Genomic DNA, 53712 nt, shown 5'->3' with positions numbered 1-53712 from the left:
TCGGGACCTTGACCGTGCTCATCGAGGACGCCGGCACGACCGACTGGGCGGGGTTTCCCGTGGAGCGGACGCAGGGGCATGTCGTGGGTGTCTTCGTCAGGCCCGAGTGCCGGGGCATCGGACTCACCGAGGTGCTCTTCGACGCCGGGCTGGAGTGGGCGTGGTCGCGCGGTGCGGAGCGGGTGCGGCTCATCGTGCACGAGAACAACGGACGGGCCCAGCGGCTGTATAGGAAGGTCGGGTTCGAGCCGACCGGGGTGATCGTGCCGCTGGGCCAGCACTCCGCGGAGTCCGAGCTGGAGTTCGCCGTCGAGCGTGACGCCGGCTGACGGGCCGGGGAACGGGCCCGCTAGACCGGGAGTTCGTCGTGCGGCCAGCGGGAGCGGCCCTGTTCCCGGGAGCGGAGCAGGGCCAGGGTCGGCAGGCCCCGTTCCGTTCCGGTGGCCAGCAGCTCCGGCAGCTGGGGAAGCGGAGCCACGGCGGCCACGTCGTCGAGCACGAGCGTGAGTGGTGGGTCGAGGCGACCGGAGGATGACCGTTCGGCCATGTGCCGGCCGCGCTCGACCACGCTTGCGACGAGGGCCGTCAGGAGGGGCATCGCACCCGGGTTCGTCCTGGGGTCCTCGATGGATTCCCCCACCACATAAAGCGTGCCCCCTTCATGGACGAAGGAATCCAAGGCGAGGGCATCTGTTCGGTTTGGAGTGCAGGACTCGCGGATGTTCACCGTGAAGAGGGAGGACAGTGCTCTGCCGGTCAACTCCTGGGCCATGTCGCGACGTTCGGGGTGCGCGGTGAGCGCGGCCTCGAGTTCGCCGGCGCAGCCGGGAGCCGCCTTCGGGTTCGTACGGAGGATGCGGACCGCGTCCTGGACCTGGGAGCCCTGGGCCCAGCGGTGGACGTGGCGGGTGGTGCGGCCGTCGACGGCCGCGGCGTGCAGGTAGCAGCGCAGGAGCGTCTCGGCGGTGGCCGCCAGTGCCTGGTCGAGCTTGGCCGTCGGGCGGATCGCGGTGAGCAGCGCGGCGGACCTGGCGGTGGCCGTCTGCTTGTCCTCGCAGCCGGCGGTGGGGGACCAGTGCAGGCGGGCCGGTGTGTCGCAGAGGTGGGCGGGGTCGTAGAGGAGGACGGGACCCAGTTTCGAGCGGGCGTCCTTCGTGTCGGACCAGACCGCCGGGTTCGAGGTGATGACGAGGGCCGGGCCCTCCGCGTCGCGTACGGCCTGGGTCGCGGTCGCCCGGCGGTTCTCCCTCGGGGCCAGCACGAGGCGTTCCTGGCCGGCTGTGAGGGGCTCGCCGCCGAAGAGGGGCGTGGCGGGCGGCGGCGGTTCGGGGTCCGGCGGTGCCGTCCTCGGCGTCGGCACCTCGTGGTGCGCCGGCAGCGGCTCGGGGATGGTGGGGCCGGCCGCCGGCTCGGCCGGTTGTTCGGCCGGCGCCGGGTCCGCCGTCGCGGGCTGCGCGGCCGGCCGTGCGACGCGCCGCTGGTGCCGGACCGCGCGCCAGCGGGCGAACGTCCCCATCACGAACACCGTCAGGACGACCAGCACCATCAGCTGACCGATGAACAGGCCCCAGAAGAGGCCGTATCCGGAGAGCTGGGTCTTCGGTGTGCCGGGCCAGGCGCCGGGGATGTCGTGCGGTTCGCCGATGAGGTGGCGCATGGCGACGGGGGTGCGGGTGAAGGTGACGCCGTCCGGCCAGCCCCCCTTGGCGAACCAGCCGGCGAAGCCGGTGGCCGACCACACCAGCACGGTCATGCCGAGGAGGAAGGCGAGTATGCCGATCAGCAGGCCGTCCGGGATGCCGCCCTGGCCGTCCCGGCCTGCCCGTCTCCGGTCGTCCGGTCTCACCACGTCCTGCCTCCCCCTACGCCACCGTCGACTCGGACGGGCCCTCGTAGTCGCTCAGGTGCTGCTCCACGAAGGCGGCCGCGCGCTCCTCCGCCTCCAGCTCGGCGGCGTGCAGGGCCTCGTCGGCGAGGTCGCTGGACGACTCGGTCATCGCGCGGTCGGTGAAGACCAGCGGGCGTTCCGTCTCGGTGATCAGGTGTTTGACGACCTGGACGTTGCCGTTGACGTCCCAGACCGCGATGCCGGGGGTGAGCGTGGGGATGATCTCCACGGCCCATCTGGGCAGGCCCAGGACCCGTCCCGTCGCCCGTGCCTCGTCCGCCTTCTGGGCGTAGATCGTCCGTGTCGAGGCCATCTTCAGGATCGCGGCCGCCTCCTTGGCCGCGGCCCCGTCCACCACGTCGGACAGGTGGTGGACGACCGCGACGAAGGACAGGCCCAGCCGCCGGCCGAACTTCAGCAGACGCTGGAACAGCTGCGCCACGAAGGGGCTGTTGATGATGTGCCAGGCCTCCTCGACCAGGAAGATGCGTTTCTTGCGGTCGGGGCGGATCCAGGTGTGCTCCAGCCACACGCCGACGATCGCCATCAGGATCGGCATGGCGATGGAGTTGCGGTCGATGTGGGACAGGTCGAACACGATGAGGGGCGCGTCGAGGTCGATGCCGACCGTCGTGGGGCCGTCGAACATGCCCCTGAGGTCGCCGTCGACCAGGCGGTCCAGTACCAGTGCCACGTCCAGGCCCCAGGCCCGTACGTCGTCTATGGCGACGTTCATCGCCTCGGCGGACTCCGGCTCGGGGTGCCGTAGCTGCTCGACGATGTCGGTGAGGACCGGCTGGCGTTCGACGATCGTCTCGTTGACGTAGGCGTGCGCGACCTTCAGCGCGAAGCCGGAGCGCTCGTCGAGGCCGTGGCCCATCGCCACCTCGATGATGGTCCGCAGCAGGGCGAGCTGGCCGGTCGTGGTGATCGCCGGGTCGAGGGGGTTGAGGCGGATCCCCATGTCCAGGGCCGCGGTCGGGTCCAGCCGGATGGGAGTTATCCCCAGCTCCTGCGCGATGAGGTTCCATTCGCCGACGCCGTCCTCGCCCTGGGCGTCCAGGACGACGACCTGGCGGTCGCGGAAGCGCAGCTGGCGCAGGACGTAGGTCTTCTCCAGCGCCGACTTGCCGTTGCCGGACTCGCCGAGGACCAGCCAGTGCGGGGCCGGGAGCTGCTGGCCGTAGAGCTGGAAGGGGTCGTAGATGTAGCCCTTCCCGGAGTAGACCTCGCGGCCGATGATGACGCCCGAGTCGCCGAGGCCGGGGGCTGCGGTCGGGAGGTAGACCGCCTGGGCCTGGCCCGTGGAGGTGCGCACCGGCAGGCGGGTCGTCTCGACCTTCCCGAAGAGGAAGGACGTGAAGGCGTCGGTGAGGACGGACAGCGGATCCCGCATGCTTGTGGTCCCTACCTTCGGATGCCGGTGGCGAACGGGAGGGTGTTCACGAACGCGCGATGGTGTTCGCGGTCGCACCACTCCAGCTTCAGGTACGACTTTCCGGCCGAGGCGCGGATGGTCCGCTTGTCGCGGGCCAGGGCCTCGGGGGAGCGGGAGGAGACGGTGATGTAGCCGACGAGGTTCACGCCGGCCGCGCCGCTGGCGAGGTCCTCGCCGCGCTGGTCGAGGCGGTTGTGGGCGGCGATGTCACGGGGGTCGACGGTGCGGTTCATCTTGGCGGCGCGGGAGGCTTCCGCCACGTCGTTGGTCTTCTCGGTCAGCATGCGTTCGATGGCTACCTCGGTGGGCTCGAGATCCATCGTCACGGCGACCGTTCGGATGACGTCCGGGGTGTGGACCAGGAGCGGGGCCAGGAAGTTGACGCCCACCGGGGTCATCGGCCACTCCTTCACCCAGGCGGTGGCGTGGCACCAGGGCGCGCGGGTGGCCGACTCCCGGGTCTTGGCCTGGAGGAACGTCGGCTCCATGGCGTCGAGCTCGGCCGGCCAGGCGTTGCGCTTGGTCATCGCCTGGATGTGGTCGATCGGGTGGTCGGGGTCGTACATGGAGTGGATGAGGGAGGAGAGGCGTCCCTGGCCCAGGGGCTGGCGCACCCGGATGTCGGCCTCCTGCAGCCGTGAGCAGATGTCGGTGAGCTCGCGGGCCATGACGACCGCGAGGCCCGCGTCCCGGTCCACCTTGCGGCCGCCGTGCGGGCGGGCCGCCCGCGCCATGGCGTGCGCCTCGGCCGCGAGTTCGCGGGTGAAGTGCATGCAGGCGACGAGGTAGGCGCGGTGCTGCTCGCTGCTGGTCGAGACCATCGACTGCAGTTGGTCGTAGGAGTCCCGCAGCCATCCCAGGGCCTTCTCGTCGCCCCGTACGGCGACGTCCTTGGCGTGGGCGTCCGGGTCGGCGGGCAGGGTGCGGGCGAGCATCTGGAGGCGGGTGACGAAGCCGTCGCCGTTGGCCACGTGCTTGAGCAGGGTGCCGAAGCGGTCGACGAGGGCTTCCTGGTCCTCGGAGTCGCGCAGGCCCACGCCGGGTCCCTCGATCTCGATGGCCGCGGTGACCGTCTTGCGGTCGGCGTGCAGCAGGACGGCGATCTCGTCGGGGCCGAAGGGGGCGGCCAGCCAGGTGATGCGGCCGATGCCGGGCGGAGGGCCGATCTCGATCTCGCGGCCGTCGAGGCGGGTGCCGGCCTCGATGACCCCGGAGCGGTACTGGGTGCCCTGCTTCAGGGTGCGCTTGTAGCTGCGGTTGATCTCGAACCACTTGTAGAAGGTGCGGTGCCGGTAGGGGACGTAGACCGCCGCCAGCGCGAGCAGCGGGAAGCCCGTCAGCAGCACGATGCGCAGGGAGAGGACGGGGACGAGGAGCCCGCACATCATGCCGAGGAACGCGCCCGCGATGATCAGTACGATCTCGCCGGACTCGCGGTTGCGGCCGACGATCGCGTTGGGCCGGGCGCGGCCGATGAGATATGTACGGCGGGGCGTGACCGGATGGGACAGGTGGGACTCGGTCGTCAACGCCCTTCACCTCCCGTGCGGTTGGTACTGCTGTTGCGGGTGCTGCCGGCGTGCGGGGTGTTCACCGGGCTCGACGAACGGGGTGCGGGGGCTGCGGAGGGGACGGGTCCGCCGCCACCGCCGGTCGGCGTGCGGGTGCTGTGGGCGGCGACTCCGGCTCCGGCCGGGTTGGCCGGGCGGGCGCCGCCCCCGGAGGACGACTGGCCGCCGCCTCCGTTGTCGTTGGCGCGGGCGCTGTGGGTCTTGATGCCCTGGGCGACCATGGTGGCCGGGGAGCTGATGACCGCGGCGGCCTTGCCCTCGGCGCCCTGCATGATGCGGTTGTTGCGGCCGTTCGCGATCTCGTCGCCGAAGCCGGGGACGAAGCGGTAGATCATCGCGCTGGCGAAGATGGCGAGCAGGATGATCGCGAGGCCGGAGACGACGGCGGAGAAGGAGTCGGGGCCGCCGTCGGTGGACAGGGCGCCCGCGAGGCCGAGCACGATCACGATGACCGGTTTCACCAGGATCACGGCGATCATGATGCCCGCCCAGCGGCGGACGTGGCTCCAGAGGTTCTTGTCGACCAGGCCGGCGTAGACGACGGTGCCGAGGAGGGCGCCGACGTACAGCAGCGCGGCGCGGATGACGAGCTCCAGCCACAGGACGCCCGCGGCGAGGATGCTGACCAGGGAGACGACGATCAGCATGATGGGGCCGCCGCCGATGTCGCTGCCCTTGTTCAGGGCGCCGGAGAACGTGCCGAAGAAGGTGTCCGTCTGGTCGCCGGTGGTCTTGGCGAGGACCTCGGTGATGCCGTCGGTCGCCGATACGACGGTGTAGAGGATCAGCGGGGTGAAGGCCGAGGCGAGGACCGTCAGCCAGAGGAAGCCGATCGCCTCCGAGATGGCCGTCGTGAGGGGGACGCCCCGGACGGCGCGCTTGGCCACGGCGAGCAGCCACAGCAGGAGGGTGAGGATCGTGGAGGCGGCGAAGACGACCGCGTACTGCTGGAGGAACTTGGCGTTGGTGAAGTCGACGTTCGCCGTGTCCTTCACGGCGCCGCTGAGCTTGTCGATGGTCCAGGACGCGGCGTCGGCGCAGCCCTTCGCGAGGGAGGAGAGCGGGTCGAGGGTCGAGGTGGGGTCGTTGATCGACCCGCCGTTCTTCTTGCTGTTGTGGTCGCTCTCGCACAGCGACCGGGCCGCGCCCCCGATCAGGCGGCAGGGGTCCTCGCTGCCGGTCGGGGACGGTGTGGGCGACGGGTCCGCGAAGGCCCGGGTGGCCAGGAGCACGGCCGTCGTCTGCAACGCCGTGAGGGCGGACGCGACCGTGAGTACGCGGTGCTTACCGGGCATAGGTGAAGCCTCCGTACTCCTCGACGGCCTTGGCCATCTCGTCGGCGCTGGATGCCTTGTCGTCACCCGGGACGGGGGCCGGGCCCGACTTCTGGGACTGCGTCACGATCTTCCAGTCCCCGCCGGTCCACTGCAGGTGGAGGGTGTCGGTGAACCAGCTGTTGGTGACCGGGTTCGTGGACTTCTCGCCCGCGAGGCCGAGCAGTCCGCTGCACCAGACCTCCACGGTCGCCTCGTTGTCGGAGGCCGCGGTGACCTTGGTGCCGATCGGAGTGGTGCGGGAGACGAAGGTGTAGCCCGACGGCGTGGAGCCGTCCTCGTTCAGCCCCACGGCCTTGTTGAACTCGGGCGTGTAGGCCTTGTCCAGCGCCGACTCGAAGCCGGTCACCCGGGACGGGGCGATGATGGTCTGCAGGATGGCGTCCCGCCTGACCTTGCTGAACATGTCGGCCGAGCTCAGCGCCACCGCGTAGTTCGCGGCGGCGCTCTGCGCGCCCTGCTGGTCGTGGCTGAAGCCGGAGGGGATGCCGCCCGTCCTCGAGCGCACCGCCTCCGCCCCGCTCGCCGCCGTCGCCGCGGTCTTCGGCCGGTCGCCGGATCCTGCGGAGGAAGAGGAATCGCCTCCTCCACGGTTCGCGAAGGCGATCGCCGCGATCAGCAGGACCACCACGCCGACCACGGTGATCAGGCTCCGCGACGACGAGCGGCCACCGCGACGCACGCCGCCGTACATCTCGCCGCCGCCTTCGGGCAGCCTGGTCCGGGTCTGCCCCTCGTCTCCGAGACTCATACCGCGTACGCCCTCTCCACCTCGTCAACATACGACGGTAGCCGTGCTGCTTGCCGCGTGGGCGCGGTGTGGTGACTCGACATCAGGGAAACGCAACCTCTGCCGGTGGGCACGACGGGCGGGTGGGGGTTGAGGGGACCGGGCGGGCCCGGAGAGGAGTGCAGGACGGCTGCCGTGGGCGGGCGCTAGACGGCCATGCCGTACACGATGGTGAAGAGCGTGCCCAGGGAGCCGATGATGAAGACGCCCGTGAGGCCGGCGATGATGAGGCCCTTGCCCTGTTCCGCGCTGAAGGTGTCGCGCAGCGCCGTCGCGCCGATGCGCTGCTTCGCGGCGCCCCAGACGGCGATGCCGAGGCACAGCAGGATCGCGACCGCCATCACGACCTCGATCATCACCTTGGCCTCGTTGCCCAGGCTGCCGAAGGGGCCCCAGTCCGGAGCGATCCCGCCGATGATGGTGTTGATGTCTCCCTTGTCGGCCGCAAAGAGCATGTAAGTCACCGCCCCTGGTGGGTAGTTCCGCAGTCCCTCTGCGGGGGCGCAGAGGTCAGGCTCATTGTCGCCGACAAATCTGCCGTCGTATGTCGACTTGGCGTCATTGCTCGGCGGGTTTCGTACGAATAGTATTCAGGTAACTCTGTGTATCACGGCAGGTCACGCCGGGCAATGAGGCCTGGGGCGGAACCTCGGGTGTGGTTCCGTCGTTAACCACCACTACGACCCGATTCGTTCCTGACGGTCTGGCAGAGTGAGTGGTCGGGCCCCTGTGCCGCGGGTGATGGAGGAAGAATATCCCGGTACGGCGGACGGGGCCGCGACTCGAGGGCGGCGCCCCCTCGGTGACGGAGAGTCAGCGGCGGGTGAGGTCAGGCTCCGAAGTGGTCGAATTCTCCCGCCCGGACGCCGAGCACGAAGGCGTTCCATTTCGGGCGGTCCGTGGTGACGACCGCGTGGGGGGCGGTGGTGCCGCGCAGGCGGACGGTGCCGTTCTCGCCGTAGGCGACCTCGACGGTGGGGGAGAGGGCCGGGGGCTCGTCCTTGAGCTGGGCGAGGAGGGCGGTGAAGGCGGCCGGGTCGGTGGTGAGTACGGCGCCGGTGGGGTCGCCGGACTCGGTTATGTGGATCGCCTCGGGGGTGGCGGCGACGTGGACGCAGGAGTTGCCTTCGGAGCAGTAGGACGACTTCTGCCAGCGCAGGTTCATGGGTTTCCCTTCACAGCTCTCGCATCACGTGGTGGATGAGGTCCCGGGTCTTTCCAGGGGAGAGGGCGACTGCTTCGATGCGATCGATCAGTGTGCGGTACTTGTGCAGCTGCGCCTCCGCGTCGAGGAACGCGATGCCGTGGGACTGGTCGAGGTGCACCGTGTCCAGCTGGGGTACCGGCCCCCGGGCGTAGTAGATCGACTGTCCCGAGCCTGGGTAGGCGCCGACATCGAACGTGATGGTGCGCAGGGTGATGTGCTCGCGCTCGCTCATGTCGAGCAGATACTGCAACTGCTCGCGCGCCACCGTGGGGCCGCCGACCTTCATGCGCAGGGCTGCCTCGTGGACGATGGCCTCATAAGGGGTGGGGTTCTCTCCGTAGAGGACCGCCTGTCGCTTCATGCGGAACGAGAGGCGGTGCTCGATCTCGGGAGGTGAGAGCTCGGTGACCGCCTGACGGAAGATCTCCAGGGCGTACTCGCGCGTCTGGAGCAGGCCGGGGATGCGGGCGGTGGTGGCGTCGCGTACTTCCTGAGCGTGGTGCTCCAGTTCGGCGAGGTCGAGAAGTTGGCTGGGCAGCAGCTCGCGATACTGCTCCCACCATCCCCGCTTACGGTCGCCGATCATCCCGACGATGGCTTCGACGAGGGGCTTGTCCGAGCAGTCGTAGTGCCTGGCCAGTGTGCGCACCCGTTCGGCGCTCACCCCTGCCCGGCCGGCCTCGATGTTGCTGATCAAAGCCTGTTTACCGCCCAGGAGTTGACCCGCCTCGGTGGCCGTCAGGCCCGCGCGCTCCCGGAGTTTGCGCAGCTCAGCGCCCAGGCGGAGTTGGCGACCCGTCGGATTCGTTCTCACGGGCTGGTCCTTCTCCTCGCTGGTGATCGTCACCCGAACGGGTGGAGTAAAACGCATTTTGGAGCATCCGTGAAATGTGTTTTACGGATGCCGCTACCTTACAACTGGGCCCCCGCCCAGAAGTGCCCCGCTCGACGGAGCGACGCGGTCACTGGGCAACCGTACGCACGTTCCCAACTCCCCGCCGTGATCGGAGACTTCCATGTCCACCGTATCCCCGCCCTGGGCGTACGCCCTCCAACTGCCGCACGATCCGCGCGCACCGGGTGTCGCGCGGGCGACCCTGCGTGCCGTCCTCGGTGCCCACGGGCTCGCCGAACTGGTGCCGACCGCCGAGCTGGTCGCCGCGGAGCTGCTCGCCAACGCCCAGCTCCACACGGCCGGGCCTTACGCCCTCCGCCTTCGTCCGATGGAGTCGGGCCGGCTCCGGGTCGCCGTGTGGGACACGGATCCGCGTGTTCCGCCGGGCTTCCGGGGGGAGCCCGCCGTGGGCCCGCCGGACGACGCCGAGGGCGGCCGGGGGCTGCGGCTCGTGCGCGCCTGCGCCGACGCCGTGGGCGCCTCCGCGCTGCGGGAGCTCGGGGCGTCCAAGGGCGGGAAGCTGCTGTGGGCCGAGTGTCAGTGGGGGGCCCTACAGTGATTTTGTGGGCACGGAGAGTGAGGAAAGGGGGTTGCGGTGAAGGGTGAGGCGCAGGTCAGGAGGGGTGGTCGCCGCTGCGGGGAGCGGGACGCGGAGGCGGGGGCGGCGACCGCACAGTACGGTGGAATCGACGTCGAGCGGGACGCCGGACCTCCCGAAGCCCCCGCTCGCGCAGCCGATCGCGCCGAAGAGGCGGAGGGACGGAGGCGGCGAGCCATGTCCGTGTCACCGGGCGGCCTGCCCGAACCGCGTCCCCGTCCCCGTTCCGGGAACCTGCGTGAGGTCGCCGAGGAGATCGAGGCTGCGACGGGTCTGCGGGCGCAGATCATGGGAGGAAAGCTCGTGATGTCCCCGACCCCGGGCGGCAAGCACGCGGGCGTGGTGAGGCGGCTGCGGCGACAGCTGGAGGACGGCGTCCTGCCGGAAGGGCTGGACATGTACGAGGTGTCGTCGATCGCTCTGCCGGACGATCCCGATGACTACGTCACGCCGGATCTGGTCGTCCTGCCCACCGAGTGGGAGGAGGACGACGACTGGCTCGCCGACCCGGAGGACACCGCGCTCGCCGTCGAGGTCATCTCCCAGTCCGAGAAGTCCCGCGAGATCCGCGACAAGGCCGACTGGTACGCCGTCGCCCGCGTCCCCGTCCTCCTCGTCGTCGACCCCCGCAAGGGCACCTGGTCCCTGCACACCCGTCCGGACAACGGCGCCTACCAGGAGGTGGTGCCGGGCAAGTTCGGGGAGTCCGTGCGGCTGCCGGACCCGTTGGGCGTCGAGATCCTCACGGACGGGTTCCCGGTGTACGGCCGCTCTCCGCGTGGTCCCGAGCGGCAGAAGGGACCGTTCACGGAGAGATCTCAGTGAAGGGCGGACTCTTTTCTCACCTTCGTCGGCCACAGTGGGTGGCGATGAAGCGCACCTCACGCATCAACAGCCGTATCAGTGGTTCCGTGTACGCGGTGGCCCTGATCCTCGTCTCGGCCGTCACCTCGTCCTCGCTCGCGAACGCCGACGACGGTCCAGGACCCTTCGGCGTGACCGCTGTCGCGGCCGTGGGGCGCCAGAGCGCCAGAGTGGGGGCGCTCTTCGACGCCGGACGGAGATCCTCGCTCGCCGGGGGACACTTCTGCACCGCCTCCGTCGTGCACAGCCCGCACCGCAATCTCATCGTCACCGCCGCCCACTGCCTGGGCGGGGACGCGGACCTCGTGTTCGTGCCGGGCTACCGGGACGGGCGGGCGCCCTACGGGGTGTGGACCGTCCACCGTTCCTTCCTGCCCGACGCGTGGACCCAGGACCAGGACGAGGACAGCGACGTCGCCTTCGCCGTCCTGGAGGACCAGGGCGGCAAGGGCGTCGAGGACGTCGTCGGCGCGAACCGGTTCGTGGCCGGCATGGCGACCGGGGCGACCGCCGTCACCATCACCGGGTATCCCAACTCCGGCGAGGTCCCGGTCAGCTGCACCAACAAGCCGACCGCGCACAGCCGCACGCAGCAGCGGATCGAGTGCCCGGGGCTCTCGGGCGGGACCAGCGGCAGCCCCTGGGTCAACGGCGACCGCCAGGTCGTCGGGATCCTGGGCGGGCACGAGCAGGGCGGGGCCACGGACGACGTCTCGTACAGCGTGGTGCTCGGGGCCGGGGCCGCCGAGCTGTACCGGGACGCGGCCGCCGACCCGTGATCCGGCGGGACCCGGGGACGGTGCGGCTCGCCCGGTTCCGGCCGGCCCGAGCCGGCTGAAGGCGCATAGTGGTGCCCGTTTGGCGCGTAACCGTCTTGCGGGGCGCACGGGTTCCCGCGGGCGGGTTCCGCGGTGGGCAGACCGCCGCCACGTGCGGTTTTCTCCCGGTGAGTGATCACCCCACAACACAGGAGGCACCCCTACACTGACGTGGGCGAACGGACTCCCGGACGGTGAGGGGCGGTTGACGGTGCGTAAGGCGTGGATCGTGACGGCCGTGGCCGTCGGCTCGTCCATGTCCTTCGTGGCGCTGCTCGTCGTCGGGGTGTACGTCGTCGCCGGGAACCTGGTCAACGGCGTGGGTGCGGGGGCGAAGGCCCTGGCCAAGGGAGCCGTGCCCGCCGCGTACTCGCCCATCGTGCAGAAGTGGGGCAACCTCTGCCCTGCCCTGAACCCCGCGCTGCTCGCCGCCCAGCTCTACCAGGAGAGCGGGTTCAACCCGAGGGCCAGGAGCGCGGCGGCCGCGGAGGGGATAGCGCAGTTCATCCCGGGCACCTGGGCCACCCACGGCATCGACGGCAACGGCGACGGCGTCCGCAACGTCTGGGACCCGCAGGACGCGATCCCGTCCGCCGCGTCGTACGACTGCCAGCTCGCCTCGTACGTGAAGGACGTACCCGGGAACCTGACCGAAAACATGCTGGCCTCGTACAACGCGGGGTCGTACGCGGTGATCAAGTACGGGGGCGTGCCGCCGTACGCGGAGACGCGGAACTACGTCAAGACGATCACGACGCTGGAGAAGAGCTTCGCCGCGCCCGTCACCCGGGTCGATCCCTCCAAGCAGGCGGCGGGAGCCATCGCCTACGCGCAGAAGAAGCTCGGCACGCCCTATCTGTGGGGCGGGAACGGTACGGCCGCCGACAACGGGCGTTTCGACTGCTCGGGGCTGACCAAGGCCGCGTACGAGAGTGTCGGGATCACGCTGCCGCGGGTCGCCAACGACCAGTACAACGCGGGGCCGCACCCCAAGCGGGACGAACTGCTCCCCGGCGACCTGGTGTTCTTCTCCACGGACCCGGCCGACTCCCGGGCCATCCACCACGTGGGCATCTACGTCGGCGGCGGATACATGATCGACGCGCCGCGGACCGGTGCCGTGATCCGGTTCGACCCGATCGACACCGGTGACTACTTCGGGGCCACGAGGGTCACCGAAGATGGCGCGAAAGCATTGCCCACGACGGTGTGAGCTGAGCGTGAACCCACCCCCTGAGCTGCACTGATGAGTCTCTCTTCGATAACGTCTGCGTGATCATTCGGTGGACTGTGGAACGTACTAAGCGGGACCGTGCGTTCCTGTTCACGTAGGCGTGTGCGAGCGCGCCCGGCAGCAGACGACGAAGGGGCCGCAGCACCATGGCTGGACTCGCCGAATCCGGGTCGAACCCCGACGTCGACCTGCTCTACGACATCAACGGCCTCGCCAAGGACGCGCCGCACTGGTTCGACCGGGTCATGGGCTACGTCGGGGAGTACGGCCTGCTGGCCGCCATGGTGCTGCTCGTGGTCTGGTGCTGGTGGTCCCTGCGGCGCCGGGGCGGACGGGACGCCGCCTCGTCCGTGGCCGCGCTGGTGTGGGCACCGCTGGCCGCCGCGCTCGCGGTGCTGGTGAACGTGCCGATACGGGGCTTCGTCGAACGGCCCCGGCCCTTCCGCACCCACCAGGGGATCGACGTCCTGGTCTCCGGCAAGACCGACTACTCGTTCGTGAGCGACCACGCGACCATCACCATGGCGCTGGGGGTCGGACTCTTCGTCGCGCACCGGAAGTTCGGGCTCGTCGGCATCGGGCTGGCGCTGCTCGAAGGGTTCTCCCGCGTCTACATGGGCGTGCACTACCCGACCGACGTGGTGGGCGGGTTCGCGCTCGGCACAGCCGTCGCGCTGCTGCTCTCGCCGGTCGCGACGGCCCTGCTGACGCCGCTGATGGCCGCGGTGGAGCGGTCGGCCTGGGGCGGGTGGCTGGTGCGGTCCCGCTCGCCGCGCTCGGCCGCGGGACGGGACGCGGTGATCCCGGGCGGCGCGAGGACCGAGGCGACGGAGCCGGAGGAACGGGACCTGGCGGCCTGAGGCCCGCCGGGCCCGGCGGCGGACGGGCCGCCCTACAGCCCCTGCGGGTGGGTGAAGAAGCGGTCCGGGTCGTAGCGCTTCTTGACGGCCGTGAGGCGCGCCGCCGCGTCGCCGTAGTACGCCTCGCGCCAGTTCGTCAGCGTGGGGTCGGTGTAGTTCTGGTACGCCGCCCCGGAGGCGTACGGCCTCATCGCGTCGTGGGCCGAGGTCAGCCAGGACCGGGCGGTGGTGCCCGAGGTGCCCGCGCGCCAGGACGCGATGTACTGCGCCAGCATGCGGGAGCGGCGGTGCACGAAGGCCGTGGCCGTGGGGGAGACGCGGTTGACCGCGCCGCCGAGGGCCGTCAGGGCGATGCTGCCGGAGCCGCCCCGCACCGACGCCATCTGCCGCAGCAGCGCCTGTATCCCGGCGGCCGAGATCGAGCGGTCGAAGAAGTCGGAGCGGGCCGCGTACGTCTCCCTGCCCAGCGCGCCCTGCGGGGAACGGCCCGGGGTGGGGCCGGGGAGGTGGCACTGCGCGGGGGAGGAGAAGGAGGAGCAGCCGGCGTAGATCTCCATCGCCTCCTCGTAGCCGCGGCGGCGCAGTGAGACGCTGCTCGCGTTCGCGCCGGCCCTGTCGGCCAGGCGGTCCACCGCGTTCTTCAGCTCTGCGTAGCCGCCGATGGAGAAGCAGGCGACGGAGACGGTCGGGGTGCCTCCCGCCGCGTTCGCCAGGTGCAGGGCGGACCAGATCTCGTCGGGCAGGGCCGGGCCCCACTCCTGCCAGGCCCTGATCACCGCGGCCGCCTTCGGCCAGGGCCAGGTGAGATAGCCGGTCACCGCCTGCGGGGCCGGGTGGGTGCGGAAGCGCAGTTCGGTCACGACGCCGAAGTTGCCGTTGCCCGCGCCGCGCAGGGCCCAGAACAGGTCCTTGTTCTCGGTGGCGTTCGCGACCAGCTCCTTGCCTTCGGCCGTGATCAGCGTCGCCTGCGTGAGGCTGTCGCAGGTCAGGCCGTAGGCCCGGGAGACCACGCCGTGGCCGCCGCCCAGGACCAGGCCGGAGACGCCGACGGTGGGGCAGGAGCCGGCGGGTATGGTCACGCCCTTCGCGGCCAGTCCGCGGTAGACGTCGATCAGCTTGGCGCCGGCGCCGACGACGGCCTGCCCGCCGCTCACCCGGATCTGCTTCAGCCGGGAGACGTCGAGGATCAGCTTGCCGTCGCCGGAGGACCAGCCCGCGTAGGAGTGGCCGCCGTTGCGTATCGCGACCTCGATGTGGCGGGCGCGGGCGTAGGCGAGGGCCGTGCGGATGTCGTCGGTGTGGGCGGCGTAGGCCACGGCCGCCGGCTTCAGGCCGTCGAAGCGGGTGTTGTAGAGCTGGTGGGCCGCGGCCCAGTCGCGCTCGCCCGGGCGCACCAGGCTGCCGTCCAGGTCGCGCCCGAGAGCGGTCCAGTCCGCCGGGGCGGCCGCGGTTCCGGTGGCCCGGAGGGACGTACCGGAGGACGATGAGGAGGACGACGAATCGCTGGTCGCGTCGGCTGCCCCGCCCCTGCAGGCTGTCGCGACCGCGGCGAGGGCGGCCGCGCCGCCGGCCATGAACGTACGCCGTTGCATGTGGTGCCTCCCGATGGCTCTCGGGGAACGAGACGGCCCGCCGGCCTCATGGGTTCCAGGAGGTAGTGTCACCGCTCTGTCACCGTGGACCGGAACCAGGGTGTGCTCTCCCCGTAAGCATTCCGTGACCTAACCACAACGTCTGCAGGGGTTCACCTCGCGTTCATTTGCGGCCATCGGCGGCTTCACCTGATCTGCCTAATTTCGGCCTTACGCGATGCGGATCGCCCCGAAGGAGTCGTTCCCCGCATCGCCCTGGTTTTCGACTCCGCACGCCGCCGGATTCAGGACGGCGGCTCCTGGAAGGAACTCTTTCAAGTGAAGCTTCAGCGCATGAATCGGCGGGCCATCGCCCTCGGTGCCATCGCCGCGTCGAGCGCCCTGGTCCTCACGGCGTGCGGCTCGAACGACAACAGTGGCGGCAGCAGCAGCGCCTCGTCGTCGGCGAACGCCAGCGCCATCAAGTGTGCGGACGCCAAGGGCCAGCTGCTGGCCTCCGGTTCCACCGCGCAGCAGAACGCCATGGCCACCTGGTCCAAGAACTTCATGGCGGCCTGCTCCGGTGTCCAGGTCAACTACAAGGGTGTCGGCTCCGGTGCGGGCATCCAGGAGTTCCTGCAGGGCAGCACCTCGTTCGCCGGTTCCGACTCCGCCCTGAAGCCGGAGGAGATGGCGCAGTCCAAGAAGGTCTGCAGCAACAGCCAGGCCATCGACCTCCCCATGGTCGGCGGGCCGATCGCCCTCATCTACAACCTGCCCGGTGTGGACGGCCTCGTCCTGGACGCCTCGACCACGGCCAAGATCTTCAACGGCCAGATCACGAAGTGGAACGACAAGGCGATCCAGAAGCTCAACCCGAACGCCAAGCTGCCCAGCACGTCGATCCAGGCCTTCCACCGCACCGAGGACTCGGGCACCACGGACAACTTCACCAAGTACCTGAAGGCGGCCGCCCCGGCCGACTGGAAGTACAGCGGCGGCAAGTCCTGGCAGGCCAAGGGCGGTCAGTCCGCCAAGGGTTCCTCCGGTGTCGCGGCCGGCGTCAAGCAGACCCAGGGCGCCATCGGCTACGACGAGATGTCGTACGCCACCGCCAACAAGCTCCAGACGGCCAAGCTCGACACCGGTGCCTCCGCCCCGGTCGAGCTGACCACGGACACCGCCTCGAAGGCGATCTCCGCCGGCAAGATCGTCGGCACCAACGGTGACCTCTCCCTCCAGCTCGACTACGCCACCAAGGAGGACGGCGCCTGGCCGATCGTCCTGGTGACCTACGAGATCGCCTGCCAGAAGGGCAACAAGCCCGCCACGCTGCCCGCCACCAAGGCGTTCCTGGGCTACATCGCCAGCGAGGACGGCCAGGCGACGCTGAAGGACCAGGGCTACGCCCCGCTGCCGGCCGAGATCGCCACCAAGGTCCGCTCGGCGATCGACTCCCTCGCCTGATCCACGAAGAGGAGGCCGGTCCGCTCCGAAGGGCCCGGCTCACGGAGAACAGCCTGATCCCGATGAACAGCACGACGGCTTGAGACTGGTCCCGCGGTCCACCGACCGCGGGACCGGACCCATGACCGTCCCCCATCCGGTGCACCGCCGCCGGGGGTGAGATCCCCCCACCCAGACCGGAGAAATCCATGGGAATACCCGTACAGCAAGAAGCGCCCGCGCCCGACGCGGGCACGAGCGCACGGACCGTCAGCCGCCCCGGTGACCGCGTCTTCGCCGGCCTCTCCCGGGGATCCGGCATCCTGCTGCTCGTGATCATGGCCGCCATCGCGGTCTTCCTCACCACCCGAGCCGTGAGCGCCATCTCCAAGGACCACGGCAACTTCCTCACGACGTTCGAGTGGAACGCCAACGCCACCCCGGCGGTCTTCGGCATCGCGGTCCTGCTCTACGGCACGGTCGTCAGCTCGATCGTCGCGATGGTCCTGGCGGTTCCGATCGCGATCGGCATCGCCCTCTTCATCACGCACTACGCGCCGCGCCGGCTGGCCGGTCCGCTCGCCTACCTCGTCGACCTGCTCGCCGCCGTCCCCAGCATCGTCTACGGCCTGTGGGGCGCGCTCTTCCTGGTGCCGCACATGGAAGGGACGACGGCGTGGCTGGACCACTACTTCGGCTGGACCGTCATCTTCGACCAGACCAACCCCGGCACCGCGCCCCGCAACCTGTTCACGGTGGGCATCCTGCTGGCGATCATGATCCTGCCGATCATCACCAACGTCAGCCGTGAGGTCTTCCGCCAGGTCCCGGCGGCGCACGAGGAGGCCGCGCTGGCCCTGGGCGCCACCCGGTGGGAGGTCATCCGCATGTCGGTCCTGCCCTTCGCACGCTCCGGCATCATCAGCGCCTCCATGCTCGGCCTGGGCCGCGCGCTCGGCGAGACCATGGCCGTGGCCACCGTCCTCTCCTCCTCGGACGTGCTGAGCCTGCACCTGCTCGACCCGGGCGGCGGCACCTTCGCCGCGAACATCGCCTCCCACTACGGAGAGGCCACCCAGCTCGGCCTCAACGCCCTGATCGCCTCCGGTCTCGTGCTGTTCGTGATCACCCTCGTGGTGAACGGCGCGGCCCGGGTGATCATCGCCCGCCGCAAGGAGTACTCGGGGGCCAACGCATGAGCGAGACCATCACCAAGCGTCCGGCCACGGACCCGCGCGTTCCCGGGTCGGCCCTCTCGCACCGCAGGATGCCCCGGTGGGCCCCGGCCGCCATCGCCGCGGGTGCGATCGCCCTCGGGGTGCTGATCGGGGCCGGGGCCGGGCTGTCCAGCAGGATCCAGTGGGGCCTGATCGCCCTGATCCTCTTCATCGCCGGCACCTACGTGATCACCTCCGTGGTGGAGGACCGCCGGCAGGCCAAGGACCGGGTGGCCACCAGTCTGGTCTGGGCCTCCTTCGTGGTCGCCGTCGTACCGCTGTACTCGCTGGTCGAGGAGACCATCGTGCGCGGCGTCAAGGCCCTCGACGGGAACTTCCTCACCCACTCGATGGCGGGGGTGCTCGCCACCGACGACGGGGGCGGTGTCTACCACGCGATCATCGGCACGCTGGAGCAGGTGGGCCTGGCCTCCCTGATCGCCGTGCCGATCGGCGTGCTGACCGCCGTCTACCTCGTCGAGTACGGGCGCGGCAAGCTGGCCCTGGCCGTCACCTTCTTCGTCGACGTCATGACGGGCATTCCGTCGATCGTCTCCGGTCTGTTCATCCTGTCCTTCTGGATCCTCACCCTCGGCTTCCACTACTCGGGCTTCGCCGGCTCGCTCGCCCTGGTCATCCTGATGATCCCGGTCGTCGTCCGGTCGACCGAGGAGATGCTGAAGCTGGTGCCGAACGAGTTGCGCGAGGCGTCCCTGGCGCTCGGCGTGCCCAAGTGGCGCACCATCCTGAAGGTGGTCCTGCCCACCGCCATCGGCGGCATCATGACCGGCATCATGCTGGCCGTGGCCCGCATCGCCGGTGAGACCGCCCCGGTGCTGCTGCTCGTCTTCGGCAACCAGCTGATCAACAACGACCCGTTCAACGGTCCGCAGTCGTCGCTGCCGTACTACATCTACGAGCAGTACGTCAGCGGAACGCCGCAGGCGTACGACCGTGCCTGGTCGGCCGCGCTCGTGCTGATCGCGTTCGTGATGATCCTGAACCTGGTGGCCCGGGCCATCGCCCGCTGGAAGGCCCCGAAGACCGGTCGCTGAGGCGACAATTCCCGGCTCCGCGGGGCGGGGCCCATCGGCGACCGAAGAATCTGGAAGTGACGTAATCATGGCCAAGCGAATCGATGTCAGCGGACTGACCGCCTACTACAGCTCCCACAAGGCGATCGAGGACATCTCGATGACCGTGGAGCCCCGCACGGTGACGGCCTTCATCGGCCCCTCCGGCTGCGGCAAGTCGACGTTCCTGCGCACCCTCAACCGCATGCACGAGGTCACCCCGGGCGGCCGGGTCGAGGGCAAGGTGCTCCTGGACGACCAGGACCTGTACGGCTCCGGGGTCGACCCGGTGTCCGTGCGCCGGGAGATCGGCATGGTCTTCCAGCGCCCGAACCCCTTCCCCACCATGTCGATCTTCGACAACGTGGCCGCGGGCCTGCGTCTGAACGGCGACTACAAGAAGGGCGAGCTCGGCGACATCGTCGAGAAGTCGCTCAGGGGCGCCAACCTCTGGAACGAGGTCAAGGACCGCCTGAACAAGCCCGGCGCGGGTCTGTCCGGCGGCCAGCAGCAGCGTCTGTGCATCGCGCGGGCGATCGCGGTCGAGCCGAAGGTGCTGCTCATGGACGAGCCGTGCTCCGCCCTCGACCCGATCTCCACCCTCGCGATCGAGGACCTGATCGGTGAGCTGAAGGAGCGCTTCACGATCGTCATCGTGACGCACAACATGCAGCAGGCGGCGCGGGTGTCGGACCGTACGGCGTTCTTCAACCTCTCCGCCGTCGGGCAGCCCGGCAGGCTCATCGAGATCGACGAGACGGAGCGGATCTTCTCCAACCCGTCGGTCCAGGCGACGGAGGACTACATCTCCGGCCGCTTCGGCTAGGCCGGCAGGACCCCTCGCGGTGCTGCATGGCGGTGCCACCGTGAGGACGAAAGGGCCCGCCCCGGCTCCCGGGGCGGGCCCGCGTCGTCGGCTGCGGGGGCGCGGAGATCTCCGGCGGGCGTCCTACAGGAACGCCAGGTCCACCAGCCCGAACGCCCCCGCGGCCACCAGCGCGGCGGCCGGCATCGTGATGAACCAGCCCAGGACGATGTTCTTGGCCACGCCCCAGCGGACGGCGTTGAGGCGCTTGGTCGCGCCCACGCCCATGATGGCCGAGGTGATGACGTGGGTGGTGGAGATCGGGGCCCGGAACAGGTACGCCGTGGCGAACATGATCGACGCGCCGGTGGCCTCCGCGGCGAAGCCCTGCGGCGGGTCCAGTTCGATGATCTTGCGGCCCATCGTGCGCATGATCCGCCAGCCGCCGGCGTAGGTTCCCAGCGACATCATCACGGCGGCGACCAGCTTCACCCACACGGGGATCGGGTCGCCGAAGGTCTCGTGGCCGGAGATCACCAGCGCCATCACCACGACACCCATCGTCTTCTGGGCGTCCTGGAGGCCGTGACCGAGCGCCATGCCCGCCGCCGAGACCGTCTGCGCCATGCGGAAGCCGCGCTTGGTCTTGTGCGGGTTGGACCGGCGGAAGATCCACATGATCGCCAGCATCACCAGATAGCCGATGATCAGGCCGACGACCGGGGACAGGATCATCGGGATGACGACCTTGTCCAGCACGCCGTTCCAGTGCACCGTCGTGCTGCCCGCGAGCGCCGCGCCCACCAGACCGCCGAACAGGGCGTGCGAGGAGGAGGACGGCAGACCGAAGTACCAGGTGATCAGGTTCCAGGTGATCGCGCCCACGAGCGCGGCGAAGAGGATGGCCATCCCCTTCGAGCCCTCCGGCGTCGAGATCAGGCCCTCGCTGACGGTCTTGGCGACCCCGGAGCCCAGGAAGGCACCCGCGAGGTTCATCACGGCGGCCATCGCCAGCGCGGCCCGCGGGGTGAGCGCACGCGTCGACACGGAGGTGGCGATCGCGTTCGCCGAGTCGTGGAAGCCGTTGGTGTACGTGAAGAAGAGCGCGACCGCGATGGTCACGATGAGAGCGAAGGTGTCCATCGACGCCTCAGGACTCCTTGACGGCGATGGTCTCCACCGTGTTCGCCACGTGCTCGAAAGCGTCGGCGGCCTCTTCCAGCACGTCCACGATCTGCTTGAGCTTCAGCACCTCGATCGCGTCGTACTTGCCGTTGAAGAGGTGCGCGAGCAGCTTGCGGTGTATCTGGTCGGCCTGGTTCTCGAGCCGGTTGACCTCGATCCAGTACTCGGTGAGGTTGTCCATCGTCCGCAGGTTCGGCATGGCCTCGGCCGTGAGCTCGGCCGCCCGGGCCAGGACCTCGATCTGCTGCTCGACGCCCTTGGGGAGTTCCTCGACGTTGTAGAGGACGACCAGGTCGACGGCCTCCTCCATGAAGTCCATGATGTCGTCCAGGGACGATGCGAGGGCGTAGATGTCCTCGCGGTCGAACGGCGTGATGAACGAGGAGTTCAGCTGGTGGAAGATCGCATGCGTGGCGTCGTCGCCTGCGTGTTCCGCGGCCCGCATACGCTCTGCGATCTCGGCCCGGGCAGATGTGTCCGCCCCGAGCAGTTCCATCAGGAGCTTCGAGCCGGTGACGATGTTGTCCGCGGACGCGGCGAACATGTCGTAGAAGCTCGTCTCCCTGGGGGTCAGACGAAAGCGCACGTGGGGTCCTCTAGGTGCTTCGGTTTCGGTCAGGCTGATGCTAGGCGCAACATCCGGCCACGGCTAATGTGCCGTCCCCCAGTGTCGCCCATCGGCCGGGGCGATCGGCACGGGGGCGGTGGGAGGTCTCGGATCCGCTGCCGGCCAAGGGCCCCATACCCGGGAAAGTTCGGTACGATATACCCACCTGGGGTATATGTCCGTACGTCTTGCAGGAGGACGCGATGACGACCACCGAGGCCGGCGCGACGGCGCCCTCCGACGAAACCACGCAAAACGTGACATACGGGTACCACAAGCAGAAGGAGGAACACCTCAAGCGCCTGCGCCGGATCGAGGGCCAGATCCGGGGCCTGCAGCGGATGGTGGACGAGGACACCTACTGCATCGACATACTCACCCAGGTGTCCGCCTCCACCAAGGCCCTGCAGTCCTTCGCGCTGCAGCTGCTGGAGGAACACCTGCGGCACTGCGTCGCCGACGCGGCCCGGCGCGGCGGCGACGAGATCGACGCGAAGGTCGAGGAGGCCACGACGGCGATCGCGCGGCTGCTGCGCACCTGAGCGGGGCCGGTGCCGGGGTCCCGCGGCCGCGTCCCGGGGTACGGGGTCAGGCGCCCGTGCCGTCCGTGCCGTGCGTGTCGGCCGCGTCTCGCGCGCGGGCACGCTCTTCGGCCACCTTCAGCACCGCGTCGATGCTCTCCAGGCTGAGCCGCTCCTGCGCGGCAGAGGCCGCGATGATCAGCTCTCCGCACAGCTCGATCTCGGCGAGGGCGACGTGGTCCTGAACTGCCGTACCGCCGACCGGAGCCACGTGCATCACCTCATCTCTGCCGTTACCGACTTCCTAGAGTAGGGATCGGCCTACGCACCGCGCATGGCACGGAAGGGCTAGTTCTTGACGCCGGCCGGTCATTCTCGCGCACGGTCCGCTACTCGGCGATCTTCCCCGCGTAGATGTCCTTCGACGCCGGCAACCGTACGTGCACGGGGGTCCCGAAGCCGTACAGCAGGGTTGTCGAGGCGACCGCGACCGTGCTCTTCCGCCGTCCGTTGACGAAGCTGAACCGGTGCCGGATCTTGCGGATGCGGCCCTGGTCGTCGAGGTAGACGTCGAACGGCACCTCGGCCGTGGCGAACCCTTTCGCCGCCGCGGCGAGCGAGGCGCGGACGCCGTGTGAGGCCCTCTTCGCCGCCGCGGCGAGGTCGGCGGTGCCGCGGTAGTGCCGCACCTCGACACCCGCGAACTCGGTACGGCCGAGATACGTCGCCGTGCGCGTGCCGAGCAGCAACTCCGCCGCGGCGTAGGGGTCGGTGGCCCCGCCGGTCACCAGGTTGCCGTCGGAGAGGGTGGCCGTGTCGACCCGTACCCACTTGTCGGCCGGTACGCCCGCGCCCCGGTTCTTCATGAACAGGGCGCCGGGGGCGAGGAGTTCGGTGATCGGCCGGTGCTCGGCGGTGCCGGCCGGGGTCTGCGGCAGCTGCACCCGCAGCCTGCCGACCTGCCGGCGGTAGTCGTAGTCGCCCGTGCCGCGGATGGTGACCCGGGTGTGGCCGGTGGCCATCTCCATCGACGTGCCGGCCTTCGACGTGCCCGCGTCCACCAGGGCGCCGGCGGCGTGGCGCAGGATCCCCACGGGGTCGGCGGCGGCCGGGTCCTCGGCGGCGGAGCCGGTGCCGGCGCAGCCGCCCGCACCCAGGCACACACAGGCCATCAGCCCGGCCGCGACGATCGTCCCCCTGTGCTGCAGCTCCGTCATGGCCTGTCTCCCCCAGCCGGTACGTCCGTCACGGGCTCGTTCCGCTTAACGACGGGTCGGAGGGGCCGTCACGCGCATACCAAGGCTTTACGCGGGCTCGGTAACGTTGTCACCGTGGCGCAGCCGGAACATCGCACGACGACGGTCGAACAGGGCCGGTTCTGTTTCGCACGGTGCAGTTGCGGGTGGCGGGGCCCCGCGCGCCGGGCCCGCAGCCAGGCCCGCACGGACGCCGAGGGGCACATGACCTCCATGCGGTACTAGAGAGGCTGCAGTTCGTCGATGAGGGCGCGGTCGCGGAACTGTGTCAGGCGGCCGCGGGCCGCGGCGGGGGAGAGCCACAGGATGCGGTCCACCTCGTCGTTCGGCGTGAAGTGGCCGCCGGTCGCCTCGGCCGCCCAGTAACGCACCTGTTTGGGGCGGCCGTTGACCATGTAGCGCACGGAGGCCAGCTCGGCCCCGGGCCGGGCGGTGTACCCCGTCTCCTCCGCGACCTCGCGCAGCGCGCCCGCGACCGGGTCCTCGCCGCGCTTCAACTTGCCCTTGGGGTGCGACCAGTCGTCGTACTTCGGCCGGTGGACGAGGCAGATCTCCAGCTCTCCGCCGACCGGGGAACGGCGCCACAGGACGCAGCCGGCCGCCTGGACGAGGGTGTCGTTGGTCTGAGTCACCGGCTCACCGCCTCCTTCGACGGGGTTGACACCTCAGGACGTGCTCACCGCCTGCTTCTGCCAGCACTGCTGGAAGGCGAAGCGGGCCGCCTCCACCTCGTGCCGCTGGTCCGCGTGCAGCACCCCGAGCGCGTAGGCGGTGGCCGGCGCGATGCGCGGGGTGCGGGCGGCCGCGGCCGCGGCGGCGGCCGCCTCGGAGGCGTCGCGGTGGCGGTCCAGGGCCTGGCCCGCGGTCAGCAGGCGGACGTCGACGGGGCCGTCCGTGCCGTACAGCGCCTCGCGGGCGTAGCGGTGCAGGCGCAGCAGCAGCCGGACCTGGTGCCAGGGGGCGTCCTGGGGGTGCGGCGACGGGTCCGGGGAGAGGCCGTGGATCAGGGCCTCGGCGTTGTAGGGGCTGCCCGCGGTGACGAGCGGCAGCGCGGCCACGGCGTCGGTCAGCCGCTCCTCGGCGGCCGCGGCCAGGGGGCGCAGGTCGGTGGTGGGCGCGGTCGCGGTGAGCGGGACCTCGCTGGCCAGGACGGCGACCTGGTCGGCGACGGCGTGGAAGCGGCCCGAGCCCAGGGCCTGGAGGGCGGTGGAGTGCGCCCGGGTCCGGGCCAGTGTCAGCTGGCGTTCGAGCAGGGCGCCCGCCTTGGCCGCGCCGACGGTCAGGTTGCCGCGGTCCGGCGCGGGTGTCTCCGCGGGGGGACCGGCGGCCGTCCGCGACGCGTTCACCGGGAGCTGCTGCGTCCCGGCGGTGCGACCGCCGGCCACCGCGGTCGCCGCCTGGGCCGGGAAGGCCGCGGCCCCCGACAGCCGGTGCAGCGCCAGCAGCAGCCGCTCCAGGCGGCCGGCGTAGGCGTGCTCCATCGACAACGTCCCCGACAGCCACGCCAGTTCGGGGCGCAGGCTCTCGGACCAGTCGGCCTCCAGCAGGGGGCGGAAGGTGTGCAGGCTGCCGCTGATGCGGCGGACCGAGCGGCGCAGGGCGCGCGCCGCGTCGACGGGATCCTCCGTGCCGCCCTGGGCCGCGGCGCCGGTCTCCCGGTGCTGGCGCAGTGCGCGGAGGAACTCCGTGGCCTGGGCCCGCAGATAGCCCGCGAGGGCGTCACCTGTGGGGGCGGGCCCGGCCGTGGGGTCCGTCGGGTCAAGGTGTTGCTGTGCCACGCCGGCGCCTCCGGGCGTCTATGAGCATCTCCTGGATGTTCCGCAGGGGCGCGCCGTCCGCGTCGGTGGCGTGCCGGACCCAGTCGCCGTCCGGCCCGAGGTGCCAGGAGGAAGTGGTGTCGGACATGCCCGTCTCCAGCAGCCGGTTCAGGGCCGCCCGGTGGGCCGGGTCGGTGACCCTGACCAGGGCCTCGATACGGCGGTCGAGGTTGCGGTGCATCATGTCGGCGCTGCCGATCCACACCTCGGGCTCGCCGCCGTTGCCGAAGGCGAAGACCCGGGAGTGCTCGAGGAAGCGGCCGAGGACGGAGCGGACCCGGATGTTCTCCGACAGGCCCGCGACGCCGGGGCGGATCGCGCAGATCCCGCGCACCCAGATGTCCACCGGCACGCCCGCCTGCGACGCCCGGTAGAGCGCGTCGACGACGGCCTCGTCGACCATCGAGTTGACCTTGATGCGGATGAAGGCGGGGCGCCCCGCACGGTGGTGCTGGGCCTCCTTGTTGATCCGCGAGATCAGGCCGTCACGCAGGGACTTGGGGGCGACCAGGAGACGGCGGTAGGTCTCCCGGCGCGAGTACCCGGACAGCCGGTTGAAGAGGTCCGAGAGGTCGGCGCCGACCTGCGGGTCCGCCGTCAGCAGGCCCAGGTCCTCGTAGAGGCGGGCCGTCTTCGGGTGGTAGTTGCCGGTGCCGACGTGGCTGTAGCGCCGCAGGGTGTCGCCTTCCTGGCGGACCACCAGGGACAGCTTGCAGTGCGTCTTGAGGCCGACCAGGCCGTAGACGACGTGGCAGCCGGCCTCCTCCAGCTTGCGCGCCCACTTGATGTTGGCGTGCTCGTCGAACCGGGCCTTGATCTCGACCAGCACCAGGACCTGCTTGCCGGCCTCGGCGGCGTCGATGAGCGCGTCGACTATGGGGGAGTCGCCGGAGGTGCGGTACAGGGTCTGCTTGATGGCGAGGACGTCCGGGTCGTTGGCCGCCTGCTCCAGGAACGCCTGCACGGAGGTGGAGAAGGAGTCGTAGGGGTGGTGCAGCAGGACGTCCCGGCTGCGCAGCGCGGCGAAGATGTCGGGCGCGGACGCCGACTCCACCTCGGCGAGGTCGCGGTGCACGCCGGCGATGAACTTGCGGTACTTCAGCTCGGGCCGGTCGAGGCCGGCGATGCGGAAGAGGCCCGTGAGGTCGAGCGGGCCCGGCAGCGGGTACACCTCGGCCTCGGAGATCTTCAGCTCGCGCACCAGCAGGTCCAGCACCTCGCGGTCGATGGACTCCTCGACCTCCAGGCGCACCGGCGGCCCGAAGCGGCGCCGCATGAGCTCCTTCTCCAGGGCCTGGAGCAGGTTCTCGGCGTCGTCCTCCTCGACCTCGAGGTCCTCGTTGCGGGTCAGCCGGAAGGCGTGGTGCTCCAGCACCTCCATGCCCGGGAACAGTTCCTCCAGGTGGGCGGCGATGACGTCCTCGATGGGGACGTAGCGCCCGGGGGAGCTCTCCAGGAAGCGGGACAGCAGCGGCGGCACCTTCACGCGGGCGAAGTGCCGGTGGCCCGTGACGGGGTTGCGTACCACGACGGCCAGGTTCAGGGACAGGCCGGAGATGTACGGGAAGGGGTGCGCCGGGTCGACCGCCAGGGGGGTCAGGACCGGGAAGATCTGGTGCCGGAAGAGGGTGAACAGGCGCGCCTGCTCCTTCTCCGTCAGCTCGCTCCAGCGGACCAGGTGGATGCCCTCCTCCGCGAGCGCGGGGGCGACGTCCTCGTGGTAGCAGGCGGCGTGCCGGGCCATGAGCTCGCGCGAGCGGGCCCAGATCATCTCCAGCACCTCGCGCGGCTGGAGTCCGGACGCCGAACGGGTGGCGACACCGGTGGCGATACGGCGCTTCAGACCGGCCACCCGGACCATGAAGAACTCGTCCAGGTTGCTGGCGAAGATCGCGAGGAAGTTGGCCCGTTCGAGCAGGGGCGTGTTCGGGTCCTCGGCGAGTTCCAGGACGCGCTCGTTGAAGGCGAGCCAGCTTCGCTCCCGGTCGAGGAAACGGCCCTGCGGCAGCTGGGGCCCGTCGTACGGCGACTCCTCGTAGGCGTCGAGGTCCGCGTCGATGTCGGGTTCCAGGTCGGACACCGCGGCGGCCACCGTGTGCGGGCGGTGCGCGGCGATGGAGCCCACGGAGGGCTGCGCGTGCTGGACCGGTACCTGGGCTTCTTGCTGGCTCATGAACCCATTCTTCCGCGCCCCGAGCGATACGGGCGCGTCGGAAAGCGCGGGAGGCAGGGCGTTCACGGAGCGGATTGCGTCCCCGCCCCCCGCGGGCCCCTCGGGGGGCGGCGAAGGCTTCGGCACGGAGGGCGTCATTGGCCGAGCGTCGCAAGCCCGTCTGAACCGTTGGTTACGGCGACATGGCGTGCGGGATATCTGGGCGCGGCTCCCGGGCGCCCGCGCCGGCCGCCCGCGGTGCCCGTCGACGTGGCGGGGCGGGCGGGACAGCCGCCTGCGGAGGGGTGGGAAAGCCGTGCGCTCAAGGGCGGGGGGAGCTGTCCGCGCGGGGCCGGAGGGGCCGGAGGGGCCGTGCGGGGAGGGGCGGGAGCAACTGCCCTGCAGGGGGGTGGGAGGGCCGTTCGCGCAGGGCGGGGGAGCTACCCGGGGAGGGCGGCGGGAGCCGTCTGCGGAGGGGGCCGTCCGTGCGGGTCGGGAGGGTCGTGCGTCCGCGAAGGGGCGGCGGGAGCCGTCCGCGCAGGGGCCGTGCGTCGAGAACGCGGATGGTCCTCCCGTCCGGGAAGGGCGGGAGGACCATCCGAGGGGCGGGTGTGTCACACGGCGCGGCGGCGCAGTACCGCGAAGGCGGTGGCCGTGGCGAGGGCCGCGAGGGCCAGCAGGACGCCCGTCTCCAGGAGCTGGCGGGGCCAGTAGTCGGGGGAGGGGAGGTACTCGCGGCCGAAGCGGGCGATGTGGTGGGCGGCCAGGCAGTGCCGGTCGGTGTAGCAGCCGGGGTCGGGGACCCGGGCGCCGGTGGTGTCGATCGCCCAGCTGCGGGAGTGCAGGTCCGGCTGCTGGTATCGGCCCTGGAAGGGCCAGTGGTTGCCGCGGAAGGCGTAGACCAGGAAGTACGCGAAGCCGCTGAGGGCGAGCGCGGGCAGCGTACGGCGCACCGCGAGGCCGATGAGCGCGCCGAGGGCCAGGCCGAGCAGGGGCGCGGCGAGGGTGGCCGGGCCCAGGGAGAAGTAGAGGGCGCGGGGGCCGATGCCGGCCACCAGCAGATTGCCGTGGGCGTGCCACAGCTGCCGGTAGAGCGCGACCAGCAGGCCGTCGCCCAGCACGAGGAAGCACGCGGGCACGGCCAGTTTGGCGGCGAGCCAGCGGGCGGGCGAGACCGACTGCGTCCAGGCGAGCTGCGCGGTGCCCTCCTCCAGCTCGCGGGCGATCAGCGGCCCGGCCGCGAACAGGGCGACGGCGAAGGAGGCGAGCGTGATGAGGGTTTCGGGGTCGTAGAAGAGGTCGTTGTAGGCGCCCGAGGTGAAGGCGAACAGCGTCGCCGAGGACGAGGAAGCCTCCAGCACCCCGCCGTAGCCGTAGGACTCGAGCTTGCGCTGGGTGGCGTCGGCGGCGGGACCGGTCAGCCACAGCAGGAAGCCCGCGGTGGCGGCGACGAAGGCGAGCCAGACCCACAGCGCGGTCCGGTGCAGCCGCAGCACCGTCCAGAGCAGGCCGCGGGGGCGGGGGAGGGAGCGGCGGGCGGACGCGGGGGCCGGGAGCGTGGCGGTGGTCATGCCGTCACCGCCAGGGGGGCCGCGGTGGTGCCCGGGGTGAGCAGGGCGGGCACGTCGGGGGAGCGCAGATGGGCGAGCAGGAGTTCCTCCAGGGACGGTTCCTCGGTGGCCCAGGCGCCCTCGACCGGGCCGTCGCGGCGGATCAGCGCGGTCGTGCCGCGGCCGGCCGTACGGGACTCGACGACCGTGTGCGGGGCGAGGTCGGCGGGTGTGCCGCGGCCGGTGACCACGGTGTGCGCGGCGAGCAGGTCGTCGATGCCGCCGCCGAGCCGTATCCGGCCGCCGGTCAGGAGCAGCAGGTGGTCGCAGGCGTCGGCGAGCTCGCTGACGATGTGCGAGGACATCAGCACGGTGGTGCCGTGTTCGGCGGCGTCCGCCATCAGCGCGCCCATCAGCTCGTGCCGGGCGAGCGGGTCGAGGTCGGCCATCGGCTCGTCGAGCAGCAGCAGCTCCGGCCGCTTGCCGAGGGCGAGGGCGAGCGCGACGCGGGTGTGCTGGCCGCCGGAGAGGCCGCTCACCTTCAGGCCGGGGTCGAGCGAGCCCTGTTCGACGATCGCGGCGGCGCGGGCCGCGTCCCAGCGGCCCGGGTTGAGCTCGGCGCCCAGGCGCAGGGTCTCGGCGATGTTCAGCCGCGGGTAGAGCGGCTTGTGCTGTCCCAGGTGGGCGATGCGCTCGCGGTGCTCGCCGGGCGGCCCGCCGAGCACGGTGAGCGTGCCGGAGGTCGGCCGCAGCAGCCCGGCGGCGAGTGACAGCAGCGTCGACTTGCCCGCGCCGTTGGGGCCGACCAGTGCGCTGATCCGGCCGGCGGGCAGGCGGAAGGAGCAGCCGTCGAGGGCCGGCGGTGTCCTCCTGCCGTACCGCATGCCGAGCCCGGACGCCTCCAGGGCGACGGCCGGGGTGGTGCTCGTGGAACTCACTGGTCCCCCTCAGGGAAGAGCTCGTCGGGTTTCGGGAAGTGGGTGTCGAGGACGGCGCCGAACAGGGCGTCGACGTCCTCGCGGTCCAGTCCGGCCGTACGGGCGCGCCGCGCCCAGGCGTCGAGTCCGGCCCGCAGGGGCGAGTCGGCCGGCTGCGCGCCGAGCGTCCTGCGGACGAAGGTGCCGAGCCCGCGCCGTGCCTCGACCAGGCCCTCGCGCTCCAGCTCGCGGTAGGCCTTGAGGACGGTGTTGGGATTGACGGCGGTGGCCTCGACCACCTCCCGGGCCGTGGGCAGCCGGTCCCCCGGCTCCAGCAGGCCCAGCCGCAGGGCCTGTTTGGTCTGCCGGACGATCTGGACGTAGGTGGCGACGCCGGAGCGCCGGTCGATGCGGTACTCGACCACTCGTACAACCACCCTTTCACTAATTGAGTAGTGAAAGGGTGGTGGAAGGGTGCGGCAAAGTCAAGCGCGAGCCTGTGAACCGATCCGGTACGGCCGTCCGATGAGGAGACGTGAGCGAAACGAGAACCGACGGGGAGCTGCTGCGCGCGGTCGCCGCGGACGGCGACCGGCGCGCCTTCGAGGAGCTGTACCGGCGGCACGCGCCCTGGCTGACCGCACGCCTGCGCGGCCGCTGCGCCGACCCCGGTGTGGTCGACGACGTCGTGCAGGAGACGTTCCTCGCGATCTGGCGGGGCAAGGCCCGCTTCCGCGAGCAGGGCCACTGCGAGGACGCGGCCGGGTGGCTGTGGCGCATCGCTTCGCGGCGGCTGATCGACGCGCTGCGCGGCGACGGGGCGCGCGGCCGGCTGCGGCAGGCGCTCGCGCGGCTGCGGCACCGGGACGAGGCGTCCGCGGAGGAGCGCGTGCTCGCCGGGGTGGAGCACGGGGACCTCGCGGGCGCCCTGGTCCGGCTCTCGCCGGAACTCCGGGCGGTCCTGCAGGCCACGGTCATCGACGGGCTCACCACCCGTGAGGCGGCCGTCCTGCTCGGGATTCCGCCCGGCACGGTCAAGACACGGGCGATGCGGGCCCGGAAGCAACTGCGGGAGGCGCTGGCATGAGCGGGCAGGTATGCGATCGAGGCCGCGGCACCGCCCGCGCCCGTGAACGGACGCGGGAGGTGGCGGCATGACGTGGCACGTCGCCGTAGAGGATCTACGGGCCTACGCCCGGGGCGAGCTGTCGCCGCCCCTGCTCTGGTCGGCCGACACCCACCTGCTCGCCTGCGCACAGTGCCGGGCCGTGCTCGCGGGCGTCGGCGACCCCGCGACGCTCGACGCCGGCTGGGAGCGGCTGGACGCCGAACTCGACGCGCCCCGGCCCGGCCGGCTCGAGTCGCTGCTGGTGCGGCTGGGGATCGCCGACCACACCGCGCGCCTGCTCACGGCCACCCCGGTGCTGCGCCGCTCCTGGCTCGCTGCGGTGGTGTTCCTGCTGGTGGCGACGGTCGGGGCGGTGTACACGGCCGGTTCGCCCACCCTGTTCCTCGCCCTCGCGCCGCTGCTGCCGCTCGCCGGGGTCGCGCTCGCCTACGGGCCCGTGATGGACCCGACGTACGAGATGGCGGTCGTCGCCCCGCTGCACGGGTTCCGGCTGCTGATGATCCGTACCGTCGCGGTCCTCGCCACCGGCATCGGGCTGAACCTGCTGGCCACGCTCGCTCTGCCGTCCTACGGCCTGCGCGCCCTCGCCTGGCTGCTGCCGGCCCTCGCCCTGACCGCGACCGGGCTCGCGCTGACCCCGCGGCTCGGGCCGGTGCTCGCGCCGTCGCTGGTCGGCCTCGCATGGGTCGCGCTGCTCGCCGTCCGGGCGGGCGGCGACCGCACGCCCGTCCCGTTCACCGCCGCCGGACAGGGCGCCGCCGCCGTGCTGGCCGCCCTCGCCGTGGGGCTGCTCCTCCTCGTACGTGACCGCTTCGACTTCTTCTCCAGGAGTGCCGCATGACCCCCACCGTCTCCGCCTCGGGGCTGAGCCTCAGCTACGGCGGGACCCGGGCCCTCGACGACGTGTCGCTGCGGCTGACACCGGGTGTGACCGGGCTGCTCGGGCCCAACGGGGCCGGGAAGACCACCCTGTTGCGGGTGCTGGCCACGGCCGTGCCCGCCGACCGGGGCGCCTTCACCGCGCTCGGGTACGACCCGGCCACGGCCGGCGGCCGGCAGGAGGTGCGGCGCCGGCTCGGCTATCTGCCCCAGACGCCCGGCTTCCACCCGGACTTCACGGCCTTCGAGTTCGTCGACTACGTGGCGATCCTCAAGGAGCTGACCGACCGGGCGGCGCGCCATCGCGAGGTGCGCCGCGTCCTGGACGAGGTCGACCTCGCCGGCGTACGCGGCAAGCGCATCAAGAAGCTGTCCGGCGGGATGCGGCAGCGGGTCGCGCTGGCCGCCGCGCTCGTCGGCGACCCGGGCTTCCTGGCCCTGGACGAGCCGACCGTCGGCCTCGACCCCGAACAGCGCATGCGCTTCCGGGAGTTGATCGCGCGGGCCGGAGAGGGCCGCACGGTCCTGCTGTCCACGCACCAGACCGAGGACGTGGCGATGCTCTGCCACCGGGTGCTGGTGATGGCGGGCGGCCGCATCCGCTTCGACGGCACCCCGGCCGAGCTGACCGCGCGGGCCGCCGGGCGGGTGTGGAGCAGCGCGGAACGCGACCCCGGCGCGAAGGCCGGCTGGCGCACCGGCACCGGTTCCTTCCGCAACGTGGGCAGCCCGCCCGACCGCGTCGACCTGCTCGAACCCACCCTGGAGGACGGCTACCTGCTCGCCCTGGACGACGCGGGCGCGGAGGTGGCGGCATGACCGCGGTACTGGAGGAGACCCCCGTCGAGGTGCGGAGCGCGGGCCGCCGGGGCTCCTGGGCCGCCGTCTTCGCCCTGGCCCGTTTCGAGGCCCGCCGGCTGCTGCTGAGCATCCCGGTGCTGCTCGCCTTCGCGGTGTACGCCGCCTGGATCGTGTGGCGGACCCCGGACTTCGAGAACGGCTACCCCGCGCTCCAGGACGCCGACCGGGCCACCCAGAGCACCCCGCTGCTGGTCGGCCTCGCGGTGCTGGTGTGCGCCAACCGCGCCGTGCTGCGCTCCAGGCGGCGCGACACGGAACGGCACTTCGCCGTCCTGGTGCTTCCGCGGTCCCTGCGTACGGCGGCCCACGCGCTCGCCGTCGTCCCGGCGGCCCTGCTCACCGCCGTCGGCGTGCTCGGCCAGTTCGGCTGGGCGGCGCTGCGCTCCGGCGCGGTCGGCAGCGGCTCGCCCGGCGAACTGCTCGTCGGACCGCTGACGGTGCTGCTGTTCGGCGTGCTCGGGGTGCTGGTCGCCCGGCTGGTGCCGTCGCTGGTCGCGGCACCGATGTTCATCGTGCTGCTGCTCGTGCTGTTCGTCGGCGGAGGGTTCCCCGCGGGCAGCGGCGAGCGCGGCACGCGCTGGCTGGAACCGGTCGTGAGCGTGGCGAACTCCAAGGCGTTTCCGTCCGACCTGATGGACCGGCCCGCCGCCTGGCACGCCCTCTACCTCGCCGGGCTCGCCCTGACCGTGGCGCTGCTCGCGGTGCTGGCGGGCGGCGGCCGCGGCTGGACCCTGTCGGGGGCCCTGGCCGCCGCCCTGGCGCTCGCGCTGACCGGCGGCATCCTGCAGACCGGCGCCCTGCCGGCCGGGACGAAGGCGGCACGGGAGCGGGCCTCGGTCTCCCCCGAGAAGGTGCAGACCTGCGTCAGGCGCGGGACCTCCACGTACTGCGCCTACCCCGAGTGGACGCCCCGGGCGGACACCTGGGCAGGCGTGGTGCACGACGTGCAGTCCGGGGCCGGCGGCACCGCCCACACCCGGTCCCTGGTCGTACGGCAGCGCATCGACGCCCGCTACGGCCTGGACAGCGACGCGGCGATCGAGCCGTCCACCACCCCGCACCAGGTGACGGTCGGCACCGCATGGGGAGGCAACCGGGTCCCCGAGTTCTCGGCCGCCGTCGCCGCCGTGCTGGTCGCGGGCGACGAGAAGGCGGCCGGCTCGCTGTGCGACGGCCGGATGGTGACCGTCATGTGGCTCGCCCTGAACCGCCTGCCCGACCCGATGACCTCGCTGCGCAACGTCCGCCTCGACGACAGCGTGACCGGCTCCGCGATCGTCCTGTCGCCGACGGACCCGATGGACATGACGGCGGGCCAGACCGACGTCGTACGGGAGCTGCTGGGCAAGCCGGCCGGGTCCGTCGCCACGCGCGTGAAGGCGCACTGGGCGGAGCTGACGGCGCCGAAGGTGACGACCGCGCGGGTCGCGCGGCTGCTGGGCGTGACCGCTCCGAAGGCGGCGGACAAGTGCGAGTGACAAGGGAGCTGGCCCTCCCCCTCCTGCGCGCGCTGCCGTGGCGGGCGCCGGCGGCGGGGGCCGGCCTCGGACTGCTGATCGCGGGGTCGCAGCGGCTGTCGGGCGGTACGCCCGAGCCCTGGCTCGCCCTGACCCTGCTGCGCACCGCGATCCTCGCGTACGCGCTGGGCCTGGCCTTCCTCCTGGACGACCCGGCCCGTCACACCACCGCCACGGTGCCGACCCGCCGCGCCCTGCGCACGGCCCTCAGGCTCGCGCTCGCCGGGCCGGCCACCGCCCTGTGGTGGACGGCCGCGCTCCTCCTCGTCCCCTCGCGGGTACGGCCACCGGTGGGCGCCGTCACCCTGGAGGCGGCGGCCACCTGCGTCCTGGCCCTCGCGGCCGGCGCGGCGGCCGTCCGCCTGTCGGACGCCCCGGCGTCCGGCCCGTCGGTGGCGGCGGCCCTTCTCTTCACGGCCGTCGTCACCCCCCTGCTCCTGCCGCCGCGGTGGGACCTGCTGGTCCCGCTCGGGGACGAGCGGTGGGAGGCCGCGCACGAGCGGTGGGCGTGGGTGCTGGCCGGGGCGGCGGTGCTGTGGGGACTGTGCCTGCCGGAGCCGGTGCGGCGCCGGCCGGGCGTCGCCCGGATCAGGTTTCCGTCCGGTACATCAGGTCCGTCTCGTACGTGGTGAAGCCGAGCCGCTCGTAGACCGACACCGCCGCCTTGTTGTCCCCGTCGACGTAGAGCATCGCCGTCGGCAGGCCCCCGGCCGCCAGGTGCCGCAGCCCGATCGTCGTGAGGGCCTTGCCCAGGCCGCCGCCCTGTGCGCCCGGGCGCACGCCGAGGACGTACACCTCGCCGAGCCGCTCCCCGGCGTGCACCTTCGTCCAGTGGAAGCCGACGAGTTCGCCGTCGCGGAAGGCGAGGAAGAAGCCCGCCGGGTCGAACCACGGCTCGGCCATGCGGTCGTCGAGGTCGCGCTGGGTGAGGGAGCCCTGCTCGGGGTGGTGGGCGAAGGCGGCGGCGTTCACCGCGAGCCAGTCGGCGTCGTCGGCGCCGGGGACGAACGCACGGACCGTGACGCCCGCCGGGAGGACCGGCTCGGGCAGGTCCAGGTCCCGCAACGACCGCCGCATCTGGCGCAGTTCGCGGAAGAGCGTGAGTCCCAGCACCTGCGCGAGGTGGCGGGCCGCCGCGTGCCCGCCGTGCGCCCAGACCCGCAGCCGCTTGCCGGAGGCGGCGAGCAGCGCCGAGCCCAGCGCCCGCCCGTGCCCCCGGCCGCGGTGCGCGGGGTGGACGACCAGCTCGCCGGCCGGCGCCTCCACCGGGTCGGTGTCCTCCAGCTGGGCGTAGCCGACGAGTTGGCCGCCGACGCTCAGCAGGAGATGGGACACCCCCTCGCGCCCTCCGCCCGCCCGGCCCCCCTCACTTTCGGCCGCCCCGCCTCGCGGCGCCATGAAGTGCCGCAGCTGCAGACGCCCTTGCTCGGACACCGCCTGCTGGCCGTCCTCCCGGGCGGCGTCGGCGAGCAGCGAGAGCACGGCCTCGGTCTGCTCCGGGGTGAGCACGGAGTAGGTCTCGATGGAGCGGTTCCGGCCGGGCCGGGCGGTGTCGTCGCTGGTCATGCGTATGAGGGTAATTGGAGGGGAGCGCAAAGTGAGGGTCAAGGGAGGGGCAAAGGGAGACCAGGGTGTCACCACGGCCGGGGCGGCGGGCGGTGCGCCCTCCTCCTCCGCGGGAGGGCGTACCGCCGGTGTGCCGGCCGCTGCCGCTCAGTAGACCGTGGGCAGGTACCTGTAGCAGTAGGTCGAGTAGCTGTTGTCCGCCCAGAGGTGGCTGCCGGTCTGCGGGCCGACGACTCCGTCCTTGCGGATGTGCTCGGCGGCCTGGTACTTGATGACGGCCTTCCTGGTCTTGAGGCCGAACTTGCCGTCCGTCTTCACGACCTTCTTGTGGAAGTGCGCGTTGATGCCGGCCTGGACGCACCACACGCCGTGGTGGTTGTGCGAACCCACGCTGATGTTCGCGACCTTCGGCGCCGCGGTGGCCGAGGGGGCGACGGCCAGGCCCGTACCGATGACCGCGGTCGCCGCGAGCAGGGCCGCGCGCTTGTGCACCCGCATGGTGGTTCTCCCTTCGTCGAGTCGCAGGGCGGCGCGGGGTGGACCGCGCCGCCCGCCTTGCACCACCGACGATGCTGGCCAATTCACCGGTGGGGCCAGGGGGTACCCGCGGTACGGGTCAACGTGGGACGCCACCCGCGCCGACCTGCTGGGATGCCCTGGACGGTGCCGCGTCCCCGGGACGTGGGAGGACGCCGCGGGGCGGTCGTCGGGTGGCCGGATCACGGAGGTGCGGCGCCGCGGGAGGGACGGACGGGGAACCATGGGGCCGGGGGCGGGACTCTTCGACGGGGACTCGGAACACCGGACATGGGGTGGAACATGTCGCGTTGGAAGGAGCTGCCGGCATCGCTGGACCAGCAGACGTGGCAGCTCGCCGTACAGCTGCGGCGGTTGAAGGACCGCGCCGGTCTCAGCCTGAGCGCGCTCGCCGCGAAGACGACGTTCAGCAAGTCGTCCTGGGAGCGCTATCTGAACGGCAGGACGCTGCCGCCGCGTTCGGCCGTGGAGGAACTGGCGACGGCCTGCGGCGCTGATCCCGAGCGTCTGCTCGCCCTGCACGAGGTCGCCGAGGCCGAGTGGAGGGCGTCCGCGGCGAGGCGGGAGGACGGACCGGGCGAGGTCCCGGAGGAGCCGGCGCCGGAGACCGGGCCGCCGGCCACCGCGGTGGCCTCGCGCCGCAGTCCGCTGTGGCCGGTCCTGGGCGGCCTGTGCTGCGCCCTCGTGGGCGGTGTCGTCGGCGCCCTGCTGGTGTCGGCGCCCTGGGAGGGCGGCGGCACGGACGCGGGCGGCACGGCGCGAGCGGTGTCGGCCGGCGCCTCCGCCGGGGCGTTCACGTACGGCAGGACCTACCACTGCCACTTCGAGCGGCGCGGCGGCACCCTCTACGCGGGACACAGCACGGACCACAAGTCGGTGATCGGCCTCAACGTGCAGGGCTGGCAGGTGGTCGAGGCCCAGTGCCTGCTGCAGCACGCCGGGTTCTCACCGGGGCGGATCGACGGCAGTTTCGGCCCGGACACCGAGATCGCCGTCAAGCGCTTCCAGCACAAGAAGGGGCTCGACGTCGACGGCCTGGTCGGACCGCGGACCTGGGGAGCACTCGGCAGATGAGCGGCCGGGCGCCGGAATGCGCACGGCTCGCCGAGGCCCTGCGCGAGCTGCGCGGACGTACGGAGCTGAGCCTGGCCGCGCTCGCCGGGAGGACGGCGTTCAGCAAGTCGTCCTGGGAGCGGTATCTCAACGGCAGGACGCTGCCGCCGCGTTCGGCGGTGGAGGCGCTGTGCCGGGTGGCGGACGTGCCGGCCACACGGTACGTGGCGCTGTGGGAACTGGCGGAGGCGGCGTGGAGCGGGCGGGGCGCCCGCCCGGGGCCGGCGCGGGCACAGCCGGGACCCGCGGGGGGACGGGCGGGATCCGCGGGGGGACGGGCGGGATCCGCGAAGGAAACCGCTGGATCCGCGGCGGAACCGGCGGGAGCCGGGAACGAGTCCGCGGGACTCGCCGGGGACCGTGGGCGGCCCTCGGCGGAAGCCTCCGGTCCGTCGTGGTGGCGCCGCCCTCCGGTGATCGCGGCCGCGGGCGCGGGCGCCGTGGTGTGTGCCCTCGCCGCCGTGCTGACCGTGGCGCACCGGCCGGCCGACGAGCGGGGTTCACCCCCCGCCCCGGAGGTGAGCCGCACCACCCGGCAGGTCCTCTGCCACGGTGCGGGCTGCACCGGCCGGCCGCCCCTGTCCTCGGGCTGCGGGGACGTGGAGGTGCAGGGGGCGCCGAAGGTCCTGCGGACGGTCAGGAGCGCCGGTGTCGAGATCCAGATCCGCTACAAGCCGGAGTGCGGTGCCGCCTGGGTGCGGGTGAGCGGACAGCACGTGGGCGACCGCTTCGAGGTCACCGCGCCGGGCGTGGCCGCACAGCGCATGGTGATCGCGGACCGGTACGCCACGGGAATCCTCCGTTCGTCGCCGATGGTCGCGGTGCGGGCCGGGAAGACGAAGGAGGTCGAGGCGTGCGCGGATCTCGCCGGCAGCGGCGGCTGGAAGTGCTTCCGGCCGTGACGCCGGACGGCCGCTGCTCGCGGGGCCCGTGTGCGCGCAGCCCGGACGCGCCACGGCCGCTACGGGACCTCCGGTGGCGGCATGGGCGCACCGGGCAGCCGCACCGTCACCACAGTGCCGCCGCCCTCGGCGGGCTCCAGCGCGACCTCGCCGCCCGCCTGCTGGACCGTGCGGGCCACTATGGACAGGCCGAGGCCCGAACCGGGCAGGGCCCGGGCGCTGGGGGAGCGCCAGAAGCGGTCGAAGACGTGCGGGAGTTCGTCGGCGTCGATGCCGGGGCCGTGGTCGCGGACGGTCAGGATGCCGCTGCCGAGCTCCACCTCGATCGTGCCGTGCTCCGGACTGAACTTCACCGCGTTGTCGAGGATGTTGACGAACGCCCGCTCCAGGGCGGAGGGCTCCGCCCGTACGTACCAGGGGTGCAGGTCCGCCGTGATCGTCAGCTCCGGTCCGCGCAGCCGGGCGCGGCGCAGCGCGGCCTCCACGGTGTCCTCCAGCGAGACGACCTGCACGCGCTCGCCGCGCTGGCCCTCCGACCGCGACAGCTCCTGGAGGTCACCGATCAGCGCGGCCAGTTCGGTCATCTGCGCCTTCACGGACGCGAGCAGCGCCTTGCGGTCGCCCTCCGGCAGGGGGCGGCCGGTCTCCTCGCTCCGGCTGAGCAGCTCGATGTTGGTGCGCAGTGAGGTGAGCGGGGTGCGCAGCTCGTGACCGGCGTCGGCGATGAGCTGCTGCTGCAGGTCGCGGGAGCTGGCCAGGGCGGACGTCATCGAGTTGAACGACCGCGTGAGCCGGGCGACCTCGTCCTCGGCTTCGTCCTCCACGGGGATGCGGACGCTGAGGTCCTCGGTGCGGGCGACGGTCTCGACGGCCTCGGTGAGCTTGTCGACGGGCCGCAGCCCCGCCCGCGCGACGGCCAGCCCGGCGGCACCGGCGCCGAGGACTCCGATGCCGGAGACGAGCAGGAGGATGAGGGCGAGTTCGTTGAGGGTGGACTGGGTGCTCTTGAGCGGGACCGCGAGGAGGACGGCGACCCCCTGGGAGTCAGTCGAGTCGACGCCCAGGTACTGGGTCAGCACCCGTACGGCGTTGCCGTCCTCGTCCGTGCCGTTGCGGAAGTACCACACATCGGGCTTGGCGTCCCTGATGACCCGCTTGTCCGCGCCGGTGACCTCGACCGTGCCGGGGGAATTCGGGTTGACGCAGGGAGGGCCGTCCACCTTGATCGCCTGGACGTAGTCGTTCCGGCCGAGGTACGGCCGGGTGTTCTTCTCGGGGGTCTGCGTGCACCCGTTCAGAAGCGACGGGACCGTGCCGGGCCGCCGGGCCATCTCCTTCAGGTCGCCGTCGGCCTGGTCGTACAGCTTCCCCTGCACGATGAACCAGCACGTCACGGAGACCGTCGCCACCGCGAAGGCCACAGCGGCGGCGACGAGCATCGCCAGGCGCGACCGGATCGGCAGCGTCCGGTAGCGCCGCAGGAGCCTCCTCACTCCGCGCCGCCCTGCCGCAGTACGTACCCCACCCCGCGCACCGTGTGCACCAGCCGCGGCTCGCCGCCGGCCTCGGTCTTGCGGCGCAGGTACATCACATACACGTCCAGCGAGTTCGACGACGGCTCGAAGTCGAAGCCCCAGACCGCCTTCAGGATCTGCTCACGCGTGAGGACCTGCCGCGGGTGCGCCATGAACATCTCCAGCAGCGTGAACTCGGTGCGGGTCAGCTCCACCGGCCGGCCGCCCCGCGTCACCTCCCGCGTCGCCAGGTCCATCCGCAGGTCCGCGAAGGACAGCGCCTCGTCCTCCTGGTCCGTGCCGGCGAGCGCGGCAGCCGCGTAGGAACTGCGCCGCAGCAGCGCGCGCACGCGGGCGAAGAGCTCGTCCAGTTCGAAGGGCTTGACCAGGTAGTCGTCCGCGCCGGCGTCCAGGCCGGTCACCCGGTCACCGACGGTGTCCCGTGCCGTGAGCATGAGGATCGGCGTCGTCGTGCCGGCCCCGCGCATGCGGCGCGCGGCGGTCAGGCCGTCCATGCGCGGCATCTGGATGTCGAGGACGACCAGGTCGGGCCGGTACGCGGTGGTCTTCTCCAGCGCGTCCGCGCCGTCCACGGCGACCTCGGTGTCGTACCCCTCGAAGGCGAGGCTGCGCTGGAGTGCTTCGCGCACCGCCGGCTCGTCGTCGACGATCAGGATGCGCTGGGGGTCACGGTCGCCATCGGCGGGGCTCATGGGCTTCGGGTTCCTCGGGTGCGGTGGGACGGCAAGAGGCTGGACGTACCGGTGTCAGCCGGACCGGTCGGACCAGGTGGATGGACCGGTCGGACCAGGTGGACCGGTCGGACCTGCTGGACGCCTTCAGCCTCGCATGTTTCCCCGCGGACGCGTACGGGCGGACGGGCGGGCTCGGAGCCAGGGGGGCGCGGGCTCAGCCGCCCAGCGCCGCGAGGCGGTTCAGCGGCACCTTGTGCCGGTGGGTGCGGGCCGCGGGGGTGTGCAGGCCCATCATCTGGGGAATGGCCGCCACCTCGGGTGCCCGGCCCACGGGCGCGTGCAGCTCGTACGCCACCTCCAGGGCCAGGGCGAGGCCGGCGGGGTCGAGGCCGGAGACCGGGTGCGAAACCTGCTTGATCATGACGTGCTCCCTGCTGGTGCGGTGTCGGGTCAGCTGCCGCCCGCCCTGAGGTTGGCGAGGTCGGACTTGACGGTGTTGATCGGGATGGCGAAGCCGAGGCCGACGCTGCCGGCGTCGGACGAGGACGACTGCGCGCTGGAGCTGTACATCGCGGAGTTGATGCCGATGACGTCGCCCCCGGCGTCGATCAGCGCGCCGCCGGAGTTGCCCGGGTTGAGCGAGGCGTCGGTCTGGATGGCCTTGTACGTCGTCGTCGAGGAGCCGGTGTCGCCGTTGAACTGCCGGCCGCCGAAGGAGAACGGCCACTGGTCGTTGCCGCCGCCCTGCCCCTGGCCCTGGCTCTCGTCGACGGGGACGGTCACGTCGCGGTTGAGCGCGGAGACGATGCCGCTGGTGACGGTGCCGCTCAGGCCCTCGGGGGAGCCGATCGCCACGACCGTGTCGCCGACCTGCACCCCGCTGGAGTTGCCGAGGGTGGCGGCCTTGAGGCCGGAGGCGCCCTCCAGCTTGATCAGGGCGAGGTCCTTCTTGCTGTCGGTGCCGACGATCTTCGCGGTGTAGCTCTTGCCGCTCTTGGTCGTCACCTTGACCGACGAGGCGCCGGCGACGACGTGGTTGTTGGTGACGATCTGGCCGTCGCTGGTGATGATCACGCCGGAGCCGGTGGACTCACCGGTGCTCGAGGTGGCGTTGATCTCGACCACGCTGGGGCTCACGGCCGCGGCGATGGTGGCGACGTCGCCCTTCTTGCTCGACGGCACCACGCTCGTGCTGGTGCTGCTCGTGGCGCCGCCGTCGCCGCCGGTCAGCTCCTGGAAGGCGTACGCGGTACCGCCGCCGACGGCCGCGGCGACGATCGCCACGGCGGCCAGCAGGGCGACCGGTCCCCGGGTCCGCCTGCCGCGCGCCGGAGCCGGCGCGGGCCCGGCGGGGGCGGGCTCCGCGGCCAGGAGGGCCGTACCGCCGCCGCTGCCGTCACCGCCGTAGCCGGAACCCCCGGCCGTGACCGGCTGCGGCGCGGGCGCCTGCGCCGGCGGGGGCGGCCACTCGGGGTTCACGGGGGAGGAGGCGTGCTGCTGCTGGGGGTACGCGTGCTGCTGCCCGCCCTGGTAAGGGTTCTCGTACTCGCCGCTGCGGCGGAAGCTCTCGGTCATGGAATCAGCTTGTCCCGCGACCATGAGAGTCGGCTGAGTGCTTCCTGAGAAGCCCGGCAGAACCGCGTTTGCCCGATATAAAGACGCGGCCTCCGGCTTGAGAGGCGGCCTCCTGCCGGGGTCGGCGGGGCCGGAGCGACCCGATGGACCGGAGGGCCTCAGCAGCCGGAGAGGCTGGAGGGGCCTCAGGGGCCGGAGGGGCTCAGGGGCCGGAGGGAAAGGGGGACGACGGTCGGAGGGAAAGGGGGACGACGGTCGGAGGGAAAGGGGGACGACGGTCGGAGGGAAAGGGGTACGACGGTCGCCTGCCCGCCGTGGACGGTGCCGCTCAGCCCTCGCAGCCGCAGGAGCGCCGCACCACCAGGCGGGAGGGGAACTGCTTGAGGCGCTCGCGCCGCGACCCGGCCACCCGCAGCCCGTCGTCCAGCACCAGGTCCACGGCGGCCCTGGCCATCGCCGAGCGGTCGGAGGCGACCGTGGTCAGCGGCGGGTCGGTGAGCCCCGCCTCCTTGATGTCGTCGAAGCCGGCCACCGCCAGCTCGCCCGGCACGTCGATGCGCAGCTCGCGCGCCGCCCGCAGCACGCCGATCGCCTGGTCGTCGGTGGAGCAGAAGATCGCGGGCGGCCGCCGCGGCCCGGAGAGGATCTCCAGCGCCACCCGGTAGGCGTCGTAGCGGTTGTACGGCGCCTCGAAGAGCCGGTCCCCGGTCGGCATCCCGGCCTCCTCCATCGCGCGCCGCCAGCCCTCGACGTGGTCGGAGACGGGGTCGCCGACCACGGGTGTCTCGGCGGTACCGCCCATACAGGCGACGTACGGATAGCCGTGCCCGATCAGGTGGCGGACGGCCTGCTGGGCGCCGTCCAGGTCGTCGATCACCACGGCGACGTCGTCGATGGCCTCGGGCCGCTCGTGCAGCAGGACCACCCGGGCGTCCCAGGCCTCTATCTCGGCGGCCGCCAGGTCGTTCAGGGCGTGGCTGACCAGGATCAGCCCGGACACCCGCATGCCGAGGAAGGCCCGCAGATAGTGGACCTCGCGCTCGGCCACGTAGTCGGTGTTGCCGACGAGCACCATCTTGCCGCGCTCGGAGGCGGCCTGCTCGACCGCGTGCGCCATCTCCCCGAAGAAGGGCTGGCGCGCGTCCGGGATGATCAGGCCTATGAGGTCCGTGCGCCGCGACGCCATCGCCTGGGCGACCCGGTCGGGCCGGTACCCCAGCTCCTTGATGGCGGCGAGGACACGCTCGCGCGTGGCCGGGGCGACCGGCCGGGGTCCGTTGTTGATGACATAGCTGACGACGGCGGTGGATGTCCCCGCCAGCCGTGCCACGTCATCCCGAGTCACCTTGGCCACGCGCGGAGTCTACGCGGATATACCCGCTCCGGGCAGGGCGGAAGAAGCATCCCTCGGCACCGCCCGTGCGGAAGGGATGCCCCCGTGGCGGCCGACTATGCCTCCGCCGTCACCTCGGCACCGTCCCGCGCGGCGGCCTCGTCCGAAGTGTCCTGCTTTGCCTGGTCCGTCTTGGCCTTGGCGTCCTCGGAGGAACGATCACCCTTCTCGGGCGTAACGAATCGATAACCGACGTTCCGGACGGTCCCGATCAGCGACTCGTGCTCGGGCCCGAGCTTGGCGCGCAGCCGCCGTACGTGGACGTCGACCGTGCGGGTGCCGCCGAAGTAGTCGTAGCCCCAGACCTCCTGGAGCAGCTGCGCGCGCGTGAAGACGCGGCCCGGATGCTGCGCGAGGTACTTCAGCAGCTCGAACTCCTTGAAGGTGAGGTCGAGGACCCGGCCCTTGAGCTTGGCGGAGTACGTCGCCTCGTCCACCGACAGATCGCCGTTGCGGATCTCCATCGGGGAGTCGTCGTTGACGATCTGCTGCCGCCCCATGGCCAGCCGCAGGCGCGCCTCCACCTCCGCGGGACCGGCGGTGTCGAGCAGTACGTCGTCGATGCCCCAGTCGGCGGTCACGGCGGCGAGGCCGCCCTCGGTGACGACGAGGACGAGCGGACAGCCGGGGCCGGTGGAGCGCAGCAGCTGGCACAGGCTGCGCACCTGGGGCAGGTCGCGGCGGCCGTCGACGAGGATGACGTCGGCGCCGGGGGTGTCGACGAGGGCGGGCCCCTCCGCCGGGGCCACGCGCACGTTGTGCAGAAGGAGGCCGAGGGCGGGAAGCACCTCCGTCGACGGCTGGAGGGCGTTGGTCAGGAGCAGCAGAGAACTCATACGTCTGGTTCCTCCTCGGTCCCTGCGAGGACGTGTGCGGTGCGTCACCTGCGCTGCGATCCCGGCGGCCCCGTACACCCGCGGTCACCTGGAGTTTCCCGGCGATTCCCGCTTCGTATACAACGCTTCCGAAAGCACAAAAGGACCCGGGGGCTACGCTGCCCGAGTCCTCTGCCCAGCAGAATAGCCCACATGAGCAGCACTCCGGCAGGTCGTGTGGCGCGTTCCACCGCTCGTCCGCATTCCGAGACGATCGACCGCTCCCGCGCGCGGACGTTCCTGACGACGGACGACGGGGTGCCGATCGATGCCGTGTACGACCCGCCGGCGACCCTGCCGGACGCCTCCGCGACACCTTCCCTCGGCCTGGTGTTCGTGATCGCGCACGGCTTCACGGGCGACGTGGACAAACCGCACGTGCGCCGCGTGGCCGAGGCGTTCGCGCAGTACGGGGCGGTGGTCTCGTTCTCCTTCCGGGGCCACGGCGCGTCCGGCGGGCGCTCCACGGTCGGCGACCGGGAGGTGCTCGACCTGGCGGCCGCGGTGCGGTGGGCCCGCGAGCGCGGGCACGCGCGCGTGGTGACCGTCGGCTTCTCCATGGGCGGCTCGGTGGTGCTGCGGCACGCGGCGCTGTACGGGCGGGGGCGCGGGGGGCGCACGGAAGCGTCCACGGACGCGGTGGTCTCGGTGAGCGCGCCGGCCCGCTGGTACTACCGGGGGACCGCCCCCATGCGCAAGCTGCACTGGCTGGTGACGCGTCCCGAGGGCCGACTGGTGAGCCGCTACGGCTTCCGTACGCGCATCCACCACCGCCACTGGGACCCGGTGCCGCTGTCTCCCGTGGAGGCCGTCCCGCGGATCGCGCCGACGCCGCTGCTGCTCGTGCACGGCGACCGGGACGGGTACTTCCCGCTCGACCACCCGCGCATGCTCGCCGCCGCGGCCGGTGACCACGGCGAACTCTGGATCGAGGGCGGCATGGGGCACGCCGAGCACGCGGCCACGGACGGGCTGCTGGCCCGGATCGGGGAATGGGCCGTCGCGCGGGCGGGCTAGCCTGACGGGGTACACAGCCGACCGGCTGCCCACCGACCGTTAGTCGAGGAACCGGATGCCAAAGGTCACGGTGCGCTTCTGGGCCGCCGCGAAGGCCGCGGCCGGGGTCGCGGAGGAGCCGTACGACGCGGCCACCCTCGCCGAGGCCCTGGACGCCGTGCGCGAGCGACACCCCGGTGAACTGACGCGCGTGCTGCGGCGATGCTCGTTCCTCGTCGACGGTGACCCCGTGGGCACCCGCGGACATGAGACGGTACGGCTGGCCGACGGCGGCACGGTCGAGGTGCTCCCGCCGTTCGCAGGAGGGTGAGGATGACCGATCAGCCGTACGAGCCGTACCAGCAGCAGCCGCAGCAGCAGGGGTGGCCCGGGCAGCAGCAGCCGTACCAGCAACAACAGGCGCATCAGCAGCAGGGCCAGCAGGGACACGAGGGCCACCAGGGACAGGGGTACCAGCAGCACCAGCAGCACCAGGGGCACCAGGGACACCACGGGCACCAGGGGTACGACGACCCGTACGCCGCCCAGCAGTACACGCAGCACTGGCAGGGGCAGACCTGGGAGGCGCAGGCGCCGGCGCCCGCCCCCGCGGCGATGTCGGCGGCGGAGACCGCGTACCTGCCGCCGCAGGAGGCCCAGCCGGCGGCCCAGCAGTGGCAGCGGCCGCAGCCACCGCAGCAGCCGCAGGCCCCGGCGGTGGCAGCCCCCGCCGCCGACGCGTCCCCGGACGTCGGCTACGGCCCCGCCACCCTCGCCGGCAACGCCCGGGTCACGGACGCCCAGCGGGCCCGGCTCAAGGGGCGTTCCCCGGTCATCGAGCCCGGTATGCAGCCGGCCGCGCTGACCGCGCTGCTGGGGCTGCTGCTGGCGGGCACGGCGGCGGCCGGGTCGTACGCCCTGCTCGTCCCGCTCGTCGCCCTGCAGGCGGTCACCGCCGCGGGCTGGTTCCGGCTGAACGGCATGTGGCCGGCCCGGCAGGGCATCGCGCTGGCGTTCCTCGGCGCGCTGGCCGCGGACGCCGCGCTGCTCGCGGCGGGCCGGGAGAACGGCCCGGCGGCGATCCTCGGCACCCTCGGCGTGTGGGTGCTGCTCTCCCTCGTCCTGCAGCTGCGCTCGCACGCGGACCCGGACGAGCGGATGTACGGCCTGATGGCGACCGTCGCCTCCGCCGCGCTGTCCATCGTCGCGGCCGGGTACCTCGCCGCCTCGGCCCACGCGGCGACCGTCGGCGCCGCCGCGGCGGCGGTGGCCGTCCTGGCCCGCGCCCTGCCGCTGCCGGCCCCGGCATCGGTGGTCGTCTCGCTGCTCGCCGCCGCGGGAGCGGGCATCGCGGCCGGCTCGATGACCGGCTTCGGCACGAAGGGCGCGCTGCTGGGCGCGGGCGCGGCGGTGTGCGCGCTGATCGGCCACCGGGTGGCGAGCTACGACTACCCGTCGCGGTTCGTGCACTTCACGGCGGGTGTCGCCCTGCCGCTGACGGCGGCGGCACCGGTGGTGTACGTGCTCGGGCGGGCTCTCGGGTAGGACCCGGCCGTGCCGGAACGGCTCCTGTCACAGGTGATCGACAATTGCCGGGCGCCCGCCTGCCCCGGGGTTACGCTCGCGACGGACGGCCACCCGGTCGTCGGGACCACTCGTGAACGTCCGGACAGGTGGGGGAAGACCGCATGCGCGCGCTGCGAATACTTCTGATCGTGGTCGTGATCCTCGGCGGCCTGTTCGTGGTGGCGGACCGGGTCGCGGTGCACTTCGCCGAGAAGGAGGCGGCCGCCAAGCTGAAGACCACCGAGAACCTGGCCGCCACCCCGGACGTGTCCATCAACGGCTTCCCCTTCCTCACCCAGGTGGCCTCCGGTGAGCTGGACGACGTCGAGGTCGGCATCAAGGACTACCAGGCCGACACGGGCAACGGCGGCAACGGCGGGCCGTCGACGATCCGCATCGACGACCTTGAGGCGCACATGAAGGGCGTCTCCTTCTCCGGCGACTACAGCTCCGCCACCGCGGCCCATGCCACCGGCACCGCGACGATCGCCTACGGCGAGCTGCTCAAGGCGGCCAAGTCCCAGCCGACGACGATCATCCGCGGCGTCACCGCCCAGGTCGTCGGCCTCTCCGACGGCGGCAACGGCAAGATCAGGGTCGACGTCAGGTTCCGGACCCCGTTCGGCACCAAGACGTATCCCGTGCTCAGCACGGTGACCGTCGACGGCGACGACGTGAAGGTGCACGCCGACAACCTGCCCAAGCTGGTCGTCGACCTCGCCGAGTCCCGCGTCCGCTCGATCACCGACTTCCGGCAGACCATCGACCGGCTGCCGGGCGGCGTGAAGCTGGACAGCGTACGGGCCGCGAAGGACGGGGTGGAGATCACGGTGAAGGGTTCGGACGTCAGGCTCGCGGGGTAGGACGCCGGGCGGCGTGCCCGCACCGTCGTACGGGATGCGTCGTACGGGGAGCGTCGTAGGGGATGCGTTGTACGGGATGCGTTGTACGGGGGATCGTCGTGAGGTGACCGCCGGGTGTCCGAGGGGCGAGACGGCCGCGTCCGCACCGTAGCCCCGATGCCCGATACTTCCACCAGGGACCGCGCCGCCACGGGCCGGGTCGAGATCGTTTCCCACATCCCGGACATTCACGTCTCACGATTCGACACGCCGGTGACATGTCGGCCTGTCCGTCCCTACGATCGACGGCATGCAGTGTCAGACGAGCGTCCTCCGGTCACGGGGACAGGCGGATCTCACGAAGCGGCGGGCAGTCGACCTGTGCCGCGTCGCCGCCATGCTCTGTCGCACCTTCTGAGCGGAAAGCTCCGACTTCCGCATCCACCGCCGCCCTGACCAGGGCACCTCTGCGCGCCGCCGTCCGCGCGCGCAATCCCCCACTCGCACGCCCCGCCGCAACTGCCCCGGAGGAGACAAGATGAGCCGCAGCGACGTCCTCGTCGACGCCGACTGGGTCCAGGAGAACCTGGACGACCCGAACATCGCGATCGTGGAGGTGGACGAGGACACGTCCGCCTACGAGAAGAACCACATCAGGAACGCGATCCGCATCGACTGGACCAAGGACCTGCAGGACCCGGTCCGCCGCGACTTCATCGACCAGGAGGGCTTCGAGAAGCTCCTGTCGGCGAAGGGCATCGCCAACGACACGCTGGTGATCCTCTACGGCGGCAACAACAACTGGTTCGCGTCCTACGCCTACTGGTACTTCAAGCTCTACGGCCACGAGAACGTCAAGCTCCTCGACGGCGGCCGCAAGAAGTGGGAGCTGGACGCCCGCGAGCTGGTCGAGGAGGTCCCCGAGCGGGCCGCCACCAACTACAAGGCGAAGCCGCAGAACACCGCCATCCGCGCCTTCCGCGACGACGTCGTCGCCGCGATCGGCGCGCAGAACCTGGTCGACGTGCGCTCCCCCGACGAGTTCTCGGGCAAGCTGCTCGCCCCGGCCCACCTGCCGCAGGAGCAGTCCCAGCGCCCGGGCCACGTCCCGAGCGCCCGCAACATCCCGTGGTCGAAGAACGCCAACGACGACGGCACCTTCAAGTCGGACGACGAGCTCAAGGAGCTCTACGCCGCCGAGCAGGTCGACCTGGCGAAGGACACCATCGCCTACTGCCGCATCGGTGAGCGCTCCGCGCTGACCTGGTTCGTGCTGCACGAGCTGCTCGGTGTCGAGAACGTCAAGAACTACGACGGCTCCTGGACCGAGTACGGCTCCCTCGTCGGCGTTCCGATCGAGCTCGGCGCCAACAAGTAACCCGACCAGCCCGCAACCCGACCAGCCCGTAGACCCGACCAGCCCGTAGACCCGACCGGCCTTCCCTCCGGTCAGACCCCTCTTGGAGAAAGACATGTGTGGAGCGAAGGCCGGCGGCCCGGACGCCTCGACGATCAAGCCCGGTGAGACCACGATCCAGGGCCAGGTGACCCGCGACGGCGAGCCGGTGACGGGCTACGTCCGCCTCCTGGACTCGACCGGCGAGTTCACCGCGGAGGTCCCCACCTCCGCCACCGGACAGTTCCGCTTCTACGCGGCCGAGGGCACCTGGACGCTCCGCGCCCTGGTCCCCGGCGGCACCGCCGACCGCACGGTCGTCGCCCAGCAGGGCGGCCTGGCGGAGGTCGCGATCGCGGTCTGACGCGCTGACCGCGCGGAACAGGGCCGCACCCCTCCGGGTGCGGCCCTTCGGCGTTCCCGGGCCTACCCTGGAGTCATGTACGCACGGCGGCGTCGCAGGTACTTCGCCATGATGGGCACCTGTATCGGGCTGTTCGTCCTGGCCTGGGGAGTCGTACGTATCTGGTCGATCCCGGCGGCCGTGGGAATGTGCGTGGTGGCGATGCTGATCCCGCCCGTCGCCGCCATGGTCGCCAACCGGCGCGACCCCGAGGACCGCTGGTGGGACGACCCGTCCGGCGACCCGCAGTCCGACGAGTGGTGGGACGAGCTGGACGGCAAGAGACGCCGTCAGTAGCCCTGGGCGCCGCCCGGCGGATGCCGGAGACGCCTGGCCGCCGCAGGCGCCCGAAGCCCTCAGCGGCCTCAGTAGACGAGCGCCTGCGTCCCGTCGGCGAGCGCCTCCTGCACGAAGACCTGCGCGCCCGCGATCCGTACCCCCTCCAGGACGTCCTTCTCCGTGATGTCCCGCCGTGCGGCGCACTGGGTGCACAGGGTGACGCTGCCGCCCGCGAGCAGGGAGTCCAGCAGGTCCGGCAGCGGCGCGGCGTGCGGCAGCTCGAACTCGGCCGCGCGCCCCGGCAGCGCGAACCACGCCGACTCGCCGGTCAGCCACAGGGAGACGTCGACGCCGCTGGCCACGGCCACCGCCGCCACCGTGAACGCCTGCGAGCACCGCTCGGGCGCGTCGGCGCCCGCCGTCACCTTGATCACCAGCTTCTTCGTCATGGCCGAAGCGTAATCAACCCCGGGACACCGCCGGGCCCTCGCCTGCGCGGGCCGCCTCGTGGGGGCCGGCCGGGGGCGGCCCGCGGAACCGGCTGCCCGGCCGACTCCCGCAGGGGCGTACCTCGCCAAGAGGGCCCCGTCGCGGCCGCGTAAGCTGGGGGCGGCCTTTGTACCCCCCCCGCTTTCGGCCGTCCGGGCGGGGGACCCGCAACCCGCTCATCAAGGAGCACCCCGTGCTTGAGGCATTCTACGAAGCCCTGCTGGTCCTGGTCTGCGTCGGCGTTCTCGCCTTCGCCGGGCTGACCGTGAAGAAGCTGTACCAGGGCCAGCGCTGACACCCATCAAGGAACTGCCGACCCCATGATCGAGATTCCGTCCGACCTCCACAAGGACCTCGTCCCGCTCGCCTTCCTGCTCGGCAACTGGGCCGGCGCGGGCGTGCACGACTTCCCCGGCTCCGAGAAGTGCAACTTCGGGCAGGAGGTCACCTTCACCCACGACGGCCGGGACTTCCTGGAGTACCACTCCCGCACCTGGGTCCTGGACGACGACGGGAACAAGGTCCGGCCCCTGGAGTCGGAGTCCGGCTTCTGGCGCGTCGACGGCGGCCGCAAGGTCGAGGTCACGATGACCCGCGACGACGGCGTCATCGAGATCTGGTACGGCGAGCTCGCCGCGCAGAAGCCGCAGATCGACCTGGTCACGGACGCGGTGGCCCGCACGGCCGCCTCCGCCCCGTACTCGGGCGGCAAGCGCCTGTACGGCTACGTCAAGAGCGACCTGATGTGGGTCGGCGAGAAGCAGACCCCCGAGGTCGAGCTGCGCCCCTACATGTCGGCGCACCTGAAGAAGGTCGTCACCCCCGAGGACGTCGAGCGCTGGGCCAAGGCCCTGCCCGACGACATGCCCGACGACGGGATCGCCTTCTTCAAGTAGTTCGGACGTCAAGTAGTTCGAAATCAAGTAGTTCCGATGTCAGGTAGCCGGACTCCGAGTAGCCGGACTCCGAGCAGTCGGACCGCCTTCGGCCGGACCGCCTTCCCCGAGTGGTCCTAGACTCGTCGGTGTGGTGAGCACCGACTGGAAGAGCGACCTCAGGCAGCGCGGCTACCGGCTGACGCCGCAGCGGCAGCTTGTCCTCGAAGCCGTCGACACCCTCGAGCACGCGACCCCCGACGACATCCTCGTGGAAGTGAGGAAGACGGCGTCGGGGGTCAACATCTCCACCGTGTACCGCACCCTGGAGCTCCTGGAGGAGCTCGGGCTGGTCAGCCACGCCCACCTGGGCCACGGGGCGCCGACGTACCACCTCGCCGACCGGCACCACCACATCCACCTGGTCTGCCGGGACTGCCAGAACGTGATCGAGGCCGATGTGTCGGTGGCCGCGGAGTTCACCGCGAAGCTGCGCCGGGAGTTCGGCTTCGAGACCGACATGAAGCACTTCGCGATCTTCGGCAGATGCCGGGACTGTTCCCTGCAGGGTTCAACTACCGAGTCGTAGGCTTGTGCCCATGAAGAGCCCCCTGCTGTCCCTGCCCGGCGCCGTCCCCGCCGAGGGCGTGGACGAAGGCGTAGCCGCCCACTACGGCGACCTGTTCCGCGAGCAGCGTGCCCTCGCCGACGGGTCCGGCTTCGTCGACCTCTCGCACCGCGGCGTCGTCACCGTCACCGGCGAGGACCGGCTGAGCTGGCTGCACCTGCTGCTCACCCAGCACGTCAGCGACCTCCCGCCCGGCCTGGCCACGGAGGCGCTGATCCTGTCCGCGCACGGCCACATCGAGCACGCGCTCTACCTGGTCGACGACGGCGAGACGGTCTGGGCCCACGTCGAACCCGGCACACAGGCCGCGCTCATCGCGTACCTGGAGTCGATGAAGTTCTTCTACCGGGTCGACGTCGCCGACCGCACGTCCGAGTTCGCGGTGGTGCACCTGCCGGCCGGTTCGATCGCCGAGGTGCCGGAGGGCGTCGTCGTACGCGAGACGCCGTACGGCCGCGACCTCTTCCTGCCCCGCGCGGACCTGGAGGCCTACGCCGAGACGGCCGGCCCGCCCGCCGGGATCCTGGCCCACGAGGCCCTGCGCGTCGAGCAGCACCGCCCGCGCCTCGGATTCGAGACCGACCACCGCACCATCCCGCACGAGCTGGGCTGGATCGGCAGCGCGGTGCACCTGCAGAAGGGCTGCTACCGCGGCCAGGAGACGGTCGCCCGCGTGCAGAACCTGGGCAAGCCCCCGCGCCGCCTGGTCTTCCTCCACCTGGACGGCAGCGAGGTCCACCTGCCCGCCCCCGGCACGGAGCTCCGCCTCGCCGACGACGGGCCCGACGGCCGCAAGGTCGGCGTCGTCACGACGTCCGTGCGCCACCACGAGCTGGGCCCGGTCGCGCTGGCCCTGGTGAAGCGGAACGTGCCGGTGGACGCGCGGCTGCTGGCCGGAGAGACGGCGGCGGCGCAGGAAGTGGTCGTCGAGCCGTAGCCGCGGCCTGCGTCAGATCTCCAGCAGGACGGTGAACGGGCCGTCGTTCGTCAGCGAGACGCGCATCCGCGCGCCGAACCGGCCCGTCGCCACCGTCGCACCGAGTGCGCGCAGCCGGGCCACGACCTCCTCGACGAGGGGCTCGGCCACGTCACCGGGGGCGGCCGCGTTCCAGGTGGGCCGGCGTCCCTTGCGCGCGTCGCCGTAGAGGGTGAACTGACTGATGACGAGCAGCGGTGCGTCGATGTCGCTGCACGACTTCTCGTCCTGGAGCATGCGGATCGACCAGAGCTTGCGGGCGAGCTGGGCCGCCTTCTCCTTGGTGTCCTCGTGCGTCACCCCCACCAGCACGCACAGGCCCTCACCGATGATCTCCCCGACGGTCCGGCCGTCCACGACGACGCTCGCGCCGTCCACCCTCTGCACCACTGCACGCATACGACCATCATGCCGGGCCGTCCGCGAGGGACCGCACCCGTACCGCACCGGCCTTCTTTTTGCTCCTTAACCCCCCATCTGGGGCCGATCGGGGGCACTCGGTCACATAGCGGCCACTTGGGGTGGCACGATGCTTCCACACGCCGGTCGAGGGGACGGTAGAGGGACATGAGCACACCGAGTACCGGGCAGCCGCCTGGGGCTGTCTCGTTGATCAGAACGGGGGAGCGGATGGCCCTGCGGCCGCCCGTGCAGCGCACCGACAGCCCGGGCCCGCAAATGCCCGCCGGCCCGCCCGAGCACGATCTGACCACGCTGAGCCTGCCCGAACTGCGCACGCTGCGCCGGGACGCCCAGCGCGACGAGGCCGACCTCAGCTACGTACGGCGGCTGCTGCAGGGCCGTATCGACATCCTGCGCGCGGAGCAGGCGCGGCGGTCACCGGCGGGCGCGGGCTCGGTGGTCGACCGCCTCCCGGAGATCCTCACGGACGCCCCGGCCCGCCAGCGTTCCTCCGCCCGCCACGTCACCCTGGGCACCCCGCACAACGAGGAGTACCGGCGCCTGGCCGCCGACATGCTCGCCGAGGTCGAACTCTCGGACCTCGCCGCCCGGACCGACCTCGAACTGACCACCGCGATGGCCCGGTTGGTCCGCTACGAGCAGCAGGTCTCCCGACGACGCCACCGCCTC

At 71.8% G+C, this 53712-nt stretch carries 59 protein-coding genes (2 of these 59 only partly in view); 30 read left to right on the top strand and 29 right to left on the bottom strand.

Going from position 1 to position 53712, the window contains the following annotated elements; genetic code table 11:
• On the top strand, window positions 1-329 hold the 3' portion of the coding sequence (locus ACJ9NR_RS18660; protein ID WP_412488709.1) for a GNAT family N-acetyltransferase. The gene continues 223 nt to the left of window position 1, outside the view; the window shows 329 of its 552 coding nt (coding positions 224-552); its start codon lies off the left edge, out of view; its stop codon occupies window positions 327-329.
• A 20-nt stretch (window positions 330-349) separates the two neighbouring features.
• On the opposite strand, the gene ACJ9NR_RS18655 is transcribed toward ACJ9NR_RS18660, so the two are convergent.
• From ACJ9NR_RS18655 to ACJ9NR_RS18620, 8 genes are all read right to left on the bottom strand, one after another.
• Complete coding sequence (locus ACJ9NR_RS18655) at window positions 350-1846, bottom strand: TraM recognition domain-containing protein (RefSeq protein WP_412488868.1); 1497 nt, start codon at window positions 1844-1846, stop codon at window positions 350-352.
• 16 nt (window positions 1847-1862) lie between these two features.
• Window positions 1863-3284 (bottom strand): ATP-binding protein, encoded by a 1422-nt coding sequence (locus ACJ9NR_RS18650; RefSeq protein ID WP_412488708.1) that lies wholly within the window; start codon window positions 3282-3284, stop codon window positions 1863-1865.
• 11 nt (window positions 3285-3295) lie between these two features.
• Window positions 3296-4855 carry an SCO6880 family protein gene (locus ACJ9NR_RS18645; protein WP_412488707.1) on the bottom strand — a complete coding sequence of 520 codons (1560 nt, stop codon included), beginning with the start codon at window positions 4853-4855 and terminating at the stop codon, window positions 3296-3298.
• A complete protein-coding gene (locus tag ACJ9NR_RS18640; RefSeq protein ID WP_412488706.1) occupies window positions 4852-6192 on the bottom strand; it encodes a hypothetical protein in 1341 nt (446 codons plus the stop codon). The genes ACJ9NR_RS18645 and ACJ9NR_RS18640 overlap by 4 nt, the downstream gene beginning before the upstream one ends.
• Window positions 6182-6982, bottom strand: coding sequence for a DUF8175 domain-containg protein (locus ACJ9NR_RS18635; protein WP_412488705.1), 801 nt, complete (start codon window positions 6980-6982; stop codon window positions 6182-6184). The genes ACJ9NR_RS18640 and ACJ9NR_RS18635 overlap by 11 nt, the downstream gene beginning before the upstream one ends.
• 185 nt (window positions 6983-7167) lie before the next feature.
• Window positions 7168-7476 (bottom strand): DUF8827 family protein, encoded by a 309-nt coding sequence (locus ACJ9NR_RS18630; protein ID WP_014673544.1) that lies wholly within the window; start codon window positions 7474-7476, stop codon window positions 7168-7170.
• A gap of 374 nt (window positions 7477-7850) precedes the next feature.
• Complete coding sequence (locus tag ACJ9NR_RS18625) at window positions 7851-8186, bottom strand: DUF397 domain-containing protein (RefSeq protein ID WP_412488704.1); 336 nt, start codon at window positions 8184-8186, stop codon at window positions 7851-7853.
• Window positions 8187-8196: 10 nt separating this feature from the next.
• Window positions 8197-9042, bottom strand: a complete 846-nt coding sequence (locus ACJ9NR_RS18620; protein ID WP_412488867.1) for a helix-turn-helix domain-containing protein — start codon at window positions 9040-9042, stop codon at window positions 8197-8199.
• A gap of 202 nt (window positions 9043-9244) precedes the next feature.
• Here ACJ9NR_RS18620 and ACJ9NR_RS18615 point away from each other — a divergent pair, with 202 nt between their 5' ends.
• The 5 genes from ACJ9NR_RS18615 to ACJ9NR_RS18595 all read left to right on the top strand — a co-directional run bounded on the left by ACJ9NR_RS18615 (window position 9245) and on the right by ACJ9NR_RS18595 (window position 13497).
• Window positions 9245-9682, top strand: a complete 438-nt coding sequence (locus ACJ9NR_RS18615; protein WP_412488703.1) for an ATP-binding protein — start codon at window positions 9245-9247, stop codon at window positions 9680-9682.
• 216 nt (window positions 9683-9898) lie between these two features.
• Window positions 9899-10546 carry a Uma2 family endonuclease gene (locus ACJ9NR_RS18610; protein WP_412488702.1) on the top strand — a complete coding sequence of 216 codons (648 nt, stop codon included), beginning with the start codon at window positions 9899-9901 and terminating at the stop codon, window positions 10544-10546.
• 44 nt (window positions 10547-10590) lie between these two features.
• Complete coding sequence (locus ACJ9NR_RS18605) at window positions 10591-11364, top strand: trypsin-like serine peptidase (protein ID WP_412488701.1); 774 nt, start codon at window positions 10591-10593, stop codon at window positions 11362-11364.
• A 244-nt stretch (window positions 11365-11608) separates the two neighbouring features.
• On the top strand, window positions 11609-12616 hold the full coding sequence (locus ACJ9NR_RS18600) for a C40 family peptidase (protein ID WP_412488700.1): 1008 nt from the start codon (window positions 11609-11611) through the stop codon (window positions 12614-12616).
• Window positions 12617-12783: 167 nt separating this feature from the next.
• Window positions 12784-13497 carry a phosphatase PAP2 family protein gene (locus tag ACJ9NR_RS18595; protein ID WP_412488699.1) on the top strand — a complete coding sequence of 238 codons (714 nt, stop codon included), beginning with the start codon at window positions 12784-12786 and terminating at the stop codon, window positions 13495-13497.
• A 32-nt stretch (window positions 13498-13529) separates the two neighbouring features.
• On the opposite strand, the gene ACJ9NR_RS18590 is transcribed toward ACJ9NR_RS18595, so the two are convergent.
• Window positions 13530-15089: an FAD-binding oxidoreductase gene (locus tag ACJ9NR_RS18590; RefSeq protein WP_412488698.1), complete on the bottom strand. Its 1560-nt coding sequence runs from the start codon at window positions 15087-15089 to the stop codon at window positions 13530-13532.
• Window positions 15090-15407: 318 nt separating this feature from the next.
• On the opposite strand from ACJ9NR_RS18590, the gene pstS reads away from it, so the two are divergent.
• From pstS to pstB, 4 genes are all read left to right on the top strand, one after another.
• Window positions 15408-16535, top strand: coding sequence for a phosphate ABC transporter substrate-binding protein PstS (gene pstS / locus ACJ9NR_RS18585; protein WP_412488697.1), 1128 nt, complete (start codon window positions 15408-15410; stop codon window positions 16533-16535).
• Between the two features lie 188 nt (window positions 16536-16723).
• Window positions 16724-17713, top strand: a complete 990-nt coding sequence (gene pstC / locus ACJ9NR_RS18580; RefSeq protein WP_412488696.1) for a phosphate ABC transporter permease subunit PstC — start codon at window positions 16724-16726, stop codon at window positions 17711-17713.
• Complete coding sequence (gene pstA, locus ACJ9NR_RS18575) at window positions 17710-18786, top strand: phosphate ABC transporter permease PstA (RefSeq protein ID WP_412488695.1); 1077 nt, start codon at window positions 17710-17712, stop codon at window positions 18784-18786. The genes pstC and pstA overlap by 4 nt, the downstream gene beginning before the upstream one ends.
• A gap of 67 nt (window positions 18787-18853) precedes the next feature.
• Complete coding sequence (pstB, locus tag ACJ9NR_RS18570; RefSeq protein ID WP_412488694.1) at window positions 18854-19630, top strand: phosphate ABC transporter ATP-binding protein PstB; 777 nt, start codon at window positions 18854-18856, stop codon at window positions 19628-19630.
• Window positions 19631-19753: 123 nt separating this feature from the next.
• Here pstB and ACJ9NR_RS18565 read toward each other — a convergent pair whose 3' ends face one another.
• Both ACJ9NR_RS18565 and ACJ9NR_RS18560 read right to left on the bottom strand, forming a co-directional pair.
• Window positions 19754-20752 (bottom strand): inorganic phosphate transporter, encoded by a 999-nt coding sequence (locus tag ACJ9NR_RS18565; protein ID WP_412488693.1) that lies wholly within the window; start codon window positions 20750-20752, stop codon window positions 19754-19756.
• 7 nt (window positions 20753-20759) lie between these two features.
• Window positions 20760-21380 carry a DUF47 domain-containing protein gene (locus ACJ9NR_RS18560; protein WP_412488692.1) on the bottom strand — a complete coding sequence of 207 codons (621 nt, stop codon included), beginning with the start codon at window positions 21378-21380 and terminating at the stop codon, window positions 20760-20762.
• A gap of 224 nt (window positions 21381-21604) precedes the next feature.
• Between ACJ9NR_RS18560 and ACJ9NR_RS18555 the strand changes: the two genes are divergently transcribed.
• Window positions 21605-21943, top strand: coding sequence for a metal-sensitive transcriptional regulator (locus ACJ9NR_RS18555; RefSeq protein ID WP_412488691.1), 339 nt, complete (start codon window positions 21605-21607; stop codon window positions 21941-21943).
• A gap of 46 nt (window positions 21944-21989) precedes the next feature.
• Here ACJ9NR_RS18555 and ACJ9NR_RS18550 read toward each other — a convergent pair whose 3' ends face one another.
• From ACJ9NR_RS18550 to ACJ9NR_RS18515, 8 genes are all read right to left on the bottom strand, one after another.
• Complete coding sequence (locus tag ACJ9NR_RS18550; RefSeq protein WP_412488690.1) at window positions 21990-22199, bottom strand: hypothetical protein; 210 nt, start codon at window positions 22197-22199, stop codon at window positions 21990-21992.
• 112 nt (window positions 22200-22311) lie between these two features.
• Window positions 22312-23139: an SCO4651 family lipoprotein gene (locus ACJ9NR_RS18545; RefSeq protein ID WP_412488689.1), complete on the bottom strand. Its 828-nt coding sequence runs from the start codon at window positions 23137-23139 to the stop codon at window positions 22312-22314.
• A gap of 260 nt (window positions 23140-23399) precedes the next feature.
• Window positions 23400-23810 carry an NUDIX hydrolase gene (locus ACJ9NR_RS18540; protein WP_412488688.1) on the bottom strand — a complete coding sequence of 137 codons (411 nt, stop codon included), beginning with the start codon at window positions 23808-23810 and terminating at the stop codon, window positions 23400-23402.
• Window positions 23811-23843: 33 nt separating this feature from the next.
• Window positions 23844-24956, bottom strand: coding sequence for a CHAD domain-containing protein (locus tag ACJ9NR_RS18535; protein WP_412488687.1), 1113 nt, complete (start codon window positions 24954-24956; stop codon window positions 23844-23846).
• Window positions 24937-27306 carry an RNA degradosome polyphosphate kinase gene (locus tag ACJ9NR_RS18530; protein WP_412488686.1) on the bottom strand — a complete coding sequence of 790 codons (2370 nt, stop codon included), beginning with the start codon at window positions 27304-27306 and terminating at the stop codon, window positions 24937-24939. The genes ACJ9NR_RS18535 and ACJ9NR_RS18530 overlap by 20 nt, the downstream gene beginning before the upstream one ends.
• A 455-nt stretch (window positions 27307-27761) precedes the next feature.
• Window positions 27762-28718 (bottom strand): ABC-2 membrane transporter-related protein, encoded by a 957-nt coding sequence (locus tag ACJ9NR_RS18525; RefSeq protein ID WP_412488685.1) that lies wholly within the window; start codon window positions 28716-28718, stop codon window positions 27762-27764.
• Entirely contained in the window at window positions 28715-29635 is a 921-nt protein-coding gene (locus ACJ9NR_RS18520; protein ID WP_412488684.1) for an ABC transporter ATP-binding protein, read from the bottom strand. Before ACJ9NR_RS18520 ends, ACJ9NR_RS18525 begins: the two co-directional genes overlap by 4 nt.
• Window positions 29632-30039: a GntR family transcriptional regulator gene (locus ACJ9NR_RS18515; RefSeq protein ID WP_412488866.1), complete on the bottom strand. Its 408-nt coding sequence runs from the start codon at window positions 30037-30039 to the stop codon at window positions 29632-29634. Before ACJ9NR_RS18515 ends, ACJ9NR_RS18520 begins: the two co-directional genes overlap by 4 nt.
• Window positions 30040-30149: 110 nt before the next feature.
• On the opposite strand from ACJ9NR_RS18515, the gene ACJ9NR_RS18510 reads away from it, so the two are divergent.
• The 5 genes from ACJ9NR_RS18510 (at window position 30150) to ACJ9NR_RS18490 (ending at window position 34632) form a co-directional block, all read left to right on the top strand.
• The gene (locus tag ACJ9NR_RS18510; protein ID WP_412488683.1) at window positions 30150-30701 is read left to right on the top strand and encodes an RNA polymerase sigma factor; all 552 of its coding nucleotides are present in this window, start codon (window positions 30150-30152) and stop codon (window positions 30699-30701) included.
• A 67-nt stretch (window positions 30702-30768) separates the two neighbouring features.
• The gene (locus ACJ9NR_RS18505; RefSeq protein WP_412488682.1) at window positions 30769-31584 is read left to right on the top strand and encodes a cupin domain-containing protein; all 816 of its coding nucleotides are present in this window, start codon (window positions 30769-30771) and stop codon (window positions 31582-31584) included.
• Window positions 31581-32441, top strand: a complete 861-nt coding sequence (locus ACJ9NR_RS18500) for an ABC transporter ATP-binding protein (RefSeq protein WP_412488681.1) — start codon at window positions 31581-31583, stop codon at window positions 32439-32441. The genes ACJ9NR_RS18505 and ACJ9NR_RS18500 overlap by 4 nt, the downstream gene beginning before the upstream one ends.
• Entirely contained in the window at window positions 32438-33961 is a 1524-nt protein-coding gene (locus ACJ9NR_RS18495) for an ABC transporter permease (protein WP_412488680.1), read from the top strand. Before ACJ9NR_RS18500 ends, ACJ9NR_RS18495 begins: the two co-directional genes overlap by 4 nt.
• Window positions 33952-34632, top strand: a complete 681-nt coding sequence (locus ACJ9NR_RS18490; RefSeq protein ID WP_412488679.1) for an ABC transporter — start codon at window positions 33952-33954, stop codon at window positions 34630-34632. The genes ACJ9NR_RS18495 and ACJ9NR_RS18490 overlap by 10 nt, the downstream gene beginning before the upstream one ends.
• Here ACJ9NR_RS18490 and mshD read toward each other — a convergent pair.
• Entirely contained in the window at window positions 34589-35566 is a 978-nt protein-coding gene (mshD, locus tag ACJ9NR_RS18485) for a mycothiol synthase (RefSeq protein ID WP_412488678.1), read from the bottom strand. The genes ACJ9NR_RS18490 and mshD overlap by 44 nt on opposite strands.
• Window positions 35567-35713: 147 nt before the next feature.
• On the bottom strand, window positions 35714-36064 hold the full coding sequence (locus ACJ9NR_RS18480) for a peptidoglycan-binding domain-containing protein (protein WP_412488677.1): 351 nt from the start codon (window positions 36062-36064) through the stop codon (window positions 35714-35716).
• A 321-nt stretch (window positions 36065-36385) separates the two neighbouring features.
• Between ACJ9NR_RS18480 and ACJ9NR_RS18475 the strand changes: the two genes are divergently transcribed.
• Entirely contained in the window at window positions 36386-37177 is a 792-nt protein-coding gene (locus ACJ9NR_RS18475; protein ID WP_412488676.1) for a helix-turn-helix domain-containing protein, read from the top strand.
• Window positions 37174-38118 (top strand): helix-turn-helix domain-containing protein, encoded by a 945-nt coding sequence (locus tag ACJ9NR_RS18470; RefSeq protein ID WP_412488675.1) that lies wholly within the window; start codon window positions 37174-37176, stop codon window positions 38116-38118. Before ACJ9NR_RS18475 ends, ACJ9NR_RS18470 begins: the two co-directional genes overlap by 4 nt.
• Before the next feature lie 59 nt (window positions 38119-38177).
• Here ACJ9NR_RS18470 and ACJ9NR_RS18465 read toward each other — a convergent pair whose 3' ends face one another.
• From ACJ9NR_RS18465 to ACJ9NR_RS18440, 6 genes are all read right to left on the bottom strand, one after another.
• The gene (locus ACJ9NR_RS18465) at window positions 38178-39611 is read right to left on the bottom strand and encodes a sensor histidine kinase (protein WP_412488674.1); all 1434 of its coding nucleotides are present in this window, start codon (window positions 39609-39611) and stop codon (window positions 38178-38180) included.
• Complete coding sequence (locus ACJ9NR_RS18460; RefSeq protein WP_412488673.1) at window positions 39608-40345, bottom strand: response regulator transcription factor; 738 nt, start codon at window positions 40343-40345, stop codon at window positions 39608-39610. The genes ACJ9NR_RS18465 and ACJ9NR_RS18460 overlap by 4 nt, the downstream gene beginning before the upstream one ends.
• Before the next feature lie 196 nt (window positions 40346-40541).
• Complete coding sequence (locus ACJ9NR_RS18455; RefSeq protein ID WP_412488672.1) at window positions 40542-40748, bottom strand: hypothetical protein; 207 nt, start codon at window positions 40746-40748, stop codon at window positions 40542-40544.
• A 29-nt stretch (window positions 40749-40777) separates the two neighbouring features.
• A complete protein-coding gene (locus ACJ9NR_RS18450; protein WP_412488671.1) occupies window positions 40778-41902 on the bottom strand; it encodes a S1C family serine protease in 1125 nt (374 codons plus the stop codon).
• Window positions 41903-42230: 328 nt separating this feature from the next.
• Window positions 42231-43256, bottom strand: a complete 1026-nt coding sequence (locus tag ACJ9NR_RS18445) for a LacI family DNA-binding transcriptional regulator (protein ID WP_412488670.1) — start codon at window positions 43254-43256, stop codon at window positions 42231-42233.
• A 95-nt stretch (window positions 43257-43351) separates the two neighbouring features.
• Window positions 43352-44131 carry a winged helix-turn-helix transcriptional regulator gene (locus ACJ9NR_RS18440; protein ID WP_412488669.1) on the bottom strand — a complete coding sequence of 260 codons (780 nt, stop codon included), beginning with the start codon at window positions 44129-44131 and terminating at the stop codon, window positions 43352-43354.
• 192 nt (window positions 44132-44323) lie between these two features.
• Between ACJ9NR_RS18440 and ACJ9NR_RS18435 the strand changes: the two genes are divergently transcribed.
• The 8 genes from ACJ9NR_RS18435 to ACJ9NR_RS18400 all read left to right on the top strand — a co-directional run bounded on the left by ACJ9NR_RS18435 (window position 44324) and on the right by ACJ9NR_RS18400 (window position 49670).
• Entirely contained in the window at window positions 44324-45187 is an 864-nt protein-coding gene (locus ACJ9NR_RS18435) for an alpha/beta hydrolase (protein WP_412488668.1), read from the top strand.
• A 55-nt stretch (window positions 45188-45242) separates the two neighbouring features.
• On the top strand, window positions 45243-45497 hold the full coding sequence (locus ACJ9NR_RS18430; protein ID WP_393871096.1) for a MoaD/ThiS family protein: 255 nt from the start codon (window positions 45243-45245) through the stop codon (window positions 45495-45497).
• A gap of 2 nt (window positions 45498-45499) precedes the next feature.
• Window positions 45500-46711: a hypothetical protein gene (locus ACJ9NR_RS18425; protein ID WP_412488667.1), complete on the top strand. Its 1212-nt coding sequence runs from the start codon at window positions 45500-45502 to the stop codon at window positions 46709-46711.
• 143 nt (window positions 46712-46854) lie between these two features.
• Complete coding sequence (locus ACJ9NR_RS18420) at window positions 46855-47595, top strand: LmeA family phospholipid-binding protein (protein WP_412488666.1); 741 nt, start codon at window positions 46855-46857, stop codon at window positions 47593-47595.
• A gap of 289 nt (window positions 47596-47884) precedes the next feature.
• Window positions 47885-47992, top strand: coding sequence for a putative leader peptide (locus tag ACJ9NR_RS18415; protein ID WP_351998383.1), 108 nt, complete (start codon window positions 47885-47887; stop codon window positions 47990-47992).
• A gap of 120 nt (window positions 47993-48112) precedes the next feature.
• Window positions 48113-48952, top strand: a complete 840-nt coding sequence (locus tag ACJ9NR_RS18410) for a sulfurtransferase (RefSeq protein ID WP_412488665.1) — start codon at window positions 48113-48115, stop codon at window positions 48950-48952.
• A gap of 94 nt (window positions 48953-49046) precedes the next feature.
• The gene (locus ACJ9NR_RS18405; protein ID WP_006348354.1) at window positions 49047-49334 is read left to right on the top strand and encodes a DUF1416 domain-containing protein; all 288 of its coding nucleotides are present in this window, start codon (window positions 49047-49049) and stop codon (window positions 49332-49334) included.
• Window positions 49335-49409: 75 nt separating this feature from the next.
• Window positions 49410-49670 carry a DUF3099 domain-containing protein gene (locus ACJ9NR_RS18400; protein ID WP_412488664.1) on the top strand — a complete coding sequence of 87 codons (261 nt, stop codon included), beginning with the start codon at window positions 49410-49412 and terminating at the stop codon, window positions 49668-49670.
• Window positions 49671-49738: 68 nt separating this feature from the next.
• Here the strand turns inward: ACJ9NR_RS18400 and ACJ9NR_RS18395 are convergent, their stop codons facing one another.
• Window positions 49739-50101 (bottom strand): DsrE family protein, encoded by a 363-nt coding sequence (locus ACJ9NR_RS18395; protein ID WP_412488663.1) that lies wholly within the window; start codon window positions 50099-50101, stop codon window positions 49739-49741.
• Between the two features lie 360 nt (window positions 50102-50461).
• Here ACJ9NR_RS18395 and ACJ9NR_RS18390 point away from each other — a divergent pair, with 360 nt between their 5' ends.
• The 3 genes from ACJ9NR_RS18390 to ygfZ all read left to right on the top strand — a co-directional run bounded on the left by ACJ9NR_RS18390 (window position 50462) and on the right by ygfZ (window position 52581).
• Window positions 50462-51037, top strand: a complete 576-nt coding sequence (locus ACJ9NR_RS18390; protein WP_412488662.1) for a heme-binding beta-barrel domain-containing protein — start codon at window positions 50462-50464, stop codon at window positions 51035-51037.
• Window positions 51038-51167: 130 nt separating this feature from the next.
• Complete coding sequence (locus ACJ9NR_RS18385; protein WP_393871106.1) at window positions 51168-51605, top strand: Fur family transcriptional regulator; 438 nt, start codon at window positions 51168-51170, stop codon at window positions 51603-51605.
• Between the two features lie 10 nt (window positions 51606-51615).
• On the top strand, window positions 51616-52581 hold the full coding sequence (gene ygfZ / locus ACJ9NR_RS18380; protein WP_412488661.1) for a CAF17-like 4Fe-4S cluster assembly/insertion protein YgfZ: 966 nt from the start codon (window positions 51616-51618) through the stop codon (window positions 52579-52581).
• 12 nt (window positions 52582-52593) lie between these two features.
• On the opposite strand, the gene dtd is transcribed toward ygfZ, so the two are convergent.
• Window positions 52594-53019 (bottom strand): D-aminoacyl-tRNA deacylase, encoded by a 426-nt coding sequence (gene dtd / locus ACJ9NR_RS18375; RefSeq protein ID WP_412488660.1) that lies wholly within the window; start codon window positions 53017-53019, stop codon window positions 52594-52596.
• 168 nt (window positions 53020-53187) lie between these two features.
• Here dtd and ACJ9NR_RS18370 point away from each other — a divergent pair, with 168 nt between their 5' ends.
• A protein-coding gene (locus tag ACJ9NR_RS18370) for an RsiG family protein (protein ID WP_412488659.1) crosses the window boundary here: on the top strand, window positions 53188-53712 show its 5' portion. 84 nt of this gene lie beyond the right edge of the window; the window shows 525 of its 609 coding nt (coding positions 1-525); it begins with the start codon at window positions 53188-53190; the stop codon falls past the right edge of the window.

This window comes from Streptomyces sediminimaris, from assembly GCF_047049295.1.
GTDB lineage: Bacteria > Actinomycetota > Actinomycetes > Streptomycetales > Streptomycetaceae > Streptomyces > Streptomyces sediminimaris.
The sequence above is the reverse complement of the archived record's forward strand: the minus strand, read 5'-3'. Positions and strand labels throughout refer to the sequence as shown.

What these genes read in the sequence shown, in the direction of transcription:
- ACJ9NR_RS18400 (WP_412488664.1), top strand. Translation starts at nt 49,410, where the DNA reads ATGTACGCACGGCGGCGTCGCAGGTACTTCGCCATGATGGGCACCTGT.
- ACJ9NR_RS18555 (WP_412488691.1), top strand. Translation starts at nt 21,605, where the DNA reads ATGACGACCACCGAGGCCGGCGCGACGGCGCCCTCCGACGAAACCACG.
- ACJ9NR_RS18405 (WP_006348354.1), top strand. Translation starts at nt 49,047, where the DNA reads ATGTGTGGAGCGAAGGCCGGCGGCCCGGACGCCTCGACGATCAAGCCC.
- ACJ9NR_RS18595 (WP_412488699.1), top strand. Translation starts at nt 12,784, where the DNA reads ATGGCTGGACTCGCCGAATCCGGGTCGAACCCCGACGTCGACCTGCTC.
- ACJ9NR_RS18435 (WP_412488668.1), top strand. Translation starts at nt 44,324, where the DNA reads ATGAGCAGCACTCCGGCAGGTCGTGTGGCGCGTTCCACCGCTCGTCCG.
- ACJ9NR_RS18415 (WP_351998383.1), top strand. Translation starts at nt 47,885, where the DNA reads ATGCAGTGTCAGACGAGCGTCCTCCGGTCACGGGGACAGGCGGATCTC.
- ACJ9NR_RS18395 (WP_412488663.1), bottom strand. Translation starts at nt 50,101, where the DNA reads ATGACGAAGAAGCTGGTGATCAAGGTGACGGCGGGCGCCGACGCGCCC.
- ACJ9NR_RS18605 (WP_412488701.1), top strand. Translation starts at nt 10,591, where the DNA reads ATGAAGCGCACCTCACGCATCAACAGCCGTATCAGTGGTTCCGTGTAC.
- ACJ9NR_RS18440 (WP_412488669.1), bottom strand. Translation starts at nt 44,131, where the DNA reads ATGAGTTCTCTGCTGCTCCTGACCAACGCCCTCCAGCCGTCGACGGAG.
- ACJ9NR_RS18640 (WP_412488706.1), bottom strand. Translation starts at nt 6,192, where the DNA reads ATGCCCGGTAAGCACCGCGTACTCACGGTCGCGTCCGCCCTCACGGCG.
- mshD (WP_412488678.1), bottom strand. Translation starts at nt 35,566, where the DNA reads ATGACCAGCGACGACACCGCCCGGCCCGGCCGGAACCGCTCCATCGAG.
- ACJ9NR_RS18565 (WP_412488693.1), bottom strand. Translation starts at nt 20,752, where the DNA reads ATGGACACCTTCGCTCTCATCGTGACCATCGCGGTCGCGCTCTTCTTC.
- ACJ9NR_RS18495 (WP_412488680.1), top strand. Translation starts at nt 32,438, where the DNA reads ATGACCGCGGTACTGGAGGAGACCCCCGTCGAGGTGCGGAGCGCGGGC.
- ACJ9NR_RS18530 (WP_412488686.1), bottom strand. Translation starts at nt 27,306, where the DNA reads ATGACGCCCTCCGTGCCGAAGCCTTCGCCGCCCCCCGAGGGGCCCGCG.
- ACJ9NR_RS18425 (WP_412488667.1), top strand. Translation starts at nt 45,500, where the DNA reads ATGACCGATCAGCCGTACGAGCCGTACCAGCAGCAGCCGCAGCAGCAG.
- ACJ9NR_RS18545 (WP_412488689.1), bottom strand. Translation starts at nt 23,139, where the DNA reads ATGACGGAGCTGCAGCACAGGGGGACGATCGTCGCGGCCGGGCTGATG.
- ACJ9NR_RS18590 (WP_412488698.1), bottom strand. Translation starts at nt 15,089, where the DNA reads ATGCAACGGCGTACGTTCATGGCCGGCGGCGCGGCCGCCCTCGCCGCG.
- pstA (WP_412488695.1), top strand. Translation starts at nt 17,710, where the DNA reads ATGAGCGAGACCATCACCAAGCGTCCGGCCACGGACCCGCGCGTTCCC.
- ACJ9NR_RS18630 (WP_014673544.1), bottom strand. Translation starts at nt 7,476, where the DNA reads ATGCTCTTTGCGGCCGACAAGGGAGACATCAACACCATCATCGGCGGG.
- dtd (WP_412488660.1), bottom strand. Translation starts at nt 53,019, where the DNA reads ATGCGTGCAGTGGTGCAGAGGGTGGACGGCGCGAGCGTCGTCGTGGAC.
- ACJ9NR_RS18635 (WP_412488705.1), bottom strand. Translation starts at nt 6,982, where the DNA reads ATGAGTCTCGGAGACGAGGGGCAGACCCGGACCAGGCTGCCCGAAGGC.
- ACJ9NR_RS18475 (WP_412488676.1), top strand. Translation starts at nt 36,386, where the DNA reads ATGTCGCGTTGGAAGGAGCTGCCGGCATCGCTGGACCAGCAGACGTGG.
- ACJ9NR_RS18460 (WP_412488673.1), bottom strand. Translation starts at nt 40,345, where the DNA reads ATGAGCCCCGCCGATGGCGACCGTGACCCCCAGCGCATCCTGATCGTC.
- ACJ9NR_RS18450 (WP_412488671.1), bottom strand. Translation starts at nt 41,902, where the DNA reads ATGACCGAGAGCTTCCGCCGCAGCGGCGAGTACGAGAACCCTTACCAG.
- ACJ9NR_RS18650 (WP_412488708.1), bottom strand. Translation starts at nt 3,284, where the DNA reads ATGCGGGATCCGCTGTCCGTCCTCACCGACGCCTTCACGTCCTTCCTC.
- ACJ9NR_RS18500 (WP_412488681.1), top strand. Translation starts at nt 31,581, where the DNA reads ATGACCCCCACCGTCTCCGCCTCGGGGCTGAGCCTCAGCTACGGCGGG.
- ACJ9NR_RS18455 (WP_412488672.1), bottom strand. Translation starts at nt 40,748, where the DNA reads ATGATCAAGCAGGTTTCGCACCCGGTCTCCGGCCTCGACCCCGCCGGC.
- ygfZ (WP_412488661.1), top strand. Translation starts at nt 51,616, where the DNA reads ATGAAGAGCCCCCTGCTGTCCCTGCCCGGCGCCGTCCCCGCCGAGGGC.
- ACJ9NR_RS18430 (WP_393871096.1), top strand. Translation starts at nt 45,243, where the DNA reads ATGCCAAAGGTCACGGTGCGCTTCTGGGCCGCCGCGAAGGCCGCGGCC.
- ACJ9NR_RS18615 (WP_412488703.1), top strand. Translation starts at nt 9,245, where the DNA reads ATGTCCACCGTATCCCCGCCCTGGGCGTACGCCCTCCAACTGCCGCAC.
- ACJ9NR_RS18505 (WP_412488682.1), top strand. Translation starts at nt 30,769, where the DNA reads ATGACGTGGCACGTCGCCGTAGAGGATCTACGGGCCTACGCCCGGGGC.
- ACJ9NR_RS18420 (WP_412488666.1), top strand. Translation starts at nt 46,855, where the DNA reads ATGCGCGCGCTGCGAATACTTCTGATCGTGGTCGTGATCCTCGGCGGC.
- ACJ9NR_RS18470 (WP_412488675.1), top strand. Translation starts at nt 37,174, where the DNA reads ATGAGCGGCCGGGCGCCGGAATGCGCACGGCTCGCCGAGGCCCTGCGC.
- ACJ9NR_RS18550 (WP_412488690.1), bottom strand. Translation starts at nt 22,199, where the DNA reads ATGCACGTGGCTCCGGTCGGCGGTACGGCAGTTCAGGACCACGTCGCC.
- ACJ9NR_RS18390 (WP_412488662.1), top strand. Translation starts at nt 50,462, where the DNA reads ATGATCGAGATTCCGTCCGACCTCCACAAGGACCTCGTCCCGCTCGCC.
- ACJ9NR_RS18610 (WP_412488702.1), top strand. Translation starts at nt 9,899, where the DNA reads ATGTCCGTGTCACCGGGCGGCCTGCCCGAACCGCGTCCCCGTCCCCGT.
- pstB (WP_412488694.1), top strand. Translation starts at nt 18,854, where the DNA reads ATGGCCAAGCGAATCGATGTCAGCGGACTGACCGCCTACTACAGCTCC.
- ACJ9NR_RS18480 (WP_412488677.1), bottom strand. Translation starts at nt 36,064, where the DNA reads ATGCGGGTGCACAAGCGCGCGGCCCTGCTCGCGGCGACCGCGGTCATC.
- ACJ9NR_RS18410 (WP_412488665.1), top strand. Translation starts at nt 48,113, where the DNA reads ATGAGCCGCAGCGACGTCCTCGTCGACGCCGACTGGGTCCAGGAGAAC.
- ACJ9NR_RS18625 (WP_412488704.1), bottom strand. Translation starts at nt 8,186, where the DNA reads ATGAACCTGCGCTGGCAGAAGTCGTCCTACTGCTCCGAAGGCAACTCC.
- ACJ9NR_RS18525 (WP_412488685.1), bottom strand. Translation starts at nt 28,718, where the DNA reads ATGACCACCGCCACGCTCCCGGCCCCCGCGTCCGCCCGCCGCTCCCTC.
- pstC (WP_412488696.1), top strand. Translation starts at nt 16,724, where the DNA reads ATGGGAATACCCGTACAGCAAGAAGCGCCCGCGCCCGACGCGGGCACG.